50 protein-coding genes and 1 tRNA gene (2 of these 51 cut by a window edge) are annotated in these 56,439 nt (G+C 60.1%); 26 read left to right on the plus strand and 25 right to left on the minus strand.

Going from position 1 to position 56,439, the window contains the following annotated elements:
- Positions 1-281, minus strand: the start of a protein-coding gene (gene mpl / locus QZW03_RS09410) for a UDP-N-acetylmuramate:L-alanyl-gamma-D-glutamyl-meso-diaminopimelate ligase (RefSeq protein ID WP_296509730.1). 1,216 nt of this gene lie to the left of the window's left edge; the window shows 281 of its 1,497 coding nt (coding positions 1-281); its start codon is at positions 279-281; the stop codon falls past the left edge of the window.
- 144 nt (positions 282-425) lie between these two features.
- Here mpl and QZW03_RS09415 point away from each other — a divergent pair, with 144 nt between their 5' ends.
- From QZW03_RS09415 to QZW03_RS09440, 6 genes are all read left to right on the plus strand, one after another.
- Positions 426-1,025, plus strand: a complete 600-nt coding sequence (locus QZW03_RS09415) for a hypothetical protein (RefSeq protein ID WP_296509732.1) — start codon at positions 426-428, stop codon at positions 1,023-1,025.
- On the plus strand, positions 1,012-1,569 hold the full coding sequence (locus QZW03_RS09420; protein ID WP_366481549.1) for a TlpA disulfide reductase family protein: 558 nt from the start codon (positions 1,012-1,014) through the stop codon (positions 1,567-1,569). Before QZW03_RS09415 ends, QZW03_RS09420 begins: the two co-directional genes overlap by 14 nt.
- A 171-nt stretch (positions 1,570-1,740) precedes the next feature.
- Entirely contained in the window at positions 1,741-2,199 is a 459-nt protein-coding gene (gene accB, locus QZW03_RS09425) for an acetyl-CoA carboxylase biotin carboxyl carrier protein (RefSeq protein WP_296509734.1), read from the plus strand.
- A 12-nt stretch (positions 2,200-2,211) separates the two neighbouring features.
- A complete protein-coding gene (accC, locus tag QZW03_RS09430; RefSeq protein WP_296509736.1) occupies positions 2,212-3,561 on the plus strand; it encodes an acetyl-CoA carboxylase biotin carboxylase subunit in 1,350 nt (449 codons plus the stop codon).
- A gap of 8 nt (positions 3,562-3,569) precedes the next feature.
- Positions 3,570-4,448, plus strand: a complete 879-nt coding sequence (gene prmA / locus QZW03_RS09435) for a 50S ribosomal protein L11 methyltransferase (protein ID WP_296509737.1) — start codon at positions 3,570-3,572, stop codon at positions 4,446-4,448.
- A gap of 33 nt (positions 4,449-4,481) precedes the next feature.
- Positions 4,482-5,513, plus strand: coding sequence for a zinc-ribbon and DUF3426 domain-containing protein (locus QZW03_RS09440; protein ID WP_296509738.1), 1,032 nt, complete (start codon positions 4,482-4,484; stop codon positions 5,511-5,513).
- 70 nt (positions 5,514-5,583) lie between these two features.
- Here the strand turns inward: QZW03_RS09440 and QZW03_RS09445 are convergent, their stop codons facing one another.
- From QZW03_RS09445 to ccsA, 8 genes are all read right to left on the minus strand, one after another.
- Positions 5,584-6,039 (minus strand): histone, encoded by a 456-nt coding sequence (locus tag QZW03_RS09445; protein ID WP_296509739.1) that lies wholly within the window; start codon positions 6,037-6,039, stop codon positions 5,584-5,586.
- Positions 6,040-6,210: 171 nt separating this feature from the next.
- Positions 6,211-7,398 (minus strand): ribonucleotide-diphosphate reductase subunit beta, encoded by a 1,188-nt coding sequence (locus QZW03_RS09450; RefSeq protein WP_296509741.1) that lies wholly within the window; start codon positions 7,396-7,398, stop codon positions 6,211-6,213.
- 119 nt (positions 7,399-7,517) lie between these two features.
- Complete coding sequence (locus QZW03_RS09455) at positions 7,518-10,436, minus strand: ribonucleoside-diphosphate reductase subunit alpha (RefSeq protein ID WP_296509742.1); 2,919 nt, start codon at positions 10,434-10,436, stop codon at positions 7,518-7,520.
- Between the two features lie 371 nt (positions 10,437-10,807).
- Positions 10,808-11,425: a 1,6-anhydro-N-acetylmuramyl-L-alanine amidase AmpD gene (ampD, locus tag QZW03_RS09460; RefSeq protein WP_296509743.1), complete on the minus strand. Its 618-nt coding sequence runs from the start codon at positions 11,423-11,425 to the stop codon at positions 10,808-10,810.
- Entirely contained in the window at positions 11,409-12,833 is a 1,425-nt protein-coding gene (locus QZW03_RS09465; protein ID WP_296509744.1) for a sigma-54 dependent transcriptional regulator, read from the minus strand. The genes ampD and QZW03_RS09465 overlap by 17 nt, the downstream gene beginning before the upstream one ends.
- Positions 12,812-14,551 (minus strand): ATP-binding protein, encoded by a 1,740-nt coding sequence (locus tag QZW03_RS09470; RefSeq protein WP_296509745.1) that lies wholly within the window; start codon positions 14,549-14,551, stop codon positions 12,812-12,814. Before QZW03_RS09470 ends, QZW03_RS09465 begins: the two co-directional genes overlap by 22 nt.
- Complete coding sequence (locus QZW03_RS09475; RefSeq protein ID WP_296509746.1) at positions 14,548-14,778, minus strand: PP0621 family protein; 231 nt, start codon at positions 14,776-14,778, stop codon at positions 14,548-14,550. Before QZW03_RS09475 ends, QZW03_RS09470 begins: the two co-directional genes overlap by 4 nt.
- A complete protein-coding gene (gene ccsA, locus QZW03_RS09480; protein WP_296509747.1) occupies positions 14,775-15,578 on the minus strand; it encodes a cytochrome c biogenesis protein CcsA in 804 nt (267 codons plus the stop codon). Before ccsA ends, QZW03_RS09475 begins: the two co-directional genes overlap by 4 nt.
- 78 nt (positions 15,579-15,656) lie before the next feature.
- On the opposite strand from ccsA, the gene ffh reads away from it, so the two are divergent.
- From ffh to QZW03_RS09500, 4 genes are all read left to right on the plus strand, one after another.
- Complete coding sequence (gene ffh / locus QZW03_RS09485; RefSeq protein ID WP_296509749.1) at positions 15,657-17,021, plus strand: signal recognition particle protein; 1,365 nt, start codon at positions 15,657-15,659, stop codon at positions 17,019-17,021.
- Entirely contained in the window at positions 17,021-17,920 is a 900-nt protein-coding gene (locus tag QZW03_RS09490; RefSeq protein WP_296509751.1) for a DMT family transporter, read from the plus strand. Before ffh ends, QZW03_RS09490 begins: the two co-directional genes overlap by 1 nt.
- Positions 17,921-18,495: 575 nt before the next feature.
- Complete coding sequence (locus QZW03_RS09495) at positions 18,496-18,939, plus strand: hypothetical protein (protein WP_296509752.1); 444 nt, start codon at positions 18,496-18,498, stop codon at positions 18,937-18,939.
- A 79-nt stretch (positions 18,940-19,018) separates the two neighbouring features.
- Positions 19,019-19,816, plus strand: coding sequence for a hypothetical protein (locus QZW03_RS09500; RefSeq protein ID WP_296509753.1), 798 nt, complete (start codon positions 19,019-19,021; stop codon positions 19,814-19,816).
- Positions 19,817-20,207: 391 nt separating this feature from the next.
- Here QZW03_RS09500 and QZW03_RS09505 read toward each other — a convergent pair whose 3' ends face one another.
- The 10 genes from QZW03_RS09505 to QZW03_RS09550 all read right to left on the minus strand — a co-directional run bounded on the left by QZW03_RS09505 (position 20,208) and on the right by QZW03_RS09550 (position 29,988).
- The gene (locus tag QZW03_RS09505) at positions 20,208-21,722 is read right to left on the minus strand and encodes an acetyl-CoA hydrolase/transferase family protein (RefSeq protein WP_296509754.1); all 1,515 of its coding nucleotides are present in this window, start codon (positions 21,720-21,722) and stop codon (positions 20,208-20,210) included.
- A gap of 166 nt (positions 21,723-21,888) precedes the next feature.
- Positions 21,889-23,226, minus strand: coding sequence for a tRNA (N6-isopentenyl adenosine(37)-C2)-methylthiotransferase MiaB (gene miaB / locus QZW03_RS09510; protein ID WP_296509755.1), 1,338 nt, complete (start codon positions 23,224-23,226; stop codon positions 21,889-21,891).
- Between the two features lie 97 nt (positions 23,227-23,323).
- Positions 23,324-23,737: a hypothetical protein gene (locus tag QZW03_RS09515; protein WP_296509756.1), complete on the minus strand. Its 414-nt coding sequence runs from the start codon at positions 23,735-23,737 to the stop codon at positions 23,324-23,326.
- A 53-nt stretch (positions 23,738-23,790) separates the two neighbouring features.
- Positions 23,791-24,723 carry a hypothetical protein gene (locus QZW03_RS09520; RefSeq protein ID WP_296509757.1) on the minus strand — a complete coding sequence of 311 codons (933 nt, stop codon included), beginning with the start codon at positions 24,721-24,723 and terminating at the stop codon, positions 23,791-23,793.
- 3 nt (positions 24,724-24,726) lie between these two features.
- A complete protein-coding gene (locus QZW03_RS09525; protein WP_296509758.1) occupies positions 24,727-24,999 on the minus strand; it encodes a hypothetical protein in 273 nt (90 codons plus the stop codon).
- Positions 25,000-25,158: 159 nt separating this feature from the next.
- Positions 25,159-25,235 (minus strand) — tRNA-Met (locus QZW03_RS09530).
- A 24-nt stretch (positions 25,236-25,259) separates the two neighbouring features.
- Positions 25,260-26,039: an enoyl-CoA hydratase gene (locus tag QZW03_RS09535; RefSeq protein WP_296509759.1), complete on the minus strand. Its 780-nt coding sequence runs from the start codon at positions 26,037-26,039 to the stop codon at positions 25,260-25,262.
- Between the two features lie 87 nt (positions 26,040-26,126).
- A complete protein-coding gene (locus tag QZW03_RS09540; protein ID WP_296509760.1) occupies positions 26,127-27,989 on the minus strand; it encodes a peptidase M61 in 1,863 nt (620 codons plus the stop codon).
- A 96-nt stretch (positions 27,990-28,085) separates the two neighbouring features.
- Complete coding sequence (locus QZW03_RS09545; RefSeq protein WP_296509761.1) at positions 28,086-28,811, minus strand: DsbC family protein; 726 nt, start codon at positions 28,809-28,811, stop codon at positions 28,086-28,088.
- 52 nt (positions 28,812-28,863) lie between these two features.
- Entirely contained in the window at positions 28,864-29,988 is a 1,125-nt protein-coding gene (locus QZW03_RS09550) for an FAD-dependent monooxygenase (protein ID WP_296509762.1), read from the minus strand.
- Positions 29,989-30,044: 56 nt separating this feature from the next.
- Between QZW03_RS09550 and QZW03_RS09555 the strand changes: the two genes are divergently transcribed.
- Positions 30,045-30,923 carry an MOSC N-terminal beta barrel domain-containing protein gene (locus tag QZW03_RS09555; RefSeq protein ID WP_296509763.1) on the plus strand — a complete coding sequence of 293 codons (879 nt, stop codon included), beginning with the start codon at positions 30,045-30,047 and terminating at the stop codon, positions 30,921-30,923.
- Here the strand turns inward: QZW03_RS09555 and QZW03_RS09560 are convergent.
- On the minus strand, positions 30,908-32,719 hold the full coding sequence (locus QZW03_RS09560) for a 7TM diverse intracellular signaling domain-containing protein (protein WP_296509764.1): 1,812 nt from the start codon (positions 32,717-32,719) through the stop codon (positions 30,908-30,910). The genes QZW03_RS09555 and QZW03_RS09560 overlap by 16 nt on opposite strands.
- Complete coding sequence (locus tag QZW03_RS09565; RefSeq protein ID WP_296509765.1) at positions 32,716-34,470, minus strand: 7TM diverse intracellular signaling domain-containing protein; 1,755 nt, start codon at positions 34,468-34,470, stop codon at positions 32,716-32,718. Before QZW03_RS09565 ends, QZW03_RS09560 begins: the two co-directional genes overlap by 4 nt.
- A gap of 31 nt (positions 34,471-34,501) precedes the next feature.
- Between QZW03_RS09565 and ychF the strand changes: the two genes are divergently transcribed.
- The 3 genes from ychF to mnmH are packed head-to-tail and all read left to right on the plus strand — an operon-like array spanning position 34,502 to position 37,604.
- Positions 34,502-35,593: a redox-regulated ATPase YchF gene (gene ychF, locus QZW03_RS09570; RefSeq protein WP_296509766.1), complete on the plus strand. Its 1,092-nt coding sequence runs from the start codon at positions 34,502-34,504 to the stop codon at positions 35,591-35,593.
- Positions 35,594-35,615: 22 nt separating this feature from the next.
- A complete protein-coding gene (locus tag QZW03_RS09575; protein WP_296509767.1) occupies positions 35,616-36,512 on the plus strand; it encodes a DMT family transporter in 897 nt (298 codons plus the stop codon).
- 12 nt (positions 36,513-36,524) lie between these two features.
- Positions 36,525-37,604 (plus strand): tRNA 2-selenouridine(34) synthase MnmH, encoded by a 1,080-nt coding sequence (gene mnmH / locus QZW03_RS09580; protein WP_296509768.1) that lies wholly within the window; start codon positions 36,525-36,527, stop codon positions 37,602-37,604.
- Here mnmH and QZW03_RS09585 read toward each other — a convergent pair.
- The gene (locus tag QZW03_RS09585; RefSeq protein WP_296509769.1) at positions 37,579-38,052 is read right to left on the minus strand and encodes a YqaA family protein; all 474 of its coding nucleotides are present in this window, start codon (positions 38,050-38,052) and stop codon (positions 37,579-37,581) included. The two genes, mnmH and QZW03_RS09585, sit on opposite strands and share 26 nt — an antisense overlap.
- 148 nt (positions 38,053-38,200) lie before the next feature.
- On the opposite strand from QZW03_RS09585, the gene dusB reads away from it, so the two are divergent.
- The 5 genes from dusB to QZW03_RS09610 all read left to right on the plus strand — a co-directional run bounded on the left by dusB (position 38,201) and on the right by QZW03_RS09610 (position 42,768).
- On the plus strand, positions 38,201-39,253 hold the full coding sequence (gene dusB / locus QZW03_RS09590; RefSeq protein WP_296509770.1) for a tRNA dihydrouridine synthase DusB: 1,053 nt from the start codon (positions 38,201-38,203) through the stop codon (positions 39,251-39,253).
- Complete coding sequence (locus QZW03_RS09595) at positions 39,250-39,486, plus strand: Fis family transcriptional regulator (RefSeq protein WP_296509771.1); 237 nt, start codon at positions 39,250-39,252, stop codon at positions 39,484-39,486. Before dusB ends, QZW03_RS09595 begins: the two co-directional genes overlap by 4 nt.
- A 72-nt stretch (positions 39,487-39,558) precedes the next feature.
- Positions 39,559-41,169: a bifunctional phosphoribosylaminoimidazolecarboxamide formyltransferase/IMP cyclohydrolase gene (gene purH / locus QZW03_RS09600; RefSeq protein ID WP_296509772.1), complete on the plus strand. Its 1,611-nt coding sequence runs from the start codon at positions 39,559-39,561 to the stop codon at positions 41,167-41,169.
- A 192-nt stretch (positions 41,170-41,361) separates the two neighbouring features.
- Positions 41,362-41,955 carry an SIS domain-containing protein gene (locus QZW03_RS09605; RefSeq protein WP_296509773.1) on the plus strand — a complete coding sequence of 198 codons (594 nt, stop codon included), beginning with the start codon at positions 41,362-41,364 and terminating at the stop codon, positions 41,953-41,955.
- A 297-nt stretch (positions 41,956-42,252) separates the two neighbouring features.
- Positions 42,253-42,768 (plus strand): hypothetical protein, encoded by a 516-nt coding sequence (locus QZW03_RS09610; protein ID WP_296509774.1) that lies wholly within the window; start codon positions 42,253-42,255, stop codon positions 42,766-42,768.
- Between the two features lie 75 nt (positions 42,769-42,843).
- Here QZW03_RS09610 and hemL read toward each other — a convergent pair whose 3' ends face one another.
- On the minus strand, positions 42,844-44,145 hold the full coding sequence (gene hemL, locus QZW03_RS09615) for a glutamate-1-semialdehyde 2,1-aminomutase (RefSeq protein WP_296509775.1): 1,302 nt from the start codon (positions 44,143-44,145) through the stop codon (positions 42,844-42,846).
- A 14-nt stretch (positions 44,146-44,159) separates the two neighbouring features.
- Positions 44,160-45,083, minus strand: coding sequence for a bifunctional hydroxymethylpyrimidine kinase/phosphomethylpyrimidine kinase (locus QZW03_RS09620; protein ID WP_296509776.1), 924 nt, complete (start codon positions 45,081-45,083; stop codon positions 44,160-44,162).
- A 141-nt stretch (positions 45,084-45,224) separates the two neighbouring features.
- On the opposite strand from QZW03_RS09620, the gene QZW03_RS09625 reads away from it, so the two are divergent.
- From QZW03_RS09625 to QZW03_RS09650, 6 genes are all read left to right on the plus strand, one after another.
- Positions 45,225-45,377 carry a rubredoxin gene (locus QZW03_RS09625; protein WP_296509851.1) on the plus strand — a complete coding sequence of 51 codons (153 nt, stop codon included), beginning with the start codon at positions 45,225-45,227 and terminating at the stop codon, positions 45,375-45,377.
- 71 nt (positions 45,378-45,448) lie between these two features.
- Positions 45,449-45,841 (plus strand): response regulator, encoded by a 393-nt coding sequence (locus QZW03_RS09630; protein ID WP_296509777.1) that lies wholly within the window; start codon positions 45,449-45,451, stop codon positions 45,839-45,841.
- On the plus strand, positions 45,841-46,206 hold the full coding sequence (locus QZW03_RS09635) for a response regulator (protein WP_296509778.1): 366 nt from the start codon (positions 45,841-45,843) through the stop codon (positions 46,204-46,206). The genes QZW03_RS09630 and QZW03_RS09635 overlap by 1 nt, the downstream gene beginning before the upstream one ends.
- 12 nt (positions 46,207-46,218) lie before the next feature.
- Positions 46,219-46,749, plus strand: a complete 531-nt coding sequence (locus tag QZW03_RS09640; RefSeq protein WP_296509779.1) for a chemotaxis protein CheW — start codon at positions 46,219-46,221, stop codon at positions 46,747-46,749.
- 20 nt (positions 46,750-46,769) lie between these two features.
- On the plus strand, positions 46,770-49,031 hold the full coding sequence (locus tag QZW03_RS09645; protein ID WP_296509780.1) for a methyl-accepting chemotaxis protein: 2,262 nt from the start codon (positions 46,770-46,772) through the stop codon (positions 49,029-49,031).
- Between the two features lie 51 nt (positions 49,032-49,082).
- Positions 49,083-54,914 (plus strand): Hpt domain-containing protein, encoded by a 5,832-nt coding sequence (locus tag QZW03_RS09650; protein WP_296509781.1) that lies wholly within the window; start codon positions 49,083-49,085, stop codon positions 54,912-54,914.
- Here QZW03_RS09650 and QZW03_RS09655 read toward each other — a convergent pair.
- On the minus strand, positions 54,887-56,386 hold the full coding sequence (locus QZW03_RS09655) for a deoxyribodipyrimidine photo-lyase (RefSeq protein ID WP_296509782.1): 1,500 nt from the start codon (positions 56,384-56,386) through the stop codon (positions 54,887-54,889). The genes QZW03_RS09650 and QZW03_RS09655 overlap by 28 nt on opposite strands.
- A gap of 21 nt (positions 56,387-56,407) precedes the next feature.
- On the opposite strand from QZW03_RS09655, the gene QZW03_RS09660 reads away from it, so the two are divergent.
- Positions 56,408-56,439, plus strand: partial view of a YqgE/AlgH family protein gene (locus QZW03_RS09660; protein WP_296509783.1) — the 5' portion only. 568 nt of this gene lie beyond the right edge of the window; 32 of the gene's 600 nt are visible here — the first part of the coding sequence; the start codon lies at positions 56,408-56,410; its stop codon lies off the right edge, out of view.

Genomic DNA, 56,439 nt, shown 5'->3' on the forward strand with positions numbered 1-56,439 from the left:
GCGCCCGCGTCCAGAATGGCTTCCATGAGCGGGAATTTGGGGCTGCCGTCGGCCAGTCGGGCGCGGCTGACGACGTTGCCGATGACGAACATGTCGGGCTGCAAGGCCATTTGTTCGGCACCGAAGCCTTCCATCAGCTCAATGCCCAGGGCGCGGAGTTGATCGCTCATCGGGGGGTAAACGCCGGCGTCGCAGCCGGTGACTTGGTGGCCCGCTTCGCGGGCCAGTGCGGCCAGGCCACCCATGAAGGTGCCACAAATGCCCAAGATATGAATATGCATGGCCGGTATTCTACGGGCCGTTTCGGAGCCTCCATTTGGGTATGAATTATGCCGATAGCCCTCGTCACATCTGCGCGAGCAGCTATTAATTTCAGAGCAAGTCAACGCATCACAGGGCTTTCTGCGGGCAGGCACAATCTCGGCATGGATGATTTGAAAGAAGAAATTGCCGCGACCGCTGCCCGCATGGTGGTGGAAGAGGGCTTGGAGTACGGCGCTGCCAAGCGCCGTGCGGTCAAGCAGCTGGGTGTGCCGGCGCGCTCAGGCCTGCCTGACAACGACCAGGTCGAGGCCGCCGTGGAGGAGTACATCGCCATTTTTTGTGCCGATACCCAACCGGTCGAATTGCGTGCCTTGCGTGAGCTGGCGGTGCAGTGGATGCAGCGACTCCAGGAGTTCCGGCCCCACTTGGGTGGAGCTGTTTGGCGTGGCACGGCAACGCGCCGCAGTGATGTTTATCTGCAGTTGTTTTGTGATGATCCCAAATCGGCGGAGATCATGTTGATTGACAAAGGCGTGCGCTTTGAGGTGCGCTCAGTCCCCGGCCTGCAAGGGGAAATGGTCGATGCCTTGAGCATCCACGCCATGTGCGTGCCGTTGGGCGAACATGTCGGGGTGCATTTGCTGGTCAATGACCTGGATGCTGTGCGTGGCGCGCTCCAGCCGGACGGGCGAGGGCGTTCTCCCCGTGGTAATTTGGCAGCGGTTCAGCGCTTGTTGGAGTCTGATGATGGATCTTCCTGAAAATTCCGGGGGCAGCGAGTCCGGTGCTCGTCGTCGTACGGTGCTGTGGGGTGCCGTCGGCGGGGTGGCGGTGGTGGCGGGCACAGGCCTGTCATGGTGGCGCCAGTCCGGACCCTCTGTGGCGGAGCCTGTGCCCGGATTTTGGGCTCAGCAGTGGCAAACACCGCAAGATGCCCCGCTGGCCATGCGACAGTTCCAGGGGCGCCCGGTGTTGATTAATTTTTGGGCGACGTGGTGCCCGCCCTGTGTGGAGGAGCTGCCTCTGCTGGACCGGTTTGCGGCTGCGCAGGGCGACAAGGGTGTGCAGGTGCTTGGGCTGGCCATCGATCGCAAAGAGGCGGTGATTCCCTTTTTGCAGCGGGTGCCCTTGCGTTTTCCGGTGGCCTTGGCGGGTTTGTCGGGTGCCGATCTCGGGCGCGCCTTGGGGAATTTGGCGGGCGGGTTGCCGTTCACGGTATTGATTGCTTCCGACGGCGCGGTCGCCCAGCGAAAGATGGGGCGGGTCACCGACGAAGACCTGAGTGCGTGGGCTGCGGTAAAATAGAGTCTCTCACCTAGCGCTCCACGTGCTTGGAGTGCTGTCCCAAGCCCCTTCGGGGCAATTTTATTTTGACGTTTTTCCAGTCTTTTCCCTTGTTATGGGTGGAGATATGGTTTTTTGGCGGCGTTTTGCTGTAAATTCGCCGTTTTACAAATGTCGGTTGTTGGAGATTCCATGGATTTACGCAAACTCAAAACCCTGATCGATCTGGTGTCTGATTCCAATGTCTCGGAGCTGGAAATTACCGAAGCCGAAGGCAAGGTCCGCATCGTGAAGGGTGGTGGTGCTGTGGTTCAAGGCTATGCGCCTGCACCTCTGTACGCAGCGCCCGTGGCAGCGGCCCCGGCCGGTGCGCCTGTCGCCGCGGCTCCCGTGGCGACTGAGCCCGTTGTCGAGGCCGGTCACATGGTGAAGTCGCCGATGGTGGGCACTTTCTACCGTTCTTCGGCTCCCGGTGCCAAGCCTTTTGTCGAGGTGGGCGACTCCATCAAGGCAGGCGAAACCATCTGCATCATCGAAGCGATGAAGATCCTCAACGAGATCGAAGCCGACAAGTCCGGCACCGTGACCAAGATTTTGAGCGACAACGGCCAGGCGGTGGAATACGGCCAGTCTTTGTTCATCATCGAATAAGACATAGCGCCCATGTTCAAAAAAATTCTGGTCGCCAACCGGGGCGAGATTGCGTTGCGAATCCAGCGCGCCTGTCGCGAGTTGGGTATCAAAGCGGTGATGGTGTATTCCGAAGCCGACCGCGAAGCCAAGTATGTGAAGCTGGCGGAAGAGGCGGTCTGCATCGGGCCGGCCCCGTCCGGGCTGAGCTACCTCAACATGCCCGCCATCATCTCGGCAGCCGAGGTGACCGATGCAGAAGCAATTCACCCCGGCTACGGCTTTTTGAGTGAAAACGCAGATTTCGCGGAGCGTGTCGAGAAGAGTGGCTTTCAGTTTATCGGCCCCACTCCAGAATCCATCCGCATCATGGGAGACAAAGTCTCTGCCAAGCAAGCCATGATCCGTGCCGGTGTGCCTTGTGTGCCCGGCTCTGAAGGCGAGTTGCCGGACGACCCAGTGGCCATGAAGCGTATCGCCAAGGCCGTGGGCTATCCGGTGATCATCAAGGCTGCTGGCGGTGGTGGCGGGCGCGGTATGCGCGTGGTCCACACCGAGGCTGCATTGGTGAATGCGGTGGCGATGACCAAGGCTGAAGCCGGCGCTGCCTTTAATAATCCGGCGGTTTACATGGAGAAGTTTCTCCAGAATCCGCGGCACATTGAAATCCAGATTCTGGCGGACAAGCACAAGAACGCGGTGTACCTAGGTGAGCGCGATTGCTCGATGCAGCGTCGCCACCAGAAGGTGCTGGAAGAGTCTCCCGCGCCCGGTATCAACCGCAAGCTGATCGAGCGCATCGGCGAGCGTTGCGTGAATGCGTGCAAGAAAATCGGTTACCGCGGTGCAGGCACTTTTGAGTTCCTGTACGAAGACGGAGAGTTCTACTTTATTGAAATGAACACCCGTGTTCAGGTGGAGCACCCGGTCACGGAAATGGTCACCGGTATTGACATCGTGAAGACGCAGATCATGGTGGCGGCGGGCGAGAAGTTGCCCTTTACCCAGCGCCAGATTGAAGTGCGTGGCCATGCAATTGAGTGCCGCGTGAATGCCGAAGATCCGTACAAGTTCACGCCGTCTCCAGGTCGCGTCACCATGTGGCACGCGCCTGGCGGCCCCGGCGTTCGTGTTGATTCGCACGTGTACACCAACTACTTTGTGCCGCCGAACTACGACTCCATGGTCGGCAAGATCATTGTTCACGGTGATACCCGCGAGCAGGCGATGGCGCGCATGCGCACCGCGCTGGCGGAGACCGTGGTGGAGGGTATCAACACCAACATCCCGCTACACCGCGAGTTGATGGTGGATGCCAAGTTCATGGACGGTGGCACCAACATCCATTACCTTGAGCACTGGCTTGAGCAACACAAGCGATAAGGCTTTGCATGTTTGAATTGCGTTTGATGTGTCCCGAAGACCGGGTCGAGAGCCTGAGTGATGCGTTGGACGCACTGGATGCACTGAGTGTGAGCGTGGAAGACGCGGATGCCCAGACCGATGCGGAGCAGGCGCTGTTTGGCGAGCCCGGCATGCCGCCGCCCAAAGACGGGTGGCAGCGTTCCCGGGTGATCGCCTTGTTTGCTGAGCGCGTGCAAGCTGACGATGCCTGCAATTTGCTGCAAGCCCAGGATTTCTTTGAGGGTTGCAAGGTTTTAGGTATCGAAGCGTTGGAGGACCAGGATTGGGTTCGTTTGACCCAATCTCAGTTCGCGCCGGTAGAGATCACGCCTGAGTTTTGGATTGTGCCGACCTGGCATGAGCCCCCTGCCCAGGCCAAAGAAGTCATTCGCCTTGATCCGGGCCTGGCTTTTGGTACCGGTACGCACCCCACGACACGCATGTGCCTACGCTGGATTGCAGGCCATGGAGCCGCGGGGCGGGTGCTCGACTACGGTTGCGGCTCCGGCATTTTGGCCATCGGCGCTGCTAAGTTTGGAGCCACCGACGTCATTGCTGTGGATATTGACCAAGCGGCGGTTGACTCCACCGTGTTGAATGCGCAGGCCAACGAGGTGGCGCTGTCAGCCGGTCTGCCCGAAGCGGCCCAGGGTGAATTCGATGTGGTTCTGGCCAACATTCTGGCGACCCCTCTGAAGGTGCTGGCGCCACTGCTGTGTGCCCATGTCAAGCCGGGCGGTCACTTGGTGCTGGCTGGCATTTTGGAGCGGCAAGCCGATGAACTCAAAGCAGCCTACGCACCGTATTGCGCACTGTCGGTGGCGGACTCCGAAGATGGCTGGATCCTGATGACTGCCGTCGTGTAACTGCCGTGTTTGCGACCACTACAATGTGACGCAATGAGTCTGATTACCCAATGCCCGGCATGCTCCACGATGTTCAAAGTCGTGCCGGACCAACTGCGTATTTCAGACGGTTGGGTCCGCTGTGGTCAGTGCGATGAGGTGTTTGATGCCAACGCCAACCTCCACACCGAGGCCTTAGCGCCTGCTGCCGAAGAGTATCCTGCTTCTCCCTTGGCGCCGACCAGTCCGGATCCTGATTGGGCTGCGTCTTTGCGTTTTGCGTCAGACGATCCTCAGCCTCCCGCTGACACGTCCCCACCGAGTGAAGTCTCTGTGCCTGTCGAGCCGGATCAACCCTCCACAGAAAATCTGGTGGACGAGTCGGTAGACCGGGAGCTGTTAGATGATTTCTTGTCCCACAGCCCAAAGGCTTTAGCGCAATCACCCGGTGCAGACATCGAAACACCGCCCCTGGAATCCAACCAAGGGCAGGATTTGGATGGCTTGGGCTCAGCGGCTCCGCGTTACACCCAAGCTGTGCAGGCTGAAACATCAGAGACGCAAGCAATTTCATTTATGCGGGGTGCCAGGGGTAACGGCTTCTGGCAGCGCACCTGGGTCAAGGCGCTTTTAGGCGTCGCTGCATGTTTGCTTTTGGTGCTGCTAGTGGCGCAGCACGCCTATACCGAGCGTGACCGGATTGCCGCGTACCAGCCGGAGGTCGTGCCTGCCTTGGAGCTCATGTGCGAATGGGCGGGGTGCAAACTTGCACCGCTGCAAACGATTGAATCCGTGGTGATTGATAGTTCGTCGTTCACCAAAGTGCGGACGGATCTTTACCGCTTAAACGTAGCCATCAAGAATGTGGGCGCCGTGCCGGTGTCGCCGCCTTCTTTGGAGCTAACGCTGACGGATCTTCAGGATCAAAGTCTGGTGCGCAGAATTCTGTCGCCGCAGGAGATCGGTTGGACAGCGCCATCCTTAGGGCCCGGTGCCGAATTCACAGGCACGCTCCCCTTGGCCATTAAAACCTCGGGCGGTATGGAGCGTATTTCAGGCTATCGCCTTCTGGCTTTTTATCCGTAGTCAGAATCACTAGGCGCAAAAAAAGCCCGGACCGAAAGGTGCCGGGCTTTTTCTACCTTGGTGAGTCCAATTAGGGCTTGCTGGAGGTAGGGAACGGCCACGCTGCTTGTGGGTTCAGTGTGGTTTGTGCTGAAGGCGCAGCGGCAGGCTTTGCAGCGGCAGGCTTGGCTGCCTTCTTCGCAGCAGGCTTTTTCGCAGGGGCAGGTTTCTTGGCTGCCGCTGGCTTTTTCGCGGGAGCTGCAGCTTTCTTGGCTGGAGCGGCTTTCTTCGCGACTACGGCCTTTTTAGCGGGAGCGGCTGCTTTTTTCGCGGGAGCTGCAGCTTTCTTGGCTGGAGCGGCTTTCTTCGCGACTACGGCCTTTTTAGCGGGAGCGGCTGCTTTTTTCGCAGGAGCCGCAGCTTTCTTGGCTGGAGCGGCTTTCTTCGCGACTACGGCCTTTTTAGCGGGAACGGCTGCTTTTTTCGCAGGGGTCGCTTTCTTAGCGGGAGCGGCCTTTTTTGCGGCCGGTTTTTTTGCAGTTGCCATCATGTTCTCCTTGTTCAAGGTGCAAAGAGCACTCTCTGCTACGTATTTGGCAGAAAGCGATTCATGCCACTGGGCGCTGTCCCAGTGGCATGAACTTGGTAACGCCAGTCTCTCCCACAGACCGCACGGTCAAAGAGAGGTGGCGAAAACTGTAACGGCTTCACGAGCAACTTAATCCCAGGACAGCGCACCGCCGGACTGGTACTCGATAACACGCGTTTCAAAAAAGTTACGTTCCTTTTTGAGGTCAATCATTTCACTCATCCAAGGGAAAGGATTTTCTTCATTCGGGAACAAGGCCTCGAGGCCGATCTGAGTGGCGCGACGGTTCGCAATGTAGCGAAGGTAGCCTTTGAACATCGAAGCATTCATGCCCAACACGCCACGCGGCATGGTGTCTTCTGCGTAACGGTATTCCAGTTCTACGGCGCGCTCAAAAAGCGCTTTGATCTCTGCCTTGAACTCAGGGGTCCACAAGTGCGGGTTTTCCAACTTGAGCTGGTTGATCAGGTCAATGCCGAAGTTGCAGTGCATGGACTCATCGCGAAGGATGTATTGGTACTGCTCTGCAGCACCCGTCATCTTGTTCTGACGACCGAGAGCCAGAATTTGGGTGAAGCCGACATAGAAAAACAGGCCTTCCATCAGGCACGCGAAAACAATGAGCGACTTCAGCAAGGTCTGGTCGGTCGCGGGTGTGCCGGTATGGAAGTTCGGGTCCATGATCGCTTCAATGAAGGGAATCAGGAACTCATCTTTGTCACGGATCGACTGAACTTCGTTGTAAGCGTTGAAAATCTCGCTCTCGTCCAAGCCAAGGGATTCCACAATGTACTGGTACGCGTGGGTGTGAATCGCTTCTTCGAAAGCCTGACGCAACAGGAACTGCCGGCATTCCGGTGCAGTGATGTGGCGATAGGTACCCAACACGATGTTGTTGGCGGCCAAGGAGTCGGCGGTAACAAAGAAGCCGAGGTTGCGCTTGACGATGCGGCGCTCGTCTTCGGTAAGACCGTTCGGGTCTTTCCAGAGCGCAATGTCGCGGGTCATGTTGACTTCTTGCGGCATCCAGTGGTTGGCGCAAGTAGCGAGGTACTTTTCCCATGCCCACTTGTACTTGAATGGCACGAGCTGGTTAACGTCCGTTTGCCCGTTGATGATGCGCTTGTCAGAGGCGTTCACACGCTTGCCGCCGGCACTGGCTTTGGCGACTTGAACAGCCTGCGCCATGGTGGCGCTGTAGGCTGAAGTGCCCGCAACGGAAGACACCGATGCCTGCGCTACCGGACTGATTTCAGACGGATTGCGCGCGGTATTTAACGGCGATGCGGGCTTAACTTCTTCGTCCCAGGACAACATAGATTTTTCCAATCGTTGGATTATGTAAGCAGTGAATTGAATTGAAAAGTGTTCATGCAATTCACTGAAAATTTGTGTTGTTCAACAGCATCGCAAATGAGGTCACGATGCTGTTGAACTTATTGGCAGGACTCGCAGGTCGGGTCGTCCACGCCACAGAACTTGATGTCTGTTGCGGCATTGCTGGCAAGCATCATTTGCTCTTGTGCAGCCGCTGCAGCAGCTTCAAGTGCGCTCGACATCTTGGGTCCCGAAGTGCCTTCGTTTCCGGAAGAGACGGCATTCAAGCGTCCGGCGCTGACGGTGGACTTTTCCACGTGTGTGGCAGACATGGTGCGGAGGTAGTAAGTCGTCTTGAGTCCACGCAACCATGCCAGCTTGTAGGTCTCATCGAGCTTCTTACCGGACGCGCCTGCCATGTAGATGTTTAGGGACTGGGCCTGGTCGATCCATTTCTGGCGACGCGCTGCCGCTTCAACGAGCCACTGTGTTTCCACTTCGAAGGCAGTCGCGTAAAGCTGTTTGATTTCCAAGGGCACGCGGTCGATGGGGTTCAGCGAGCCGTCGAAGTGTTTCAGGTCCATCACCATCACATCGTCCCAGAGTCCCAAGCGCTTGAGGTCGCGCACCAGGTAGCTGTTGATGACGGTGAACTCACCCGATAAGTTGGACTTGACGGACAGGTTTCCGAAGCAAGGCTCAATGGATGCATCCACGCCGATGATGTTGGAAATAGTGGCCGTTGGGGCGATCGCCACGCAATTGGAGTTGCGCATGCCATCCGCCGCAATTTTGTTGCGCAGTGCATTCCAGTCCATCGTGGAGGAGCGGTCGACCTCTACATAACCACCGCGCGCTGCTGCCAGCATGTCGATGGTGTCGGGTGGCAGGATCCCCTTGTCCCACAGGCTGCCCTTGAAGCTGTGGTACTTGCCGCGTTCGCGGGCCAGGTCCGTAGACGCCCAATAAGCGTAGTAGCTGATGGCCTCCATCGATTGATCCGCAAATGCCACGGCCGCGTCGCTGGCGTAAGGAATACGCAGTTCGTACAGGCTGTCCTGGAACGCCATCAGACCCAAGCCCACCGGGCGGTGGCGCATGTTCGAGTCACGCGCCTTCTTGACTGCGTAGTAGTTAATGTCGATCACGTTATCCAGCATGCGCATCGCGGTAGAGATGGTCCGCTTGAGCTTGTCGTGGTCGAGCGCGCCATCTTTCAAGTGCTGCAGCAGGTTCACAGAGCCGAGGTTGCACACGGCGGTTTCTGTGTCAGACGTATTCAGTGTGATTTCAGTACACAAATTAGACGAGTGCACCACACCGGCGTGTTGCTGGGGCGAGCGGACATTGCAGGCGTCTTTGAATGTGATCCAAGGGTGACCGGTTTCAAACAGCATGGTCAGCATCTTGCGCCACAGGTCGCTGGCTTGCAGTGTGCGCGAAGGCTTGATCTCACCGCGGGCGGCCTTTTCTTCGTAGGCCACATAGGCCTTTTCGAACTCAGCACCAAACAGATCGTGCAAGTCCGGCACGTTAGAAGGCGAGAACAGCGTCCAAGTGCCTTTTTCCATCACGCGGCGCATGAACAAGTCTGGAATCCAGTTGGCCGTGTTCATGTCGTGGGTGCGGCGGCGGTCGTCACCGGTGTTCTTGCGCAGTTCCAGGAACTCCTCGATGTCCAAGTGCCAGGTTTCAAGGTAGGTGCACACGGCACCCTTGCGCTTGCCACCTTGGTTAACGGCCACGGCGGTATCGTTCACCACCTTCAAGAAAGGCACAACACCTTGCGACTCGCCGTTGGTGCCCTTGATGTGGGAGCCCAAAGCGCGCACACGGGTCCAGTCGTTACCCAAGCCGCCGGCGAACTTGGACAGCAGTGCATTTTCTTTGATGGACTCATAAATGCCGTCCAGGTCATCAGGCACCGTGGTCAAGTAGCAGCTCGACAGCTGGGAGCGCAAAGTGCCGCTGTTGAACAAAGTCGGCGTGCTGGACATGAAGTCAAAGCTGGAGAGGACTTCATAGAACTCGATGGCGCGGGCTTCACGATCGATTTCGTTCAGCGACAGGCCCATGGCAACACGCATAAAGAATGCTTGCGGCAGCTCGATGCGGGTTTTGCCTTCATGCAGGAAGTAGCGGTCGTACAGCGTTTGCAGACCCAGGTAGTCGAACTGCAGGTCGCGGCTGGCCTTGATGGCCTGACCGAGGCGTTTCAGGTCAAACTGCTGCAGCTTCTCGTCCAGCAGGTCTGCGTCAACACCACGCTTGATGAAGCCCGGGAAGTAGTCCGCGTAGGCTTCCTGCATGTCGGCTTGCGCCACGTCGCGTCCGAGTACTTCGCGGGATATCGTGTGGAACAGCAGGCGAGCGGTGGCGTAGGTGTAGTCAGGGTCTTTTTCAATCAAGGTACGCGCAGCCAAAATGGCGGCCTTGTACACCTCGTCCAAAGGAACGCCGTCGTACAGGTTACGCATGGTCTCCGCCATGATGGGCGCGGCTTTGACATCAGCACCCAAACCGCTACAAGCCGTTTCGATGCGGGATTGCAATTGGGCCAGGTCCAGGGGCACGCGCTGACCGTTATCGATCACGTGAATAACAGGCGCTGCCGGTGCATCGGTCGCAACTTGCTTGGCGCGCTCCTGGGTGCGACGCTCACGGTACAGAACGTAGGCGCGAGCGATTTCGTGGTGACCACCGCGCATCAAGCCCAATTCCACTTGATCCTGCACGTCTTCAATATGGAACGTGCCGCCGCCCGGACGGGAGCGCACCAGTGCGCGGATGACTTGTTGTGTCAAACCATCGACGGTTTCACGCACGCTGGCCGACGCGGCACCTTGGGTGCCATGCACTGCCAGAAAGGCCTTCATCATGGCCACGGCAATTTTGTTCGGCTCAAAGGGCACGACCGCGCCATTGCGGCGAATGATCTGGTAGTGCGAATACGCTTGCGTTGCGGGGCTCTCGTTGCCGGGTGTGGGGGAGAGCAGGGGGGCGGTTGCCGTCGGTACGGCAGCAGAAATAGATTGCATAGTTTCCTCGTCTAAATCAGTGTATTTTTGTGGGGACTGTGTGCCGTAGGGCCTGTCGCAGCGAAGCGGCTTTGAGCTCGCCTGACAACCAAGGCACACTATATCTGGGGTCTGGGGTGCTTGCAACCCACTACCGGTAGTGTATCTGCTCGGCGCCGGTGTTTTGGGGAGTCGGTGGTTTGACCCACTCCGGCGCGGGACCATTCAGCCTGGATAAAAGCCTTGATTGGCGTTACTTTTCTGGCGCCTAACCAGTGTTTATGCGGCTTGCAGCTGAGTTTGGCCTGTCGCGCCTTGATTGGTGCGGGTGCGGCTGAAAATAAGGCCCGGCAAGTGCGCCCGAAAATATTTCTTAGTGCCTGGCGCCGCTGTCAGGACTTGTCGCTTTCTTGCAATTCGGCGGGAAGCTCCCAGTTGGAAATGGCGGGCCAATGCGCTAGTCGGCTCCACTCGAATCCGGGGCCCGGGTCCGTCTTGCGGCCCGGAGCAATATGCTCGTGTCCCGCGACGTAACGGATTCCATAGTTTTGTGCGATTGCCGCACAAAGTCGCTCCAGGCTTTGGTATTGCACTTCGGTAAACCGGTCGTCGTCCATGCCCTCGAGTTCGATGCCGATCGAGTAATCATTGCAATTCACCTTCCCGCGGTGGGACGAGGTGCCCGCATGCCAAGCCCTGTCGTTCCCGCTCACGAACTGCCAAACCACGCCCGCCCGCGTCACGAAAAAGTGGCTGGAGACCTGCATGCCTCTGATAGTTTGAAAATACGGGTGGGCGTCCCAATCCAGTGCGTTGGTAAACAACTGGCGCACGCCGTCCCCGCCGTATTCACCCGGTGGTAGGGAGATGGAGTGCAGTACTACCAGCTCCGTGCAGGCGTCCAGGGGCCGGGGGCCGAAGTTGGGGGAGCTTTCGTGGCGGGCTTCACTCCACCAGCCCTCCGACCAGCATCCGTCGCTCTCCGTGACGGGCTCAGTCCGCTTTGCCATCGTCTTGTTCCGGCACATCAATACACAGGCGCTCCATGCGGTAGCGGATCTGGCGCAGGCTGATGCCAAGGCGTTGCGCTGCTGCGGTCCGGTTGAAGCGGGTTTCACGCAGTACGTGGATCAGGATTTCGCGCTCCTGTGCGTCCAAATGACTCTGCAGGTCCGCGGGAATGCTCAAGGGGCCGGGGGCCGTCGCGGCGGCTTCCTGTTCTTGTGGGGAGTCCAGCTCCAGCGCATCGCCTTCAGACAGCGCCAGTGCCCGGTGCAGCAGGTTTTCCAGCTCGCGGACGTTCCCGTGCAAGGGCAGTGCTTGGAGTTGCTGCAGTAGCTCCGCCGACAGGCGGGGAACGTCGGAGCCGGTTTCATCACAAATCCGCGTGACCAGTGCTTGGCACAGGGCCTCCAGGTCATCTCTGCGCTCCCGCAGGGGCGGCAGATGGAGGTCGATCACATTCAGGCGGTAATACAAGTCCTGGCGGAAGTTCTGGGCGGCCACCTCAGCCACCAGGTCTTTGTGGGTCGCGCTGACCAGGCGGATGTCCACCGACTCTTCCTGGTTACTACCCAGCGGGCGGATCTTGCGCTCCTGGATCGCTCGCAAGAGCTTGGCCTGCATGGCCAGGGGCAGATCCCCTATCTCATCTAGAAACAAGGTGCCGCCATGGGCGGCTTGAAAAAAGCCCGGCCGGTCCTGGGTCGCACCGGTGTAGGCCCCTTTGCGGGCCCCGAAGAATTCAGCCTCCAGCAGAGACTCCGGAATGGCGCTGCAATTGACCGCCACCCACGGTCCGCTGGCCCGGTGACTGTTGGCATGCAAGGCCCGGGCAGCCAGTTCCTTGCCGGTGCCCGACTCGCCCCGTATCAACACCGGCGCCATGCTCCGGGCGACTTTGGCAATCCGCTCCTTGAGCGCCACCATGGTCTGGGATTGCCCCACCAGTTGCTCCAAGGCTTTGGCGCCCTCGCTGGCACTGTTGGTGGCACCGCGGGTGGAGCGCTCGGCCGATGGGGGCGCACCGGCGCTGGCACCGCCCAGGGCGGCCGCTACCGCACTGCGGAATTGCTTCAAATCCACCGGCTTGGTCAGGTAGTCAAACGCCCCGGCCTTCAGAGACTCCACGGCGTTTTCTGCAGAGCCATAGGCCGTGATCACGACCGAGCGGGCCTTGCTTTTATGGGCGCGCAAGGCGTGCAATAGGTCGACGCCCATGCCGTCCGGCAAGCGCATGTCGGTGATCACCAGGTCGTAAGTCGTGGCTGCCATGGCGTCGCGGGCTTCCTGCACAGAGGCTGCCGTATCGACCTGATGGCCCTCGCGCAGCAGCGTGAGCTCGTAGAGCGTGCGGAGATCCGGCTCATCATCCACCACCAGAATCCGGGCATTGTTCAATAAAGGGATGCTTGCCATAGGGAGTTGCCGTCAGCGTCGTGGGTTGAGGGGCTCTTTAGCCGGCTCAGGGTCAGGGTGAAGTCATTGCCGTCGTGGAGCTGCCCGTTACGGATTCGCGGGCTGCGCTGGTATTGCAGGTTGGCGCCGTGGCGCTCACACAGTTCGCGTGAAATGTAGAGTCCCAAGCCGCTGGAACGACTTTCGGATGAGAAAAACGGTTCAAACAAATGCCGCTCAACGGTCTGGTCCATCCGGGCACCATCACTCCAAACAGAAATGAGCGCTGCAGCGTCGGTGTAACTCACGGTGATTTGAATGGCCTCTAGTTGCCTGCTCGCGTAGCGCAGGGCATTGTCCAGTAGGTTGATCAGTACCTGGCGCAGGTGCTCGGGGTCGAAGCGCACAGCGTGGGGGCGGGGGTCAATGTCGAGGCCGATCAGCCCGGCAATACCTTTGTGCTGCGCCCAGTCCTGCGCCATGCGGTGCACGATGTCACTCAAGCCATAGAGGGCGTCGTGTTCGCCGGTTGCACTGGTCCGGGCACGGGCCACATTCAAAATATCGTCCACGATTTTGCCCAGCCGTTTAGCGTTTTGGCTCACCATGTCCGTGAGGCGCAGTTGCCTCGGGTCTTGAAGCTCCTCGGACAGCAGGGCGTTGGCCTGGGCGATGGCCGCCAGGGGGTTGCGAATTTCATGGGCAACCGCGGTAGACATGCGCCCCATGCTGGCCATTTTTTCGTTGCGCAGTCGCGCCTCGGCGTGCCGCTGGTCTTGTAAGAACAGCACGCAGAGGCTGTCTTCGCCAATGCCCTGAGGCGCTGCCAGGCGGGTGCGGGCCAGCACCTTGAGCGTGCCACCAAGGTCGTGTTGGAGCTCGAGCTCGGCTTCCTGGTTTTGGCCGCTGCCCAGGCTCAAGCGCGTGAGCTGCAACAGAGGGCGCCAAGCAGCATCCGCTTTTAAGTCAAACACCGCCGACCGGAGCCGGTCCGCGTCCCCCAGCAGTGCGCGGGCGGCGGGGTTGGCCGCGCGCACCACGCCACCTTGGTCCACGATCACCACCCCTTCAGGCATGGCTTCAATGACCAGTTCGTTCACTTCGCGTTGAATAGAGGCGGCCAGTTGGTTCTGCCGGGCCCGGCGGCCTTCGTTGGCCAGGCGGGTGGCCAATTGGTTGGCCAGAAAGGCCACCGCAAAGTAGCCAATGCCACTCAAGCCGGCTTGGGCGAACGCCGCGGTGCTGTCTGCATCACTCTGAATCTGGCTCCAAATGGCGCCACCCAGCAGCAGCATGGTGACGCCGGCCGCGGTGCCCAAGGCCAGCCGCAAAGAGCCCAGGACCGAGGCCAGCAACACGGGCAGCGCAAACAAGGGGGTGTAGTTCAAGCTGCTGGCGTTAAGCCATTGCAGGGCAGAAAAGGCCAGCACGTCAATGCCGATCAGCACCCCCCAGGACCGGCTGAACGCGCCACCCAGGGGGCGGGGCCGCAAAAAGAGGCGGGCCGCCAGAGTGCTCAAGAAATAAACGCCGGTAATGGCCAGCAGCGTGACGCTGTGCGTGGTGCTCGTAAAGAACAGCGTAGCCTGCAGCCCCACGAGCACCGTGCCCAATACCCAACGTGCGGTCATGAAGGCTTGCCACAGCCTTTTGAACTCACTCTGGTCACCGGCCGGCACCGAGAGGGGCTCTAGCGCTGCAGCTCCGAACCAGGAGTGCTCGCCCGGGTCGTGTGTCATCCCGGCTCCGCTAAACGCAGGTGCTCGGCGCTGCAGTACTCCGCGTGTTGGCCCTTCACCAGGTCAGCGGCCGGCACGTGCACACCGCAATGGGCGCAGGCGGCCATGGTGATGCTGCCCTTCGCAGCCGGCGGCTCCGGAGGTCGCGCCACCGGCGGACGCCGTGTTTTGCTACGCACATACCAGACCACCCCGAGGATGACCAACAAGACAAGCAGGTTCTTCATGCCGCCCGGCCCAGCAACACTTCCATGACAAATCGCGAGCCCACATACCCTAAAAGCAGCAGCACGCTGCCGGTGTAGAGCACGGCCACGGCGCGCTTGCCCCGCCATCCGAACCGGGCGCGCCCGATCAGCAGCACGGCAAAGGTGATCCACGCCAGCACAGAAAACACCGTTTTGTGATCCCAGTGCCAAGCGTGGCCCTTGCCGTACACCACATCCCCAAACAAATAGCCCATGCCCAGGGTCGCCGTCAGCAACGCAAAGCCTGCGGCAACAAAGCGGTAGGTCAGTCGCTCCAGCGTCAGCAGGGGCAGGCCACTGTGCGGATCGGCAGCCTGGCGGATACGCGCTTCGGCGCGACCCATGAGCCAGGCATGTACCACTGCGGTGCCAAACAAGCCGTAGCTGGCGACCCCGAAAGCCAGGTGGGTTGGCAACCACAGGGTGGCGCTGCTGGGTAAGGGCGTGCCCGGAAAGAGGCACGCCAGCAGCACCGCTACCGTGCCGACGGAGGACAGGGCCCAACGGGTTTGCAATTGCGGGTAAATCTGGCTCTCGATGGCATACACCGCCGCCACGACCCAGGCCGTCATGGACAGTGCGGGGGCGAAACCGAAGTGGGTGGGCGGCAAGAGCAGGCCCCACGCCAAGGCCGCGCCGTGCAGAAACCAGGCCAGCGCCACCCACGCGCGGGCGGTTGCAGGGCTCTGGTGTGCCGCCCGCAAGGCCGGCCACGCATAAGAACAGGCCGCCAAAACCGATAAGGCTAAGCTGGTGGGAGACGCACTGGCTAAAATCATGTGCACAGTTTAGCGTTTTGCTCCCTGCCGGCACTGTCCGGCGCACACCGCAGGTTGCACCTGCCGGAATACTTCAATATGGCCTCCGCTCTTACCGACAAACTTTCCCGCCTTGTTAAAGACCTGCGAGGCCAGGGCCGCATCACCGAGTCCAACGTGACCGACATGCTGCGCGAAGTGCGCATGGCCTTGCTGGAGGCCGACGTGGCCCTGCCGGTGGTGCGCGACTTCATAGCCCGCGTGAAAGAAAAAGCGCTCGGCCAGGAAGTGCTGGGCTCGCTGCAGCCGGGCCAGGTGCTGGTGAGCATCGTCAACCGCGAGCTGGCCGCCACCATGGGCGAAGGCGTGAGCGACATCAACCTCGCTGCCCAGCCGCCCGCTGTTATTTTGATGGCGGGCCTGCAAGGTGCCGGTAAAACCACCACCACTGCCAAGCTGGCCATGCACCTGATTGAGAAGCGCAAGAAGAAGGTGCTGACCGTGTCGGGTGACGTGTACCGCCCCGCCGCCATCGAACAGCTCAAAACCGTGACGGCCCAAGCAGGCGCCGAATGGTTCCCCTCCACCCCGGACCAGAACCCGGTCGACATTGGCCGCGCCGCGCTGGACTACGCTAAAAAGCACTTCTTTGATGTGCTGCTGGTCGACACCGCCGGCCGCCTGGCGATTGACGAAGCCTTGATGGCGGAAATCAAAAACCTGCACGCTGCGCTGAACCCGGTCGAAACCCTGTTTGTGGTGGACGCCATGCAGGGCCAGGACGCGGTCAACACCGCCAAGGCTTTTAAAGAGGCGCTGCCGCTGACCGGCATCATCCTCACCAAAACCGATGGCGATTCGCGCGGTGGTGCTGCGCTGTCGGTGCGCCAGGTCACCGGCGCGCCCATCAAGTTTGCCGGTACCAGCGAAAAGCTCGATGGCCTGGAGGTGTTTGACGCCGAGCGCCACGCCGGGCGCATTCTGGGCATGGGCGATATCGTGGCGCTGGTGGAGCAGGTCACTGCAGGTGTTGACATCGAAGCCGCCAAGAAGCTGGCCGAGAAGGTCAAGAGCGGCGCGGGCTTTGACCTGAACGACTTTTTGGCCCAGATCCAGCAAATGAAGCAAATGGGTGGCCTCTCCAGCCTGATGGACAAGCTGCCCGCCGCCATGGCGGCCAAGGCCGGTCAGGTGGATATGGACAAGGCCGAGAAAGACATCAAGCGCAAGGAAGGCATCATCCACAGCATGACGCCGCTGGAGCGCCGCAAGCCCGACCTGATTAAGGCCACCCGCAAGCGCCGCATTGCCGCCGGTGCCGGTGTGCATGTGCAAGAGGTGAACCGCATGCTCAAAGAGTTTGAGCAGATGCAGGACATGATGAAGAAGATGAAGGGCGGCGGCATGATGAAGATGATGAAGCGCCTGGGCGGCATGAAGGGCATGCCCAAGATGCCGTTCTGATGGCAGACCACACACCGGCAAATATCTTCAAGGGCATAGGCCTGGCCGTGTTGGCTATGGCCTGTTTTGCCACCCTGGACACCACCACCAAATGGGTGTCGCTGAGCGCCCCGCTCATTGTGGCCATGTTTTTCCGCTATGCGTTTCAGGCTGTGGCTACCTCCGCCATTGAGCTGCCGCGCCAAGGGCGTGCGCTCCTGCAGACCCGGCATCTCGGCCTGCACCTCCTGCGTGGACTGTTGTTGCTGACCACCAGCGTGCTGGCTTTTTTGAGCCTGAAACATATGCCGGTGGGCGAGTTCACCGCCATCGTGCTGCTCACCCCGCTCGTGGTCACTCTGATGGCTGCCCGCATGCTGCACGAAAAAGTGTCCGGCCTGCGCTTGCTGCTGGTCGCTGGCGGGTTTGCGGGCACGCTGGTGATCGTGCGGCCCGAGGGCTCCGACATGAACTGGGCTCTGTTGTTCCCCATCGGCGTGGTGCTGGCCAATGCGGGCTTTCAGTTGCTGACCAGCCGCATGGCCCGCACCGAAGACCCCATGACCATGCAGTTCTACACCGGCTGGACCGGCGCCGCCATTGCCGCGCTGGCGCTGCCCTTTGTGTGGGCGCCTATTGAGTCCCATGCGGTATGGGGCGGGCTGTTGTTGATGGGTTTTCTGGGCAGCCTGGGGCACTTCATCTTTATTCAGGCCTTCAAACGCGCACCGGCAGCGGTGCTCATGCCCTATATGTATGCGCAGATTGCGTTCGCCATGCTGGGCGGCTGGCTGATGTTTTCGCACGTGCCCGACCGCTGGACGCTGGTGGGCATGGGCCTGATCGCGGTATGCGGAGCCGCCGGTGCCTGGCTCACGGCGCACGAGAGCAGGGCATCGGCGGAGGCGCCGGAGCATTGATGGGTGGCGTTTTTAGTGCCAAATTGGCCTATAGCCCCCGTGATATATGCGCGAGTAGCTACTGATTTTGTAGTGTATTTTCGTCGGTTTGGGGGGCAGAGCGGGGAGTCCGGGCCCCCGCCTCATACTGCCAAATGCGCAGAAATCGGCGGGACCCCGAACTCCCCGCTCTGCGGGTGGCATGGCTGGTGTGCGTGCAGGATCGGGTAAGGTCGTGGGTCAGCTTTGCAGCGGAAGCGGACCTTTCCTTCAGCGTGCAAACCACTCCTCTAGTGGAAGAACTTGCCTGATTTGCAGGATTATTATTTGCGACCCATCCAGCCCAAGCAGAGAAATACCCAAATAGATCAAACGCTTAGCTGACTGGCACAGCAACTGCCGCCATGCTGCCTGCCTTGTTATTGGCGGTTTTGCAAGGCTTCACGGTTCGTAAATAGATGGCACGGCAGGCCATATACTGACAAAAATCGATTGAAAACAATCACTTAGCTGGAGCAAGGGAGGCGCGCACAATGACACTTGAGCCAAGTTTTTTTGTACTTTTGCGGCATTTATCAAGTTGAGACTTCATCAAAATGACTGACTCGATCTTCAAGGTTTCCGACGTTAAGTCGCTAAAAGAGCTCGCTCACGTTTTGACGTACCCGCTCATTGCCGTTGCGTACTTTATGCAATCTGGCCCGAGCATTGGATGGGAAGATCAATGGCGTTGGGGTATTCCTGAAAGTCTTACCGTGACGGGGCAACTATCTCTGTTCTTTATCTACTTCGCATTGAAGTCAATCTGGGTGTGTGCGGCAGTCGGTGTTGTTGACGTGCTCGTCACCCAATTGAATTGGGAGTATGGCGAAGTGTTGCTCGCAATAGCAAGCATCGTTTTCATTGGAGTCGGCCTCATGGGACTCTTTGCGCAAGACATGCATCCGTTACTGGCAAAGGTGAACAAGTTTTGGTTCGTCGCATGTCTTGTATGGGGTTTTGCTTGTTCAGGGAGGCTGGAGCGTGCGACCAAGTCTTAACAGGTTGTTCGTCACGGACATGCTGCAGCAGAATGCCGCTACGCGGCGTGTGCTGCCCGCCGGACAACGCCAACGTTAGATGGCAGACCACCCTGATCTCGAAACGAAGGTGCTGAAGTGGATGAAGTCCACTGGTTTTCCTTTGGAAATGGCTGCTGCAAGTGCGTTTCGCAATGCCAAGTTCGAGGTTCGCCAGTCGAGCACGTACGTAGATCCTGAAAGCGGTAAAGGGCGAGAGATAGATGTCGTCGTCGTAGACCCGGATTGGATTGGAGCGGTCGATATCGGTTTTGTTCTCGAATGCAAGTCATCTACACGGCCTTGGGTGGTTTTGCGCTCGGATGATGCATTCGCCAATTACAACCGCTTCTCGGCCTTCGCTCCGATGACGGAGTCTGCACGGGCCGCGTTGGTTGGTAAGGCTCCCGGGTTCGACTCAGTCAGCCTCGCATCGATGAAGTACATCGAGAGGCCATCGGATGGCGGCTATGGCCTGAGGCAAGCGTTAGATGGTGTCGACCAAGCTTACGCAGCGGCGATGGGCGCGGTGAAAGCTTGTGTGCACCTCATCCACGAATGCGAGTCTCTTTCTTACAAGCCAGCCGCGATCTACTTTCCGGTGATTGTGGTGGATTCGCCGATCTATGAATGCACCTTACTGGCAAACGGTGAGCTGGCGCTGGAGGAAGTGAGCCACAGCGAGTTTCTATTTGTTGCACACATCCCAGGGCGAATTGGTTGCTGGGTGAGGGTAGTTGGGAAGGCAGACTTGCCGCGTTACGCAGCCTGGGCTCGCGAGTTGGCAAACACGCTGCGAGCCGACCTCAAAGATCAAGAGGAACGCGTGCTCGGCACATTGCAGGAGGGCGCGAAGTGAGCGACGTATCTAACTGGGCGACCCATGCGGACGCACAGCAGCAGGTTGCCGCTGCGAGGCGTTTGCTGCGTGCCTGTGACCTCCAACGTAAGGACTGCTGCGAAGCGCACTAAACGTCAGCTTCCAGCTTCAAGCCGACCATCCACCCTCAAGGCGAGGAGCGCAGCTTGCGAGCGCAGGGGCCATTAGCGGTTGCCACAGAGGCGGCGCCCCCGTCACCCGGTTGACGATGAAATACAGGCACACCCATAGCAGCCGCCCGCGAGGTGCGCCGGAGTCCGCAAGCTGGGTTGCTCGCCACCGCCTACCCGCAGGCGCGCAAGGTTTTTAAGCTAAATTGCCCTCTAGCCCTTGCAGATGCTGCGCGAAAAGCTACAAATTCAGTAGCAAATCACAGCATTCGCCCCGTCTTCACAAACCGGTCGTGCCACGACAGGGCCTCGCTCAGGATGTGCGGGGTGTGGCGGCCGGGGGCGGTTTGCAGGGCGCGGTCAAAGTAGTCGCGCAGGGCAGGGCGGAAGTCTGGGTGGGCGCAGTGCTCGATGACGAGTTGGGCGCGCTGCGTGGGGGACTTGCCGCGCAGGTCGGCCAGGCCTTGTTCGGTGACGATGATTTCCACGTCGTGCTCGGTGTGGTCGGTGTGCGAGACCATGGGCACGATGCACGAAATGGCGCCGTCCTTGGCGGTGGAGGGCGTCATAAAAAACGACAAGTAGGCATTGCGCGCAAAGTCGCCCGAGCCGCCGATGCCGTTCATGATGCTGCTGCCCATGATGTGGGTGGAGTTCACGTTGCCGTAGATGTCGGCCTCGATCATTGCGTTCATGGCAATCAGGCCCAGGCGGCGGATTACCTCGGGGTGGTTGCTCATCTCCTGCGGGCGCAGGACGATGCGTTCGCGGTAGAAGTCGATGTTGGCGTTGAACTCTTCCAATGCTGCCGGGCTGAAAGACAGCGCCGTGGCCGAGGCCATGGTCAGCTTGCCAGACTTGATCATCTCCAGCATGCCGTCTTGCAGCACTTCGGTGTAGGCGGTCAGGTTCTCAAACGGGCCGTGGTTCAGGCCCATGAGCACGGCGTTGGCGATGTTGCCCACTCCGCTTTGCAGCGGTAGCAGGTCCGCAGGCAGGCGGCCGGCACTCACCTCTTGCTGCAGGAACTGGATGATGTGCCCGGCAATGCGCTCCGACGTGGCATCGGGCGCTGCGAAGGGCGAGTTGCGGTCGTGCTCGCTGGTTTCCACCACCGCAATCACTTTGGCCGGGTCGCAGTGCAGGTAGCAGTCGCCAATGCGGTCGCCCGGCGCCACCAGCGGAATGGGCTGGCGGTGCGGCGGAATGCGGGTGCCGTAGTAAATGTCGTGCATGCCCTCCAAGCCGGGGTGCTGCAAGCTGTTCACTTCCAGAATGATGTGGTCGGCCAGGTCCAGCCATGTCTTGTTGTTGCCCACCGAAGACGATGGAATCAGCCGCCCGTCGGGCAGGATGCCCGCTACCTCGACCACCGCGACCTTAAGCGGCCCCAAAAAGCCAAACCACGCGAGCTGCGCCACGTGCGAGAGGTGGATGTCGGTGTACTGCATCTGCCCCGCGTTGATCTGCTTGCGCACCGTGGGGTCCGACTGGTAGGGCAGGCGCATGTGCACGCCGTGGGCCTTCGCTAGCGCGCCGTCTAGCTCAGGCGCGGTGGAGGCGCCGGTCCACAGGCCAATTTGAAAGTCTTCCCCAGCGGCATGCAATGCTTCCATGCGCGCGGCCAGCGCCTGCGGCACGGCCTTGGGGTGGCCCGAGCCGGTGAAGCCGCTCATGCCCACATTGGCCCCGGCGGGGATGAGGGCGGCGGCGGCTTCGGCCGACATGACTTTGGATTGGTAGACGGGGTGTTGAATGCGGGGGGGCAAGGGCATGTCCAAAAAACTCCGGTGCTGTGATGAGGCTGGTCCCGATGGAAGGCTGCGGCGCGGGCCATCTTACGTGGAGCTTGCGGGTTTACCCTTGGATTTTTCTTGACTTAAGGCAAGCCAAAAGCAAAAAGGGCTCCCGAGGGAGCCCTTGGCAGATGGTGCGCAGACTTCAGGCCACGGTCTCTGCGGTCATTACCTCACCGCGCAGCGTGTAGCTTCGCGTCTCAGTAATTGTCACATCCACGAGCTGGCCCACCAGGCGCGGGTGGCCGGCAAAGTTGACCACGCGGTTGCATTCGGTGCGGCCCATGAGTTCGCCGTTGTCGCGCTTGCTGCCGCCTTCCACCAGGATGCGCTGCACCGTGCCCAGGCGCTGGTTGCTGATGGTGGCAATGTTGGCGTTGATGGCGGCTTGCAGCTCCTGCAGGCGGGCCAGCTTCACTTCGTGCGGCGTGTCGTCGTGCAGATTGGCGGCCGGTGTGCCGGGGCGGGGGCTGAAGATGAAGCTGAAGCTGTTGTCAAAGCCCACATCGTGGATCAGCTTCATCATCTTGGCGTGGTCTTCATCGGTCTCGCCGGGGAAGCCAACGATGAAGTCCGAGCTGATGCTCATGTCGGGGCGGATGGCGCGCAGCTTGCGGATGGTGCTTTTGTATTCCATGGCGGTGTAGCCGCGTTTCATGGCCATCAAAATTTTGTCGCTGCCGTGCTGCACGGGCAGGTGCAAGTGGCTCACCAGCTTGGGCAACTTCTCGTAGGCGGCAATTAGGCTGGGGGTGAATTCGTTGGGGTGGCTCGTGGTGTAGCGGATGCGTTCGATGCCGGGGATGTCGCTCACATACTCCAGCAAAGTGGCAAAGTCAGCCATTTCGCCCGAGTCGCCCATGGCGTTGCGCCACGCGTTCACGTTTTGGCCCAGCAGGTTCACCTCTTTCACGCCCTGGTCGGCCAGGCCGGCAATCTCCACCAGCACATCCTCAAACGGGCGGTTGATTTCGGTGCCGCGGGTGTAAGGCACCACGCAGTAGCTGCAGTACTTGTTGCAGCCTTCCATGATGCTCACAAACGCCGACGCGCCGTCCACCTTGGCCGGCGGCAGGTGGTCGAACTTCTCAATCTCGGGAAAGCTGATGTCCACCTGCGGTTTGTCCAGCGCCTTGCGGGCGTTCAGCAGCTCCGGCAAGCGGTGCAGGGTTTGCGGGCCGAACACCACGTCCACATAAGGCGCGCGTTTGATGATTTCGGCGCCTTCCTGGCTGGCCACGCATCCGCCCACGCCGATCTGCACGCCCCGGGCTTTCAGGTGCTTGATGCGGCCCAGGTCGGAAAACACCTTCTCCTGCGCCTTTTCGCGCACCGAGCAGGTGTTGAACAAAATCAGGTCGGCCTGCTCCACGTCGTCGGTGGGCTCGTAGCCCTGGGCGGCGCCTAGCACGTCGGCCATTTTGTCGGAGTCGTACTCGTTCATCTGGCAGCCGAAGGTTTTGATAAAGACTTTTTTAGACATGGTGGGTCCGTTGAATTGCTATTATTTTTGTAGCTGCTACCGCAAGTAATGCGGGGGCTACAGGCCAAAATGGCCTCAAACTGCGCGAGGCGGCGAGTTACTTGGAGTAAGACGGCTTGGTGGGGTAGAGCGCGACTTCGGTCTCGTTCAATACCCACACGTCGTGCAGCATGGACTGGCTGTCCAGCACAGTCATGACCGGCAAGGACTGGCCGACCAGGCTAGCCGACATCATCAACATGCCATTGGCGCCGCGGATGCGGGCGCCGGGGGACAAGCGTCCGGCCAGGTTGTTAAACAGCACTTCAGGTGGCTGCACCACCTGCAGGGTACCCCGCAAGGCGGTGGCCGGAAAAGTGCGCACGGTGACCGAGTTGCCATTGCTATCGGTGACCATTCGGGAAACGACGCCGTTTTGGGCATGCGCCAGCCCAGCAGTCGCGGCCATGAGCATGGCGCCGCAGGCCAAGGAGCTAAGGTGAGTGCGCCAAGCGCGAGGGCAGCGGTTCATGGTGTGTATCCAGAGGCTGTGAATGAAGCGCCCGATTTTAACGGGCTCCACGCTTAGCGAGGTTTTTTGAGGCGTTGCATCATCAGATCTTGCGCGACGCGCATGCGCTCCACGGCCGCAGACAAGTCTTTGAACTCCGCAACCCGCATGCTGGCAGCGGGCGCGGTGGTTTCCCCGCGGCTCAATGCGTCCACGATGTCGGTCAGGCGCTTGATCGGGGTGGTCACGCTCTTGGGAAGGCTGATCAACAAGTAGATGCCGATGCCGATGCCAATCAACACGGTGGCCATGACGCCGTAAATCATGGTGTTGAAGCCCTGGTTGGTCACCGTGGTAAGTGCCAGAGTGGCTTGGCTCTTGCGGGCAAATGTTTCTGCGACGCTCTTGATAAGGTCTGCAGAGAACCGGTCTTTGCCTGCCTTGATCTGGTCGTTGGCCTCTTCCGGCAGCAACATGCGGGTGGTCTCGACCACGGGTGCTGGCTCTTTGGCTTTGCCCGGTTTGGTGTTCAGGGCCGCTTGCTCAGCGGCCAGGGCCGCCTCTTCCTGCATTTTCTTGACCCGGTTTTCCACCTCGCCAAACACTTTGTTCATTTCAGAGGCATAGAAATCGCTAGCTGCCGACCACTGGCCCACGCGAGTGACTTCGTCGCCATCGAGCGCATTGCTAGCGTTGGTGCGCAAGCGACCCAGCAACGCGGTGATCTTGTCCATGGTGCCGGTCCATTCCTTTTGGTAATTGGCACGTCTCTCTGGCTGGTTCACGTAAATGAAGTATTCCTTTTCATAGCGACGGATCTGCTGCGCCAAGGTGGACAGCTCAGCCAGGTCCACCTGGGCAATCGTGTTCTTGCGGGCCACTTCGACCACTTCGCGTTCGGTGTAGCGGCCCATCGTGAGCACACCAACCGCTTGCAGCACAAAAAACACGATGATGCCGGCCAGGCCCACCATCAACTTACGGTTTATGGATGTAGTTTTCTTCATGATTTACTTCTTGGTGGAGTTATGAGGTGCAGACGCTTGCGCGGTGTATTGCGCGAGGATTTGTTGCCGGATGCGCTCTATCGGTAGCCCTGAAGGCAGGTGCTGCGCCAGATTGATCAAGAAAGAGCGGAGGTGCACTTCGTCACTCACCAGCGGGGAGTGGTCTGTGGCGGTGGTGGCGTCCATGGCGTCTTCCACCACGAACTGGGCTGCAACGCCCAAATACTCCACGAGCACTCGGGTTGCAATAGCGGTCAAAGGGTCGGGGTTCCACACGGGATAGAGTCTTTCTTGTTCACCGTGTGGCAAAGCAGGTTATGCCACTGGTATCGATTTCAAGAATTGTAGGTGCCGACTAGGGGACCGTGTTGAGCAGGCGGCGCCAGCCCAAAAGCAAAAACCCGCAATTGTTCACACAACTGCGGGTTTCTTATTTGGTGGTCGTAGGTGGACTTGAACCACCGACATCAGCATTATGAATGCTGCGCTCTAACCAACTGAGCTATACGACCGAAGACCGGCATTATATGCCAGATTTATTGATGCGTAAAGTTTGCTGCGCGTTTGTTCACAAAAGCGTCCATGCCTTCTTTCTGGTCGGAGGTGGCAAACAGGGCGTGGAACATGCGGCGCTCGAAGGCAATGCCGTCGGCCAGGGTGCCTTCAAAGGCGCGGTTCACCGATTCTTTGGCCGCCATGGTGGCCACTTGGGAGAAGGCGCAAATCTGCAGTGCGGCACCCAAGGCTTCTTCTTGGAGCTTGTCCAGCGCGACCACGCGGCTCACCAGCCCAGCGCGCTCGGCCTCAGTGGCGTCCATCATGCGGCCGGTCAGCGCGAGGTCCATGGCCTTGGCTTTGCCCACCGCACGGGGCAGGCGCTGGGTGCCACCGGCGCCTGGGATGATGCCCAGCTTGATTTCCGGTTGGCCGAACTTGGCGTTGTCGGCGGCGATGATGAAGTCGCACATCATGGCCAGCTCACAGCCGCCGCCCAGTGCGAAGCCGCTAACTGCCGCAATGACCGGTTTGCGGATCGTGCGGATGGTTTCCCAGTTGCGGGTGATGAAGTCGCCCTTGTAGGCGTCCGCAAAGCTGAATTTGGCCATGGCCGTAATGTCGGCACCGGCCGCAAAGGCCTTCTCGCTGCCGGTGATGACCATGCAGCCGATGGCGGGGTCGGCATCAAATGCTTTCAATGCAGCGCCCAGCTCGTCCATCAGCTGGTCATTCAGGGCGTTGAGTTGCTTGGGGCGGTTCAGGGTGATAACGGCAACTTTTTCGCCTTCCACGCGGGTGGTGATGCATTCGTAGCTCATTCAACAGTCTCCTCGGTATCTAGGTTTGGTAAGGGTGCGGGCACTATAGCGGGGCGGTTTTGCGCCGCCCTGACAAGCGTATGCGGCTCAGGCGGCGTCCAGCCAGCGGTTGGCAGCGGCCGCATCACGCACCGAGAGGCGCACTGCCTGGCTCGGGCCGGGTAGGGTGAGCTGGAGCGACAGGAGGCGCTTGTCGCGCGACACGAGCGCCGTAACTTTCTTGGCTTTGCCGGCATAGAGCATCAGGTCGTCCAGGACCTGCATACGCCAAGGCTCGCCCTCGGTCTGCACGGCAAGCCACTCGTCTCCAGCGGCAAACCCGGCTTTCTCTGCGGCACCACCGCGCAGCACTTGGTGGATAAACAGCCCGCCGCTTTCCTTGACGCGCAGCCCGAGTTGCTGGGCGGCCTGGTCGGGCTCGTGGTTGACCTGCACACCGTGTTGCTCCAGCAACTCGGCCACGGGCAGCTCTTTGGTGCTGTGGACCCAGCGGGCCAGGTCTTTGGCAAACGAGCGGCCGCCCAACTCTTGCAGCACCGCCAGGAGGTCCGCCTCGGACATGGGGCCGCCGGCGCAACGCGTCCACAGGCCGCGCATGACGGCGTCGAGGTTGGTTTTGCCCTCAGTGCGCAATGTCAGGTCCAGGCACAGGCCCACCAGCGAACCCTTGGTGTAGTAGCTCACGGTGGCGTTGGCGGTGTTCTCGTCCTGGCGGTAGTACTTCACCCAGGCGTCGAAACTGCTTTGGGCCACGCTTTGCACCAGCCGTCCCGGGGTTTGCTGGACCTGGTTGATGGTCTTGCTCAAGAGCTTCAGGTAGGTGGCGTTGTCGATGCGCTTGGCCCGGCGCAACAGCAAGTCGTCGTAGTAGCTGGTGAAACCCTCAAAAAACCACAGCAGCTCGGTGTAGTTCTCTTGGGTGTAGTCGTAGGTGGCGAGTTCTGCCGGGCGCAGGCGCTTCACGTTCCAGGTGTGGAAGTATTCGTGGCTGATCAGGCCCAGCAGGGTGGTGTAGCCCTCGGGCTGCTTGTGCGTGGAGGGGGCCAGCGTGGTGCGGGGCAGGCGCGGCAGGTCTTTGCGGTTGCAGATGAGTGCGGTGGAGTTTTTGTGCTCCAGCCCGCCATAGCCATCGTGCACTGCCGCCAGCATGAACACATAGTGATTAAACGGAATCGGGCTCTGGCCCGCGGATTTATTGCGCGAGCTGCTATCTTTTTGATACTGCTCAAGGGCGCTTCCGTGCCAGAAGCGCATTTCCGCCTCGCAGATGGCGCGGGTGTCTGCCAGCAGTTGCTCGCCATCGAAGCTGGGTGGGGCGCCCGCCACTACAAAACGGTGGGGCACGCCAAACACCTCGAAGCTGCCGCTCCAGAACGGGCCCATTTCGACCGGGCAGTCCACCAGGGTGTCGTAGTCAGGGGCTTGGTACAGGCCGAAGCCCGCCTTGTCGATGCTGATAGCGGTCAAGCCGGTGGCCAATTGCCAGCCGGTCGTGCCGGCGACGGGGGCTATGTCGAGGGTGTGGGGCTCGGTAGCGGCTTCGGGCACCTGCAGGCACAGGCTGGTGCCGTTGAAGAAGCCGCGTTGTGCATCCAGCCATGCGGTGCGCACCGAGGCGTCGAAGGCGTACACCTCGTAGGTCACCTCCAGGGGGGCGTCGGTGCGGCAACTGGCCTGCCAAGTGGCTTTGTCCAACTGCGCAACCGAAACCCGTTTCCCACCCTGGCGGCACTCCAGCTGCTGCAGGTGCTTGGCAAACTCGCGCAGCAGGTAGCTCCCGGGTATCCACGCGGGCAGGCGCAGCGTTTGGTTGGCGACCGGCGTGGCAACGGTCATGTGCACCTTGAATAGGTGGCTGTGCACATCGGGCACCTCCACCCGGTAGTGCACCGCCGCCGGTGTGCCGGCAGCTGCGGCAAGAGATTTGGATGGCTTGGAGCTGGTTTTCATGCCTAAACACCGGTTGGCCCCCCACATTTATTGAGCGGGTAGCTATAAATTTAGTAGCAAGGTGGGTGCGCAGGGCGTCGCTGGCCGCACTGGGTTTTAGCCCTTGGCGTCTTTCAAGTGCTTTTCAATTTGCTGGGCGTCGATCGCACCGGGCACGCGGTTGCCGTCTTCAAACAACAGCGTAGGAGTGCCCTGGATGCGGTAGGTCTTGCCGAACTCCACATTGCGGGCGAGTGGCGATGTGTCGCACATCGCCGCGGCGGCTGGTGCTGGCTGGTCGCGCAGCATCCAGTCCTGCCAAGCGGCGACCTTGTCTTTGCTGCACCAGATGGCCTTGGATTTTTCGGTGGAGTCCGGCCCGAGGATGGGGTATAGGAACATGTGGATCGTGACGTTGTCGATCTTTTGCAGGTCGCGCTCAAAGCGCTTGCAGTAGCCGCAGTTCGGGTCTTCAAACACGGCCAGCTTGCGGGAGCCGTTGCCGCGCACGATGGTGAAGGCGTCTTTGAGGGGCAGGCTGCTGAACTTGATGGAAGTGAGCTTGTTGACGCGCTCCTCGGTCAGGTTGCGCAGTCCTTTGGTCTCGTACAGGTTGCCCTGAATCAGGTAGTTGCCCTTGGCATCGGTGTAGTAAATCTCGACGCCATTGACCCGGATTTCATACAGGCCGGGGATGCCGGCGGGGCGCACTTCGTCGATAGATTTCAGCTGGGGCACGCGCTTGCCAATCGCTTCGCGGATGGCGGCCTCTTGGGCGACAGCGCTCGTGGTCAAGGCGGTGAGCGCCAAGCCCCACACTGCAAACAAACGGGGAACGTGCATAAAAGTGGTTTTCGGAAAAAAGGGGGCTGGATGGTCAGATCGGACGGGTGAGTTACAGGCCCATGGCCTGGCGCGCAACCCAGTGTTTCAGTGGCGCGCAGCTGTCAAAGCCACGCATGCCCCAACTGCGGGCGTTTTGTATCCACCCATGGGGGTGGGTAAAGAGTTGTTGCAAGGAGTTGCCGCTGCCGCCCACTACCGCGAAGGCGGCTTTGCGTGCCCGCTCGTACTGCCGCAGCAGGCGCATGTCATCGACCGGACGCCAGTAGCTCCGGGTGTCCAACACCCGCACCAGCTCAGCCACGTCGCCCAGGCCCAGGTTCAGGCCTTGCCCGGCCAGGGGGTGCACGTTGTGGGCAGCGTCGCCGGCCAACACCCAGGCGCGTCGGAGGCCCTGCGCTTGAAACGTGCCCACCCAGCGGTTGGCGACCGCATGCTGCAAAGACCAGCTCGCCCGCGGGCTGGCCAGCCGCAGGTTGCCCACTGTCATGCGGGTCGCAGTTTGCAAGGCGTCGGTGAATTCTGTGTCGGTGTAATGCATCAAGGTTCGGGCCCGGTCTGGGGATACTGACCACACCAGCGCATGGAAGTTCCCGTCCGGCCCCTGCATCGGCAGCAGAGCGGTGATGTCACCGTCGTGAAACCACTGGCGCGCGGTTTGTTGGTGGGGAAGTGTGCTTTCCACCCGCGCTGCGACGGCCCATTGGGCGTAGCGCCGGGTGTCGAAGTCAATGCCGAACTCGTCCCGCGTGGCACTTGCGCGCCCCTCGCACACCACGGTCAGGCTGGCCGCCTGCGGGGTGTCCACCACCGAAATCAGGGATTGGAACTGCACGGCTTGGGAGAGTTGCTGTTCCAAGACAGGGACATCGACGATCCAGTTCAGTGCCTCTACGCCCTGGGGGGCTGCGTCAAAGTGGACCTGGGCCTCCGCGTCTGCCATCACGGCCATGTGCAGCACCGGGGTGGCATGGGCGTCTGCCGGCCAGCACCGGATGGCCTCCAGCAGCTGGCGGGACTGGGCGTTGAGCGCATAGGCGCGCACATCCGGGCTTTCGTCGGTGCGGCTGCTGTTGTCGACCAGCGCCACTTTCAGTCGCTTGCTCGCCAGGTGCAGGGCCAGAGTGCGCCCCACAATGCCGGCGCCGCGGATACAAATGTCATAGGTTTGGGCCATGCGGTCATTGTAGGAGGGCTGTGCACAATGCTGGGTCTACGTATCAGGAAACCCCCATGCCCGCAAATTTCTCCCCCGACGCTACCGGTCACATTGCCGCTTTGATGGTGTATCCGGTGAAATCACTCGCCGGAATCGCGCTAGCCCAAGCGCGGCTGCTGGAAACTGGGCTGGAGTGGGACCGGCACTGGATGGTGGTGGACGCCCGAGGCCTCTTTGTGACCCAACGAGAGATTCCCCGCATGGCTCTGGTACAGCCTCACTTGCAGCCACAAGCGCTGGAGTTGCACTGCCCGGGATGGAACCCGCTGTCGGTGGCATTCTCGGCGCGCGGTGAGCGCACCCGGGTGCAAGTCTGGGACGACGCTTTGGAGGCTCTGGACACGGGCGATGAGGCTGCCACCTGGTTGCAACAGGTGTTGCAGCACCCCGGCTTGCGCCTGGTGCGCTTCGCGCCGGAGGTGACCCGCCCCTGCAGCACCCGTTGGACCCAGGGAGTACCCAGCCGCACCGAGTTTGCGGATGGTTACCCGGTGCTGGTCACCACCGAGGCCTCTTTGGTGCCTTTGAATGCCCGGCTGTCTGCCGCAGCTTGCCTGCCGGTGGACATGCGCCGCTTCCGGCCCAACCTCGTGTTGGGCGGGTTTGAGGTGCATGACGAAGACCATATGGCCCGTCTGCAGGTCGAGGTTGGCCCGGAGAGTGCGCCGGCACAGCTGGCTTTGGTGAAGCCGTGCGCCCGTTGCCCGATTCCCAATGTGGACCCCGCCACGGGGGAGAGCCACCCGGGGGTGGGCGATGCCCTGCAAGCCTACCGGCGTGACGCCCGGCTCAACGGTGCCATTACCTTCGGAATGAATGGCATCGTCGAATCGGGTGCAGGTCAGCTGCTGAGGGTGGGGCAGGTGGTTGCAGCCGTTTACGGTTTCGACTGAGCGGCCAGGCCGGGCCGCTCAGAGGGACTGCCCTCCGCACTTTGAAGCGAGGTCGGCATGGTGGGGGCCGGCTCCAGAAAGCGGATGGGCCGCCGGGTGCGTGGTGACATTCCCTGGAGCATGTCTGCAAGTTCCTGCAAGATGGTGCGCTTGTCGGCCACGACCTCGGTGAGCAGTGCGCAACTGATGTGGAACTGCAAAGTGACTTCGGGTCGCAGTGCCGGTAAAGGAATCAAGCCCGAGGCAATCAAGCGCACCATGCGCTCCGTGAGCTCCTGGCGGGAGGCGACCCCGTCCAACACCAGGCCAAAGCGTGCCGTGTCCACTCGCCCGGCAGGATCAACATCCCGCAGCACACGGTGCAGCTTGACCGCAGCCCGCAAAAGGCATTGTTCGGCCACAGCATCGCCATAGGATTCCCGCAGGTAGCTGTAGTTGACCACTTCGACCATGACGATCGCCGACGGCTCCTTCCGTTGGCGGGCGCGCTTGATGGCGAGGTCGACTTGGGCGTCAAACAAGGAGCGGGTCAGCAGGCCGGTGAGTGCATCCTGGGTGGGGAGTGCCTTGGCGCGCTCCTGGGCTTCGCGCCGTTCGCGCGCCCGGATGTGTAGCGCCTGTTGCAGCAGTGGCACCGACAGGGCCACTGCGGCCACCATCAGGTAGCGTGACTGCCACCAGGCCGGAAGCGATTGCAGCATTTGCATGCCGATATAGACCGAAACCAGCCCGAGTGGCGCGTAGGCAATGGTAAGCCAGAGGCCCACTTGGTGACCACGCCGCCAGGTCTGGATGGTGGCGATCAGCAGCAAGGCGGGGGAAACTGCGAGGTATACGGCATTGAATACATCAGTGAGTGCCCGGTCCGCCGCAATGCCCAAGAGCGCTAGCGGCACCCCCATGCCCGCCACGGCGTACACCGCTTGCGAGAGCTTGGGAAAGCCTGCGTCTAAGGATGCGATGTGGCGCACAAACAGCAGGGTGCTGCTCAAGCCCAGAATCGGCATGCTGAGGTGGGTGTAGTTGGACCACGCAGGCGATTGCGGCCACAGCCACAGTCCGGAGAGTCCTGTCATGCAGCTAACAATGACACACATCCCTGCTGCATAGGCGGTGTACCAACCATCGTCCGCGGCCCGGCTTTGCAGATAGTGAATGCCACACACGCCCACCAGCATGACCAAAGCCCCGAACAAGCCACCCAGTAGCAGGTGCTCCAGCTCCCGTTGGCTGTCCCGCCGCGTCTCTATGGCGAGCAGCAGTGGCATCAGCGTAGGTTTGAAGTTGCGCAGCTCAAGGTACACGTCATAGCTGCTGCTGGCGGGGACCTCCAGTTGGAACTCCGGATACAACGATGGGCGGCTCCAGCTGTCTACTGCCAGAGTGTCGCCCGCAGCCTGCTTGGACCAGCCCCCTTTCCCATCGGGTTGGTACAGCGCGGCGTAGTCGAGGTAGGGCAGGGGAATGGACAGGGTCCACGGGGCGGAGGAGCCGGCATCACGCACCAGCGATAGACGGAGCCAGATCGCGTTCCCATCGTGTAGCGGAAGGCTCCGGCTTGTAGCGGCCGGGGTAAAGCGCGCACGCGGCAATTTGATGATGTCATCCATGGACCGGCGGCCTTCGTCGTCATTCAGGAAGTAGACGGAGCCTTCGAGCCGGAAGCTGCCTTGATGGTCATTCAACACCGTGGGCTGTTGCGCTTGGGCTACTGACGCCACGCCCATGAGCACCCATAGCAGGCAACCCCAGCGGACACATGCATGGAAGAGAGCGCAGAGCCGGAAAGATGTCATGTCGAAAGCGCCGAGTGAAGACTGGCAACCTGGGTCGGGACTGGCTCCAGGAATCGGATGGGGCGACGGGTGCGTGGCGATATGCCGGCCAGCACTTCAGCGAGCTCACGCAGGGCGTTGTCCGGTGCGATCGGGTTTTCTTGCAGCAACACACATGCCGCCTGGAACTGAAGGGTCACTTCTGGCTGCAATCCTTGTAAGGGAATCAGGCCGGAAGCCACCAGTTTCACCAAGCGCTCCGTCAACACCTGACGAGACCCCATGCCCTCCAGCAGCAAGGCAAACTGGGCACTCCCCACTCTTGCAGCCGGATCCACATCCCGCAGGACCCGGTGAAGTTTGATCACGGCACGCAATAAGCATTGCTCCGCAACAGGATCCCCCATGGTTTGCCGGATGTGGTCATGATTCACCACCGTCACCAGTACCAGTGCCACTGGTTCTCGGTGGCTGATGGCCCGCTCGTAGGCGTCGCGCAAGTGGGTTTCGAACGCATTGGAGGTGAGTAGCCCGGTCAGTGCGTCTTGGGTTGGCAAGTGCTCGGCCCGCGCTGCAATTTCGTTGCGGTCGTGGGTAGCGCGTCCCAGTGCATAGACGAGGGCGGGCACCGATGCCGCCACAGTCAAGGTCAGAACGTAGCGCATGGGCCAGAACGTCGGTAGGTAACCGCCTGCCTCCAGCGTCATCCACAATGCCATCGCGAATTGCGGCGTGTAGGTCCACAACAGCCAAGGTCCCAATGTGGAGCCGGTTCTCCAGTTCAACCACGTAGCCAGGAGGCCACTGGCCGTGCCCAGCAGGATGATGCTGCCGGAGACAGTGTCTGCGATTGCCCGATCGAGGACTACATAACCGGTGATTGAAACAAGAGCCGCCCAGCCCAGCCCGTAGAGCACGCGGTCGAACCAGCGGAAATGGGTGTGCAAGGAGTACAAATGCCGTCCAAACAGCAATGCCACGCCTGTCGCTACGGCGGGAAGCACGCTGTTGGCGTAGTCGGCCCACATGGGGGAGTCCGGCCAGAGCAAGGCGTTGAGAATGCCATTGAATTGCGCTAGGGTCAGCGCGATTAGCACGCTGTAAAGCGCAGCCCCGAGATCCGGAATATTGCGAAACTCTGCGTACCGCATGAGCGAAAGGATGGCAAGCGTGAGTACCAAGCCGAATAACAGGCCGAGGGTGATGAACTCCATCATCCGCTGACCTTCACGGTAGTTTGTGGGAGCGAGGCGCAAGGGCAGGGGGAGGGGCTTGAAATTGCGGATTTGCAGCAGCACGTCAGTCGCTTGTCCCGGCGGAAGCCGCAGCTCGAACTCAGGGTATAGGCCGCGCATGGTCCAGTGGCGTTGGGCGTAGGTGTCGCCGGCTGTCTGCGGGTACCAAGCTCCATCCTGCAACTCGAACAACACCGCGTGGTCAAGATAAGGTTGCGGGATGTTGAGAATCCAGCGCCCCGTACTACCCGCTGGACGGATCAAGCGCAACTTGATCCACAGTGTGTTGCGTTCGTCCAGCGCAATGGCTTGGTTGGATTCGACGGCTTGAAACGGAGCGGCTAGTGCATCAGTGGCCGTGGCTGTGCGTCCGTTTTCCAACCATTGCATGGTGCGGCCCTGGAGCGTTGGGGGCGTGCCGTTGTCACTCAGCGAAAGGGTGTCCGCTGCGACGGATGAGGCGGCAGAAGCAGCGGTCCAACCTGCTCCCGACCAGAGTGTCAGCGCAACCAACAAGCGCAGGAACAGGTATGACATACACTTGACACCCAGTTTTTAGAGGTTTGTTATGAGTTTGAAGTGTGGCATTGTAGGCCTGCCCAATGTGGGCAAAAGTACCCTTTTTAATGCGCTGACCAAAGCGGGCATTGCTGCAGAAAACTATCCGTTTTGCACGATTGAGCCCAACGTAGGCGTGGTGGAGGTGCCTGATCCACGCCTGCAGCAGTTGGCCGCCATCATCACTCCCGAGCGCATTGTTCCCGCTATCGTGGAGTTTGTAGATATTGCAGGCTTGGTGGCGGGTGCCAGCACCGGTGAAGGCTTGGGCAATAAGTTCCTTGCGCACATCCGCGAAACAGACGCCACCATCAACGTGGTGCGCTGCTTTGAAGACGACAACGTGATCCACGTTGCCGGCAAGGTGGACCCGATTGCAGATATCGAAGTGATCCAGACCGAGCTCTGCCTGGCTGACCTGGGTGCGGTGGAGAAGGCATTGCACCGGGTGACCAAGCTGGCCCGCTCCGGCGATAAAGAGTCCATCAAATTGGTAGCGATTTTGGAGAAGTGCCAGGCCGCGCTCAATGAAGCCAAGCCGGTCCGGACCCTGGACTTCAGCAAGGAAGAGTTGCCGTTACTCAAGCAGTTCTTCCTGATTACCGCGAAACCAGCCATGTTTGTGGCCAACGTCTCTGAAGACGGCTTCGAGAACAACCCCCTGCTGGACCGCCTGACCGCATTCGCAACCGCCCAAGGCGCCCCTGTGGTGGCTATTTGCGCCAAGATGGAAGCCGAGCTCTCTGAGATGGACGATGCCGATCGCTTGGAGTTTTTGCGGGAACTGGGACAGTCCGAGCCGGGCCTGAACCGCTTGATCCGCTCTGCCTACAGCCTTCTGGGTCTGCAGACCTATTTCACCGCTGGGGTGAAAGAAGTGCGCGCCTGGACCATCCACGTCGGTGACACCGGCCCACAGGCCGCGGGTGTGATCCACACCGATTTTGAGAAGGGCTACATCCGCGCCCAGACGATTGCTTTTGACGACTTCATTGCCCACAAGGGTGAGCAAGGCGCAAAAGACGCGGGCAAGATGCGCGCCGAAGGCAAGGAATACGTGGTCAAAGACGGCGACGTGATGAACTTCCTGTTCAGCTCCTGATGGTGTCTTCTCCGGTGGCAGTGTGACGCTGCCCTTTGACTGGTTGGCCTTGGGCGCTGCGGCGTGCTGGGCCGTGACCGGGCTGATTTCAGCTCCCCAAGCGCGCCATCTCGGCGCGTTTGCATTTACACGCTGGCGCATGGGGCTGGTGTTCGCGATGCTGGCGCCCGTGGTCTTGCTCAACGGGGCGTGGAGCACCATCCACCCGGCCCAAGCGGGCCTGCTCATCGTGAGCGGCTTGATCGGCATCTTTATAGGCGACACCGCCTTGTTCGCCTCCATGAACCGCCTGGGGCCACGACGCACCGGCGTGTTGTTTGCCACCCATGCTTTGTTCAGCGCGCTGCTGGGTTTTATGGTGTTGGACGAGCGCATGGGGCCGCAGGCAATGATTGGCGGGGCTCTGGTGGTCGGTGGCGTCATGACGGCCATTGCGCTGGGGAGCCGCAAGGGGGAGTCTCATGCCTTGGAGCAACTCCGCGGGCATATTCCCGCAGGGATTGCGTTGGGCCTGGTGGCGGCTTTATGCCAGGCCACCGGCTCACTGATCGCCAAGCCGGTGATGGCGGCGGGAGTGGACCCGGTGGCCGCTACGGTCTTGCGGGTAGGGGCAACTTGCGCAGCCCATCTGGTGCTGTTATGGGCCGGTGCGCCGGTGGCCCGCACCCAAAACCCTTTGTCCTTGCCGGTGTTGGGCCGGGTTGCGCTGAGCGGCATGATTGGCATGGGGCTGGGAATGAGCCTGATCTTGATGGCGCTGCAGCGCGGCAACGTGGGTATGGTGGGAATCTTGTCTTCGGTGTCGCCGGTGCTGGTGCTGCCCTTGCTCTGGTGGCATGTGGGCCGGTCGCCGGCGCAGGGTGCCTGGTTGGGAGCGGGGCTCACTGTGTTGGGCACCGTTTTGGTTTTGGTCCGTTAACGAGGGGTGCCCGTGACTTCTGTGAATCACACGTTTGCCACTATTGAGCAGCTGTCTACCTTTGATGCAGTGATCGATGCGCGTTCGCCCGGCGAGTACGCCCTGGACCACATTCCGGGCGCCATCAATTGCCCGGTGCTCAACGACGAGGAGCGTATCCGCGTCGGGACGCTGTACAAACAGGTCTCACCTTTTGAAGCCCGCAAAGTGGGGGCGGTATTGGTTGCCCGCAATGTCGCCATGCACATGGAAACTTTGTTTGCCCAGCACCCTAAGAACTGGCGACCGTTGGTGTATTGCTGGCGTGGTGGCCAGCGCAGCGGCTCCTTCACCCATATCCTGAATGAGGTGGGCTGGACGGCGCGGCGTTTGTCCGGGGGCTACAAATCGTGGCGGCACCATGTGCTGGAAGCGTTGGTGCAGGTGCCGGCGCAGTTCCGTTTTCAAGTGCTGGCTGGGCCCACCGGATCCGGTAAAACCAAGGTGCTGGAGGCTTTGCACGCGCAAGGGCACCAGGTGTTGAATCTGGAGGCCCTGGCCGCCCACAAGGGCTCGGTGCTGGGCGGCCTGCCGGATCAGGCGCAGCCCTCGCAAAAAATGTTTGAAACCCAGATTTTGCACACCCTGGCGGCGTTTGATCCCGCCCGCCCGGTTTACGTGGAGGCCGAGAGCAAGCGCATCGGCCTGCTGCGGTTGCCGGATTCGATTTACGAGGGAATTCAGCAAGGCCAGTGGTGGGGACTTGAGGTGCCTGTGCGCGCCCGGGTGCAGTTTTTGTTGCAAGACTACGCTTACTTTTTGCACAGCACGACCTTGCTGGAGCAGCTCGACCGGCTGGCGGCGACCTGCGGCAGGGTCCAGGTCGACACCTGGAAAGCCTGGGTGGCCGAATCCCGGTACCCGGAGCTGGTGGAAGACTTGCTGGTCAAACACTACGACCGGTACTACGACCGATCTATGCGCCAGCTTCAGTCCGGCGATGCTCGGGACTACGTGCTCGGCACGGACGATGTGTCCGACACCGGCTTCATGGAGCTGGCAGGCCGTCTTGCGTTGCGCTCGCAACTCACCAAAGGCGGACCAGTCCGGTAAGCAGGGCCGTCATGGTGATGTAGCGCAGGCATTTGCCCAGCGCCATGTAGGCCAGGCAAGGCCAAAAAGGCAGGCGCAGCCAACCGGCCACTGCGCACAAAGGGTCCCCCACCACGGGTAACCACGACAACAGACAGGCCTTGGGGCCGAGGCGATTGAGCCATGCCAATGCCCGTACATGGTTGGCAGAATGTCCGTACCGGTGGGCAATGTGACTGGCTGCATGGCCCATCCACCAAGTGATGGCGCCGCCCAAGGTATTGCCCGCAGTGGCCACCGCAATGACGGACCAAAACCAGTCCGGATGCAACTGCACCAGTCCGAAGACCACCGGTTCCGACCCCATGGGTAACAAGGTGGCCGACATCAGCGAGACGGCAAACACGGTGCCCAGCCCGTGTTGGGGCAGTGCCAGCCATTGCAAAAGAGTGGGAATCCAAGCATCCATAGCGGCCCAGTATAGGCAGAGCGCCACCATGGCTGCGGAGGTGGCGGCGCATTTCAATTGCTGAAATTTTGAGCAGTTAGAATACGCACCTGGCCCGCTGTACTGCGGGCCTTCCCGCTTTTTAACGCCCCCAGTTTCCTCCACACCCATGCACATCGGTCCGTTCGCTTTGGCGAATCACCTCTTTGTTGCCCCTATGGCAGGGGTGACGGATCGGCCCTTCCGGCAGCTTTGTAAAAAGCTGGGTGCCGGGTATGCGGTGAGCGAGATGGTGACTTCCCGCAAAGACTTGTGGAAAAGCCTCAAGACCTCGCGACGTGCCAACCACGATGGGGAGCCCGGCCCGATTGCGGTGCAGATTGCCGGCACGGATGCGCAGATGATGGCGGAGGCTGCTGCCTACAACATCGACCGCGGGGCCCAGATCATTGACATCAACATGGGCTGCCCTGCCAAAAAAGTGTGCAACAAATGGGCGGGTTCTGCCCTGATGCAGGACGAGCGTTTGGCAATAGAAATTGTGGACGCCGTGGTGCAAGCCTGTGCGCCCCACGGTGTGCCGGTCACCCTCAAAATGCGCACCGGTTGGTGCCAGGCGGAAAAAAACGCCGTGGTGCTGGCCCGCGCTGCAGAGTCCGCAGGGGTGCAAATGGTCACGGTGCACGGCCGCACCCGTGAGCAGGGCTACCAAGGGCACGCCGAATACGACACGATTGCCGCGGTGAAGGCGGCCTTGCGCATTCCTGTGGTGGCCAATGGCGACATCACGACGCCCGAAAAAGCACGTGATGTGCTGGCCGCCACTGGCGCAGATGCGGTCATGATCGGCCGCGCCGCCCAAGGCTACCCTTGGATATTCCGGGAGATCGCCCATTTCCTGGCGACTGGCACCCATCTTGCACCGCCGCTGGTGAGTGAGGTCAAAAAGCTGTTGGTGGAGCATTTGTATGACCACTACAGCCTGTACGAAGAATTTATCGGTGTGCGCTCGGCCCGTAAGCACATCGGTTGGTATTTGCAGGATCTGCCCGGCGGCGAAGACTTCCGCCAGCGCATGAACCTGCTGGAAGACAGCGCCTCCCAAGTGGCGGCGGTCGAGGCGTATTTGGATACTTTGAATGAAAAAATGGATCGCATTCCTGCCCGGGAATCCGCGACCGGTCAGGTAAGGGGACATGACATGACGGAATTGGCAGTATGAGCAGCACCAATTTGGACGACTGCGTGCGCGCGAGTCTGGAGCTTTACTTTGCAGACCTTGACGGGACCGAGCCGGCCGGGATGTACGACATGCTGGTGCGCGCGGTGGAAAAACCCTTGTTAGAAGTGGTGATGGCCCAGGCCGACCACAACCAATCCAAAGCCGCCCAGTGGCTCGGCCTGAATCGCAACACCTTGCGCAAAAAATTGGTCGAGCACCACTTGATTGACTAACCCTCCCGCCGGCGTCCGCCTTGGTGCGGTTGTCCGGTGACATGTTTTCTGGTTTCACTTTACTCCCGCACTATGAACGCACCCCAAACCGCATTGCTGTCGGTCTCCGACAAGACCGGCATCGTCGAACTCGCCCAAGCCCTGCACGCCCAGGGCGTGAAGCTCTTGTCTACCGGTGGCACGGCCAAGCTGCTGGCCGACAAAGGCCTGCCCGTGACCGAAGTGGCCGAGATGACCGGCTTTCCCGAAATGCTGGATGGCCGTGTGAAGACCTTGCACCCGCGCGTGCACGGCGGCTTGTTGGCGCGTCGCGATTTCCCGAGCCACATGGCGGCACTGGCAGAACACCACATCAACACCATCGACTTCCTGGTGGTGAACCTGTATCCGTTTGAAGCCACCGTGGCCAAGGCCGGCTGCACCCTGGAGGACGCGATCGAGAACATCGACATCGGCGGTCCCGCCATGGTGCGCAGCGCCGCCAAAAACTGGAAAGACGTGGCGGTGCTGACCGACGCCGCCCAGTACGACACCGTGATTGCCGAACTGAAGGCCGCAGGCAAGGTGAGCGACAAGACCAAGCTGGGCTTGTCGATTGCGGCGTTCAACCGCATCAGCCAGTACGACGGCGCTATCAGCGACTACCTGTCTGCCATCCAGATCGGTGACGATGTTCCTGCCGGCGACAAGGCCCCGGTGTTGGACCTGTTCCCCGGCCAGAGCAACGGCCGCTTCGTCAAGGTACAAGACCTGCGCTACGGTGAAAACAGCCACCAGCAGGCCGCGCTGTACCGTGACCTGTTCCCCGCGCCCGGCTCGCTGGTGACTGCCAAGCAGCTTCAGGGTAAAGAGCTGAGCTACAACAACATTGCCGACGCCGATGCTGCGTGGGAATGTGTGAAGAGCTTCACCACCCCCGCCTGCGTGATCGTCAAGCACGCCAACCCTTGCGGCGTGGCCGTAGGTGCCCATGCGCTGGAGGCTTACAGCAAGGCTTTCCAAACCGACCCCACCAGCGCCTTCGGCGGCATCATTGCCCTGAACTGCGAGCTGGACGAAGCCGGTGCGCAGCAAATCTCCAAGCAGTTTGTGGAAGTGCTGATGGCGCCGAGCTTCACAGCAGCAGCGCTGGAAGTGTTCAAGAGCAAGGTCAACGTGCGCATTCTGCAAATTGATTTGCCCAAGGGTGGAACGTCGGCATGGGACCAAGGCCGCAACCTGATGGACATGAAGCGCATCGGCTCCGGCATCCTGCTGCAGACTGCCGACAACCACGAGCTGGCCCTGAGCGACCTGAAGGTGGTGACCACCAAGCAACCCACCGCTGAAGAACTCAACGACCTGTTGTTCGCCTGGACTGTGGCCAAGTACGTCAAGTCCAACGCCATTGTCTTCTGCAAGGGCGGCATGACCATGGGTGTGGGCGCCGGCCAGATGAGCCGTTTGGACTCTGCCCGCATTGCCAGCATCAAGGCCGGCCACGCCAACCTGTCACTGGCAGGCACTGTGGTGGCGAGCGACGCTTTCTTTCCTTTCCGCGACGGCTTGGACGTGGTGGTAGACCAAGGCGCTACCTGCGTCATCCAGCCTGGCGGCTCCATGCGCGACCAGGAAGTGATCGACGCGGCCAACGAGCGCGGCGTGTCCATGGTGTTCAGCGGCGTGCGCCACTTCCGCCACTGATAGCAGCTGGCGGCATCGCCAGTCACTGGCCGCCTCCGGGCGGCTTTTCTATGCCAGATCGATGCCTAGCCCTCGTGGAATGTGCGCGTGCAGCTATTATTTTGATAGCGATCTGGCCGGTGCTTGTGTAAGGGCAAATGCGTGTTCCCCCGATGTACTTGGGGTCGGGTGGTTTGCGCGAAAATGCACGCTATGCAAAACCACATCACTTCCAGCCTGCAAGAGGCGCACACCGCACTGACCAAGCTGCTGGCCAACCCGGCCGCCTTGGCGACGGTGGAGCAGGCGGCGCAATTGCTGATTGCCACGTTTGAGGCACAAGGCCGCGTGTACTCCTGCGGCAATGGCGGCTCCATGTGCGATGCCATGCACTTTGCCGAAGAGCTGACCGGCCGCTACCGCAAGGACCGTAAGGCCTTGGGCGCCACCGCCATCAGCGACGCCGGGCACCTGACCTGTGTGGGCAACGACCACGGCTACGAGCAAGTGTTTGCCCGCTATGTCGAAGGCCATGGCCGCCCCGGTGATTGCCTGGTGGCCCTGAGCACCAGCGGCACCAGCAAAAACGTGATCAAAGCCGCCGAGGCTGCAAAAGCGCTGGGTATGAAAGTCATCATTCTGAGCGGCAAGCGCAGCGAGAAACTTGAGCCATTGAGCGACGTGTACATCTGCACCCCCGGCGGTACCTATGCCGACCGCGTGCAGGAGCTGCATATCAAGGTGCTGCACATCCTGATCGAACTGATCGAGCGCCACTTCTTTCCTGAGAACTACGTGGGCGAGTAAATCATGCGGCGTTTGGCGTTCGCTGTCGTCAGCGCGCTGCTATTGCTCGTGGGATTTGCCGAATGGCAGGTACGGGTTGTACGGGCCGGGTATCAGGAAGGGCGCTTGAGTTCCGCGCATTCTGTTCGCGTAACCGCGCTTTACTTGCCTGCGAGGCAGCTAGTGTGGGTTGACCCCAGTCTAGTGATTGCTACAGCTTTTCAACTGTCCCGGCAGTTCGGCCCAAAGGACTTTGTGTCGTCCATGCGCCAAGCAGGGCAGGGGCTAGGATTGCTGAGGCGTGTATCCCTCGACCCTATGACGCAAAGCGAGTGGAGAAACGAGGCAGCATTTCAGGCATTGACTCTCTTGGCTCGCATGCCGTGGGATGCCGAATTGGAGAGAGAAGCTTCCGGCTTATCGATGCATTTGCGGGAGGCCCTTTCCCGCGACACCTCCGCTACCCCCGACGAACGTCTGATGATTGAGGAGTTGCAGGAATTGGTTGGCATGCGGCAAGCAGGCATGTCTGCCATGGAATCGCGCCAGATGGCTGCACCGCTCGATCAGCCTGGAGCTTGGCACAAAGGTTTGCACGAACTTCGCTTGGGATTAGCGAGCTGTTTGAAAAATCCAGATCCAAAGCTGGACGCCGCTTGGAGCGCTCTGGCAAGAGGCTTTGGCCAAAACTGGCTGCGCCATGAGTGGTTTTGGGGATGGGATACGGGTTTGCTGCAAACGGTTCAAGCGTCAAGAACGTCTGCAGATTGTGAGCGATTAGCCGCTCGTGCTGCGTCAATGGCAAGTATGGTCATTGCCGCGCCTGACAGGTGATTGGTCGGAGCATCAAAAACAAAGGCTGGATGCCAAATCGGCATCCAGCCCTCGTCTTTATTGCGCTAGTAGCTTCTATTTTGATAGCAAGCTAAACACCTCGCCCGCCGCTGCGACGGTTTCGGCAATGTCTGCATCGGTGTGTGCCGCGCTCATAAAGCCCGCTTCGTAGAGCGCCGGGGCGATGTAAACACCATGGTCCAGCAGGCCGTGGAAGAGGGTGTTGAAGCGTGCGTTGTCGGTGGTCATGACCTTGGCGTAGTTCTGCGGCAGTTCCTTGAACAGGAAGAAACCGAACATGCCGCCCTCGCTATCGCCGCAGAAATCGATGTCTGCTTTGTCAGCTTCGGCTTGCAAGCCGCTGATCAGGGACTGGGTTTTGCGGCTCAGGTCTTCGTAGAAGCCGGGCTTGCTGATTTCTGCGAGAGTGGCCAAACCGCACGCGGTCGCTACCGGGTTGCCGGATAGCGTGCCGGCTTGGTACACCGGGCCCAATGGGGCCAGCTGCTCCATGACGGCGCGCTTGCCGCCAAAGGCTGCCAAGGGCATGCCGCCGCCGATTACCTTGCCCATGACCGTCATGTCGGGCTCAAAGCCGGGAATGTTGCGGGCGTAGACCTGCTGAGCGCTGCCGGGTGCGACGCGAAAGCCGGTCATCACTTCGTCAAACACGAACAGGGCGCCGTACTCGGTGCACAGCTCGCGGCAGCGCTTGATGAACGGCACACTGGCGCGCACGAAGTTCATGTTGCCGGCAATCGGCTCGATCATCACGCAGGCCAGCTCTTTGCCGTGCAGTGCAAAGGCTTCTTCGAGCTGCTGGATGTTGTTGTACTCCAGTACCAAGGTGTGCTGCACCACTTCGGGCGGCACACCGGCGCTGGTGGGGTTGCCGAAGGTGGCCAAGCCGGAGCCGGCCTTGACCAAGAGTGCGTCGGCGTGGCCGTGGTAGCAGCCTTCGAACTTCAAAATCTTGCTCCGGCCGGTGGCGCCGCGCGCCAGGCGGATGGCGCTCATGCCGGCCTCGGTGCCGCTGCTGACCAGGCGCACCATGTCCATGCTGGGCACCAGCTTCAGGATGGCTTCTGCCAGCTCGACTTCACGCTCGGTGGGTGCGCCGAACGAGAAACCGTCGAGCGCTGCCTTTTGCACGGCTTCCAGCACGGCGGGGTGCCCGTGGCCCAGGATCATGGGCCCCCAGGAGCCGATGTAGTCGATGTAGCGCTTGCCGTCAGCGTCCCAAAAGTAGGCGCCTTGGGCGCGTTGCACGAAGCGGGGCGTACCGCCCACGGCCTTGAATGCGCGCACAGGCGAGTTCACGCCACCGGGAATCACGCGCTTGGCGCGCTCAAAAAGGTCTAAGTTACGGTCTGTCACAAAATTTCTGCCAGTTAGTGTCGGGTGGAATGGGGGGGGACTTCGAAGTCAGCTTCGAGCGTATTGATCGCGCTCTCTTCGTCCTCATCAGATTCGGGTTGCGCCCAAAAAAGCCGGTCTGGAATCACGTGGCCCATGCCGGGGCGAAAGCCGTTTTCCAGGCAACGGTCCAGGTAGCTGAGGGCTTCGGTGACTGCTTCGTTGAGTTCAGTGCCGCTGGCAATCAATGCCGCCAGGGCAGCGGACAGCGTATCGCCGGCACCGGTGAAGATTGCTTCAAAACGCTCGAACTTTTCGCTGCACAGAACCGAGGTCGGCGAGGCCAGTACGTTGTCAATGAACTGGTCAGGCAGGGGAATGCCGGTGACCAGGGTGTAGGGCACGCCGAACGCGTTCGCGGCCTTGGCAATGTCACGGGCCGTAGGGCTTTTTTCCGCATTCCAGTCGGGTAGCAGCCAGCGTGAGAGCGTGCTGTGGTTTCCCACCAACAAAGTGGTCTGTGGCAAAAGTAACTCTATGCAAGCGTCTTGATACAAATCGATCTTGTCTTCCTCCCACCAGGAGAGGTCCGGCATGTAGGCCACCAAGGGGACATCCGAATAGTCTGAGGCCAACTCGGCAATCGCAGAAAGGTTCTCCGGCGTCCCGACAAAGCCCACTTTAAAGACTTGCGCTGGCACGTCTTCCAGGATGATGCGGGCCTGCTCAGTGACCGCCTCGTCATCAAACGGGAAGTGGTCCACGATCTCTGTGGTGTCTCGCGCATACGCGCCGGTAATGACCGGCAAAGCATGGGCACCTACGGAGGCAATGGCAGTGAGGTCAGCGGCGGTTCCGGCGCTGCCGCTAGGGTCGTTGGCGTTGAAGGCCATCACGCAAGCGGAGGGGCCGTCTTCGTCGATGGTGTCGTCAACTTCGGTGGGGGGTAATGCCGACATCTAGAGGCCTCTATTAGGGTAAGTCATCGTGCAGAATGGCGTTCTTTCGTCGGACGGTCGTCTTTTGGACAAAACCTGCTCTATACAATCGTTGCATTCTATTTGAAGGCCCTATAAGCTGTGACTGATACCAAAACTTGGATGTGTTTGATTTGCGGTTGGATTTATGACGAGACGGCTGGCGCCCCCGACCACGGCATTGCCCCCGGAACACTGTGGGCCGATGTGCCAATGAACTGGACGTGCCCTGAGTGCGGCGCCCGCAAAGAAGACTTCGAAATGGTGCAGATCTGATTTGCGCCCTGGGTGCGGAATTTGCATACCCAGATTTCCTTTCAGTGAACCGGAACCCGACCTTCTAACGTATGACTGCTCCCACCTTCAAAGTCCTTGTGATCGATGACAGCAACACCATACGCCGGAGTGCTGAAATTTTTCTCAAGCAGGGGGGGCATGAGGTGCTGCTGGCTGAAGACGGTTTTGATGCGCTTGCAAAGGTGAATGATTACCAGCCGCACATTATTTTTTGCGACATCTTGATGCCCCGCCTGGATGGGTATCAGACGTGCGCCATCATCAAGCGCAACGCAAAATTCTCTAGCGTTCCTGTGGTCATGCTGTCTTCTAAAGACGGTGTTTTTGACAAAGCCCGTGGCCGCATGGTCGGGGCACAGGACTATCTCACCAAACCGTTTACCAAAGACCAGTTGCTGCAAGCTGTGCAGCAATTCGGCAACGCCTTGCAAGGAGCATCTTGATGCCAATCCATAAAGTACTGATCGTTGACGACTCCAAAACCGAGTTGCTTTATTTGACAGAAATTCTGCAGAAGAACGGGTTTACTGTTCGGTCTGCAGAGAATGCCGACGAGGCTTTCAAGCGCCTCGGTGAAGAGCGGCCCCAACTTATCTTGATGGATGTGGTGATGCCCGGCCAAAATGGGTTCCAGTTGACCCGCGCCATCAATCGCACTCCGGAGTACTCCGACATCCCAATCATCATGTGCACGAGCAAGAGTCTGGAGACGGACCGTGTGTGGGGCATGCGCCAGGGCGCCAAAGATTACATCACCAAGCCAGTCGATGCGGCGGAGCTACTCGCCAAAATCAAGGCTCTGGGTTAACGCTGGCACTCTATGGCCAATAGAGAAGCACTTCGAGAACTGCAAGCACGGCTTGCAAGTCGCTTGCAAGCCGCGAAAGCGGAAGGTATGTCGGTAGCATGGTTAGCGGTTCAGGCCGGTGGGCGGAAATACCTATTCCCGCTGGGGCAGTCTGGGGAGATCGTTCCTGTGTCCCATGTGCAGCCGGTCCCCTATTCGGTGGACTGGTTTCTGGGGGTGGTGAATATCCGCGGCGGACTGTTTGGGGTTGTCGACCTTGCGGCATTTTTGGCTCTTGATGGAGGCGTTTCACGTCAAGTGCCAGCCGGCAATGAGCCTAGTGTTGTGACCTTGAATGCGGCGCTGGATGTCAATTGCGCCCTTCAGGTCGACTTGTTGTCCGGTTTGCGTGGTGCTGATGCTTTCACTCAGTCTCACGGACCCGCGGAGGGTTCTCCCTCTTACATGGGTAATGTTTTTCTCGACAGTTCTGGCGAGGCTTGGCAAGAAATCAACTTGCGCGTCCTATCCCAGTCTCAGCAGTTTTTGAGCATCAGCGCTTAGTTCACCTGTAAGGTCCCATCATGTCCGTTGTAGATCAATTGAAAAATCTGTTTTCCAAAAAACAACAGGAGTCTGAGCTGGATTCCCGCTTGAGTTTGGCCATGCCGGATGTAACTATCGCCACACCGGACAATGAAACGGTGCAAGAGTCGCAGAATGCGCCCTTGCAGGCGCCCGTTGCGCCGGCTGCCGAAGAGCCTTTGGTCGCGCAAGGCGATCTGGTCTCGATTCCGGTGCTTGGGCGCCGTACGGTGGTGGAGCATCAGCGCACTTTGTTTGTGCTGCTCGGCGGCGCGTTGGTGGTGCTTGCCGGTGTTACGTTTTACGCCTTGAATCAATCGGACCGTGTGGCTCAGCAGCTGGGAGCAACCGGGCAGTCGCTCATGCAGTCGCAGCGACTCGCGAAGTCGGTGTCGCAAGCGGTGGTGGGGAGTGCTCAGGCTTTCCCCGATGTGTCGGACAGCTCGGGTATTTTGTCGAAGTCAGTCAAAGGTTTGCAGGCTGGCGACGATGAGATGCGCATTAACCCGTTGAGTGAAGACTTTGCACCGGAGCTGGGCAAAGTGCTGCCGCTAGTTGAGCGTGCGGACAAAAATGCCAAGGCAGTGATCGCTCAGCAAAAGATGCTGACGCAGATCGGATCCGCGCTGCGCCTTATCAATCGCCAATCCTCTGATTTGTTGGAAGTCGCCGAAACCGTTTCTTCCCTGAAGTTGCAACAAAACGCACCGGCAGCAGAAATTTCTGCAGTGGGCCAGCTGGTGATGTTGACCCAGCGAATCGGCAAATCGTCCAACGAGTTTTTGACTGCCGAAGGCGTGAGTCCTGAGGCGGTGTTCTTGCTGGGTAAGGATTTGAATACCTTCAAGGAAATTTCAGAAGCGCTGTTGTCGGGCAGCGCAGAACTCCGCCTGACAGCGACCAAAGACCCCGCGACCCGCGAGCAGTTGGAAGCACTGATCAAAATGTACGAAGAGACCCGTGTACAGGCGGGTGCGATTTTGGGTAACTTGCAGGGCTTGGTGTCTGCGCGTGAAGCCCAAGGCGCGATCATTGCGGACAGTGAGCCCTTGCGCCGCAATCTGGAAGACCTTCAGGCCAAGTTGTCCGGCCAAGCCGGTATTGGCGGTGCGTCGCTTGCTTTGTTGATTCTGGCGGCATTGTTCGCGTTGGTGTGTGCCGGCGGCTTGTCTTATGTGCAGTTGCAGGACAGCCGTAAGCGCCAGGTCGTTGCTGAAGACCAGCGCCTGGAGGCGGAGCGCCAAGAGCAAGAAGCCAAGCGCGTCAATGATGCGAACCAGGCCGCGATTCTGCGTTTGATGAACGAACTGCAAACCGTTGCTGAAGGCGATTTGACGCAAGAAGCGACCGTGACGGAAGACATCACTGGAGCTATTGCTGACTCGGTGAACTACACGGTAGAGGAGTTGCGCTCACTGGTGTCGAACGTTCAAAACACTGCGGCCCGTGTGGCCCAGACAACGGCGGATGTGGATGCGACCTCCACGGAGCTGCTGGCAGCCTCCAACGAGCAACTGCACGAAATTCGCGAAACAGGTAAGTCGGTTCTGGATATGGCGGGTCGTATTAACGAGGTGTCTACACAAGCGCAAGAGTCTGCGACCGTAGCCCGCCAATCTCTGCAAGCGGCGGAGTCCGGCCTGCAAGCGGTGCAAAACGCGATCGGCGGTATGAACTCCATTCGCGACCAGATTCAAGAAACCTCGAAGCGGATTAAGCGCCTGGGCGAGTCTTCGCAGGAGATTGGTGAAATCACGGAGCTGATTTCAGACATTACCGAACAAACCAACGTCCTGGCCTTGAATGCGGCTATTCAAGCAGCCTCTGCGGGTGAGGCGGGACGAGGCTTCTCCGTGGTGGCGGAGGAAGTGCAGCGCTTGGCGGAGCGCTCTGCGGATGCGACGCGTCAGATTGCGGCACTGGTGAAGGCTATTCAGACCGATACGCAGGATGCTATCGGTGCGATGGAGCGCTCCACACAGGGTGTGGTGGAGGGAGCCAAACTCTCCGACAACGCGGGTACCGCGCTGACCGAAATTGACCGGGTGTCCCGTCAGGTGGCTGACCTGATTGAGCAGATTTCGAATGCAGCCTCCCGCGAGGCCGGTTTGGCCAACGTGGTTGCCGACAACATTCAGCACATTTTTGCGGTGACCGAGCAGACTGGAGAGGGCACACGCGCTACAGCGAATCAAGTGCGCGAGCTCTCCCGCATGGCCGAAGAACTGCGCCAGTCGGTGTCCCGATTCAAGATTTCCTGATCGCGTTTATTCGCACCCTTTGCCCCGTGAAATCCAGGAGAGCCTGAACCCATGTCGTCCAACCTTGTTGACTCCGGAGACAACGAACTCGCTATCAGCGACCTTGGGCCATTGGCTTGGGTCCTGGAGGAGCTGCGCAAATCTTTAGACGGTGCCACCAAGGCGATGCGCCGGTTTGTGCGCGATGCCGAGATTGCAAGGGGCTCGGAGCTGGCGGAGTTGGATGCTAGTCACCTGCGTATTGCCCGGCAGCAGTTGCATCAGGCTGTAGGTGCCTTGGAAATGGTGGGGCTGGAAGCCCCGGCGAAATTCCTCCGTGCGATGGAGTCACTGGTCCAGAAATACGTTCAAAAGCCGGAGCAGTGCAGCGACGAAGCTGCCAGCGTCATGGAGCGCGCGAGCTTTGCCCTGACGGAGTATCTGGACGGTGTGTTGAAAGGCAAGACTGCCTCCTCGGTCGCGCTGTTTCCTCAATACAAAGCGCTTCTTGAATTGAGTGGCGCCGAGCGGGTTCACCCCGCGGACCTGTGGCCGCCGGCATGGCAATGGCTTGCGGTTGCGGTTCCGGATGGGGTTGAGCCGCGTGGTGTCGGTCCGGCAGTCCGTCGCGAGATGGACCATGCCGTGCTTCGCCTCGTGAAATATGGCGATACGGAAGCCGCGCGCCGTTTGCTCCAGTTGAGCTTAGGGCTGGCGGCAGACGCCCACTCACTGGAAGAGCGCACCTTCTGGATGGTCAGCGCCGCTTATTTCGAGGGGATGTCCCTGCAACTGTTTGACGGTGACATCTACACCAAGCGAGCCGCCTCACGAATCTTGCAACAGTACGTGGCGCTCACGAAGGGCCAGCATTCGGTGTCAGAGCGTTTGGCGCAGGACATTGTGTTCTTTTGTTCCCGTGCCATACCGATCGATCCGCAACATGCGCCGGTACTGACTGCGGTGCGCACTGCATATGGACTGAGTCGCACCAAGCCTGTGGACTATGTGAGTGAGCAGTTTGGCCGTTTCGACCCGGCGATGCTGGTCCTGGCTCGCAAGCGAATCGCGGCTGCTGCAGAGACATGGTCGGCCCTGGCAGGTGGCGATGTCAATCGATTGAAGGTGGCGGCAGAGCAGTTTGCTGCCGTGTCGGATGCTGTCACCAAGTTGCACGCCGAAAGCGGAGAGTTGGCAAAAGCGCTTTCCAAAACCATTGAGGCGACGGCACGCTCCGGCACTTCGCCTACGCCCGCTGTGGCGATGGAAGTGGCGACCTCGGTGTTGTACCTTGAGGCAGCCTACGAAGACTTGGACCCGACAGACAACCAGTTGGCGGAACGCAGTGCGCGTTTGGCGCAACGGCTGCAACATGTCACCGGTGGTGGAGAGCCTGAAGCCCTTGAGGGGTGGATGGAAGAGCTGTATCGCCGGGTCAGCGACCGTCAGACCATGGGTAGCGTGGTGGACGAATTGCGGACCACGCTGGCGGGTATAGAGAAATCGCTGGACCAGTTTTTCCGTGATCCCCGCGACAAAGGTCCTCTGCGGGAAGTGCCCAGCCAATTGGCGCAAATGCGCGGCGTATTTTCGGTGTTGGGTCTGGATCAGCCCTCTATTGCAGCACTTCGCATGCGCAGCACGGTTGAGCAAATGCTGGTGGACGATATTGATGAAGCCAGCGCGCGCAGCGGCGTATTTGAAAAACTGGGTAATAGCTTGGGTGCAATGGGCTTTCTCATTGACATGCTGAGCTTCCAACGTGCTTTGGCCAAAACCCTGTTTGTGTATGACGAAGCCTTGGGTGAGTTCAAGCCCTTGATGGGCCGGGAGCGTGCTGTCATTGCGGGCCCTCAGTCACCGACAAGTGAGGTTCAAGAAGATGTCGCGGCACTGTCCGCGTTGACAGCGACTCTGGCACCGGCCCATGCTCCGGCCGCTGTGGCTGCGCCCGCTCCTGCGGTGGACGAGGACGATAGTGCGGAGCTGCAGGATATTTTTCTCGAAGAAGCCCGTGAAGTCATTGTGCGGGGCCAAGATGCTCTTGTGGCCCTGCGTTTGGATCCCACCAATCTCGCTGATCAGACCACACTGCGTCGCGCCTTCCACACGCTGAAGGGCAGCTCCCGGATGGTCGGTTTGAATGAGTTCGGCGAGGCTGCCTGGTCGTTTGAGCAACTTCTCAATACATCCCTGGCCGAGCAACGCCCGGCGAGTGATGCGTTGATCGAAAGCTCCCAGCAGGCCATGTCGGGACTTGCCCGCTGGGTCCAGGGTATTGCCGACGGGCAGACAGCCGGTTGGAATGCGCTGGCTTTCAGAAAAACCGCAGATGCCCTGCGCCTGCATGATCAATGGCTTCCGCTGGATATTCCTGCCGATTCCTTCGAGGCGACTGTCGAAATGGCGGCGGTTCCGGATGCCGCCCTTCCTACGGAAACTAGTGGCGCTGGCGAGCTTGCTGTCGATGCTGTCGCATCGGAATGGAGCGAAGAGCCACCGATGCCCCCGGTGGAGTTGCTGGAGCCGGAGGTTCTTGAGCCGTTGGAAGCAGACGATCTAAAGGTTGATTTTGCTGCGACTGAAATGGGCGCGCCCGAGCTCTTGGAGGTAGTGGACACACCAGACTTTGCCTCCACGCAAATTTCGACGGTGGACCCCTTCGCTATCCTCGATGAGGCGCCGCCTGAGTTCGTGTCGACCCAGCTGTTCGATTTCGAGAAGACCGTTCCAATCGTTCCGGAGCCTGATGTGTTGCAAAGCATCACTGCCGAAGACTTGGAAATGTCAGATGCGGATTTGGGTGATTTCGATTTTGCAGATTTCGATAGTCCTTCGACGACCGAGCTCGCTCCCCTGGAGACGCGGTTGGCAGATGTCTACGCAGAAACGCCCCTAGAAGAAATCGATGAGCTCGCTGCGGAAGAGGAGCCTGCTCAGACAACCGGTTTGGTCTTGGAGTTCCCGGAGCGCATTGCCGTGAACCCCGATGAAGGCATGAAGGTGATCGGCTCCCTGCGCATGAGCATTCCCCTCTATAACGTCTATCTCAATGAGGCTGACGAGTGGTCACGGCGCTTGCAGACCGAGCTGGGCGAGTGGGCGCTGGAGCTCCATGAGCCGGTATCCGACAACGCCATTTCATTGGCCCACTCACTTCTTGGCAGTTCTGCGACAGTCGGCTTTGTGGCACTGTCGGAAATGGCCAAGTTCCTGGAGCAGGCGCTACAGCATGTGCAGCTGCACCGGCAAATGGAGCCGGGTCATGCGGCAGTGTTTTGTGACGCTGCGGAAGACATCCGGCGCTTGTTGCACCAGTTTGCTGCAGGTTTTGTGAAAGAGGCGGATCCTCAGATTTTGCGGAGCCTCCAGGAGATCATTGAAACCGAGTTTCCTGCCCCGGTCATGGAGTCTGAGCCTGACCTCGACTCCTTGCTTCCGGACACCCCGGAGGTCGTGGACGAAGTGGAGAGCGAAGCGCCACCTGTGGAGGTCTCAGCGCCTGCTCCACTGCTTGCGAGTGCAATCGTGGCAGAGGCTGCTCCGCTCGTGATTTTGGATGATCACGACGAAGAGCTCACCGCCGAGGACAGCCTGGACACCGACTTGTTGCCCATCTTCGAAGAAGAGGCCACAGAGCTCATGCCACAACTCGGCGCGGCCTTGCGCCAATGGGTATCGCGCCCTGACAACGCCGGTGCGCGCAGCGAAGTGCTCCGTTTGTTGCACACACTCAAGGGTAGCGCTCGTTTGGCGGGCGCCATGCGCCTCGGAGAGATGGCGCACCGCATGGAGTCTTCGATCGAGGTATTGGGGGCCGAAGGTCTGCAGACGATCCAGCTTGAGCCCCTGTTGTCCCGGTTTGACGCCTTGCAGTCGGTTTTTGCGGCTTTGGGTCAAGCTGCATCTGTCGTTGACGTTGAACCTGAAGAGCCCGCGGCACGCGCCGCAACGGTTCCTGCAGCTAGCGCAAGCACTGCACCTCTGCCTAAACTGCTACCAGCCATTTCTCAGGCGCCGGCTGCAGCGCCTCGCGCTCAGGGCAACCAGTCTGTTCGTGTGCGGGCCCAGCTCTTGGATCGCTTGGTCAACCAGGCGGGTGAGGTCATGATTACCCGCTCGCGTATGGATGAGCGGCTCGGCCAGTTGCGTACTTCCTTGGGTGAGCTCACCGGCAACTTGGATCGCTTGCGCCAGCAGCTGCGCGACGTAGAGTTGCAGGCTGAATCGCAGATGCAATCCCGCCTTGCGCAAACCAAAGACTCTGCACAGGCCTTCGATCCCTTGGAGTTCGACCGGTTCACGCGCGTCCAGGAGTTGACCCGCATGATGGCGGAGTCCGTGAACGACGTGGCTACCGTTCAGCGCAATTTGCAGCGTTCGGTTGAAGGCACGGAAGATGATTTGATTGCCCAAGGTCGTCAGGCTCGCGAGCTTCAAAAAGACTTGTTGCGTACCCGGATGGTGGAGTTTGATGGCATTGCAGATCGCTTGTATGGTGTCGTTCGCCAAGCGGCCAAAGACGCCGGCAAACAGGTCAAGCTGGATATCGCCGGAGGCGCTATCGAAATCGACCGCGGCGTTCTCGACCGCATGGCCCCGGCCTTTGAGCACCTGTTGCGCAATGCGGTAGCCCACGGAATTGAAACTCCCGCCGAGCGGACCCGTGCGGGCAAGTCTGCTACGGGGACGATTCAAATCGAGGTTCACCAGGAAAGCAACGACGTTACCGTCAGCTTCAGTGACGACGGCGCGGGCCTGAACTTGGAACGCATCCGCACCAAGGCAGAGGCCAAGCAATTGATTGCTCCGGGCGAAAGCTTGAGCGATGTTGATGCGGCGAATTTGATTTTCATGCCGGGCTTCTCCACCGCTGATGAGGTGACCGAGCTCTCAGGGCGCGGTATCGGCATGGATGTCGTACGCGCCGAAGTGCACGGGCTCGGTGGTCGCATTGAAACCCAGACCAAGGCCCTCGCCGGAACCTCTTTCAAATTGGTGTTGCCTTTGACGACTGCAGTGACGCAGGTGGTGATTCTGCGAATGGGGGACTTCTCCATTGGCGTACCCGCCAACATCATGGAAACCGTCTTGCGCGTGCCCAATAGCCAGCTGCAAAAAGCCTACGCAGAGCAGAGCTTTGCATTCGGCGAAGAGTCCGTTCCGTTCTTCTGGGGTGGGGCACTGTTGCAGGTGTCCGGTCATAGCGAGGAGTCTTCGGGTAAGACGCTTCCAGTTGCTGTTTTCCGCAGCGCAGGCCAGCGCTTGGCAGTACACATTGACGAAGTGCTGGGTAACCGCGAAGTGGTGGTCAAGAATCTCGGCCCCCAGTTGGCGCGACTGCCTGGCTTGGCAGGCATGTCGGTTCTGGCCTCAGGTGCTGTCGTGTTGATTTACAACCCCGTGGCGCTGGCGTCGGTGTATGGCGATCAAGCCCGTGCACTGGTCGCGCAGCCTGCCGATCCGGTGGATGGCACTGTCAGCACGACTCCGCAAGAGTCCGTGGTGGTAGCCGCCAGCACGCAGTTGCCGCTGGTGTTGGTGGTTGACGACTCGATTACCGTGCGCCGCGTGACACAGCGCTTGCTCAAGCGCGAAGGCTACCGGGTGGCATTGGCCAACGATGGTCTGCAAGCCTTGGAGCGCTTGCAGGAAGAAATTCCCGCGGTGGTGTTGTCCGACATCGAGATGCCCCGGATGGACGGCTTTGACTTGGCACGCAACATCCGTGGCGACGCCAAGTTGCGAGACCTGCCCATCATCATGATCACCTCGCGCATTGCGGAAAAGCACCGCGAGCATGCCCGCGAGCTGGGTGTCGACCATTACCTCGGCAAGCCGTACTCCGAAGACGAGTTGCTTGGCTTGGTGCGGGCCTATTGCTCGACGGCAGTGCCAGCCTGATCAACAGACTTTTTGAGGAAGCCATAGCGCGCCAGTGTGCGCTCTCTGGCCCCCGCATGGTCAACAATTGGAGCGGGGTAGTTCACTCCCAGTTGCACTCCAGCGGCTAGCATTTCCATGGGCTTGGCAGCCCATGGGGCATGAATGGCTTTGTCTGACAAGCCCGCCAGCTGCGGCAGGTAGCGCCGGATGAACTTGCCCTGGGCATCGAAACGTTCACTTTGGGTCACAGGGTTAAAAATCCGGAAATACGGTTGCGCGTCGCAACCACTGGAGGCTACCCACTGCCACCCCCCGTTATTGGCAGACAAATCAAAGTCATTGAGGTGGACTGCGAAATAGCGTTCGCCCCAGCGCCAATCCAGGCCAAGGTGCTTCACCAAAAAGCTACCCGCCACCATGCGCAAACGGTTGTGCATGTAACCGGTCTGGTTGAGCTGCGCCATGGCCGCATCGACGATCGGGTAGCCCGTGCGGCCCTCGCACCACGCCGCGTACAAGGTTTGGGCGCGTTCGCCCTGCTCCCAGGCAATGTGGTCGTATTCCGGTTTGAATGCATGGGTGGCAACCCGTGGAAAGTTCGCCAGAATTTGAAAGTAAAAATCGCGCCACGCCAACTCAGCCAGCCAGACCGAGGCCCCAGCACTGCCAGCGCGCACCCGCTCCAGCGCGAGATTGACCAGGTGCCGGATCGACACGGTGCCGAAGCGCAAATGCACACCCAGATAACTCGGCCCCTTGAGGCCCGGAAAGTCGCGCGCCTCGCCATAGCGGTCCATCCGCAGCACAAAGTCATCCAGTAGCGCCTGACCGCCAGACTCTCCGCTGTGTATGCCCAGCGCCTTCAGGTTGGTGGGCTCAAACCCCAGGGATTCGAGCGAGGGCATGGCAGATGGCACATCTGCCGGTAAGGCCGCCAGAGTAGCGGCGGCCCCTTCCTGGAGGTGGCTCTGAGCGAGCAAGCCGCTGCCGATACGGGCCAACCACGCGCGGTGGTAGGGCGTGAACACCCCGTAGGGCTTGCCCATCTGTGTCAGCACCTCCCGCTCCTCAAAGACCACCTGGTCTTTGACCAGCATGAGCTGCTTCCCATCGCGCAGGAGTTGCTGCTGCACAGCCGTGTCGCGCTCCACGGCGGCGGGCTCGTAGTCCCGGGCGGCAAACACAGCCTGCACCTCCAGCTGAGCCGCCAACTCCGGAATAGCATCGACTGCGTCTGCATGCAGCACGATCAACCCGCCTTTGCCATCCGGCTGCAGTGCCCGGAGCCGGGACTGCAGCTCAGACACCGCCCCGTGGATGAACTCCACCCGCCGGTCCGCCCGGGGTAAGTGTCCGAGAATGGCCTTGTCAAACACAAAAACGCAATACACGCTGTCGCATGACGCGGTGGCGAGGGCCAAGGCCGCGTTGTCAGTGGCCCGCAGATCGCGACGGAACCAAACCAGCCCTTTGGTGAAATGAGAGTGCATGTCAGCCGTTAAAATCAGAGAATGTCCGGCGATTCTGCACCTTTCAATCTCAC

The sequence above is a fragment of the Rhodoferax sp. genome (assembly GCF_013297935.1).
Classification (GTDB): domain Bacteria; phylum Pseudomonadota; class Gammaproteobacteria; order Burkholderiales; family Burkholderiaceae_C; genus Allorhodoferax.

Bases quoted from the DNA above. Each gene is read 5' to 3' on its own strand.
- QZW03_RS09415 (WP_296509732.1), top strand. From the start codon at position 426: ATGGATGATTTGAAAGAAGAAATTGCCGCGACCGCTGCCCGCATGGTG.
- QZW03_RS09420 (WP_366481549.1), top strand. From the start codon at position 1,012: ATGGATCTTCCTGAAAATTCCGGGGGCAGCGAGTCCGGTGCTCGTCGT.
- accB (WP_296509734.1), top strand. From the start codon at position 1,741: ATGGATTTACGCAAACTCAAAACCCTGATCGATCTGGTGTCTGATTCC.
- accC (WP_296509736.1), top strand. From the start codon at position 2,212: ATGTTCAAAAAAATTCTGGTCGCCAACCGGGGCGAGATTGCGTTGCGA.
- prmA (WP_296509737.1), top strand. From the start codon at position 3,570: ATGTTTGAATTGCGTTTGATGTGTCCCGAAGACCGGGTCGAGAGCCTG.
- QZW03_RS09440 (WP_296509738.1), top strand. From the start codon at position 4,482: ATGAGTCTGATTACCCAATGCCCGGCATGCTCCACGATGTTCAAAGTC.
- QZW03_RS09445 (WP_296509739.1), bottom strand. From the start codon at position 6,039: ATGGCAACTGCAAAAAAACCGGCCGCAAAAAAGGCCGCTCCCGCTAAG.
- QZW03_RS09450 (WP_296509741.1), bottom strand. From the start codon at position 7,398: ATGTTGTCCTGGGACGAAGAAGTTAAGCCCGCATCGCCGTTAAATACC.
- QZW03_RS09455 (WP_296509742.1), bottom strand. From the start codon at position 10,436: ATGCAATCTATTTCTGCTGCCGTACCGACGGCAACCGCCCCCCTGCTC.
- ampD (WP_296509743.1), bottom strand. From the start codon at position 11,425: ATGGCAAAGCGGACTGAGCCCGTCACGGAGAGCGACGGATGCTGGTCG.
- QZW03_RS09465 (WP_296509744.1), bottom strand. From the start codon at position 12,833: ATGGCAAGCATCCCTTTATTGAACAATGCCCGGATTCTGGTGGTGGAT.
- QZW03_RS09470 (WP_296509745.1), bottom strand. From the start codon at position 14,551: ATGACACACGACCCGGGCGAGCACTCCTGGTTCGGAGCTGCAGCGCTA.
- QZW03_RS09475 (WP_296509746.1), bottom strand. From the start codon at position 14,778: ATGAAGAACCTGCTTGTCTTGTTGGTCATCCTCGGGGTGGTCTGGTAT.
- ccsA (WP_296509747.1), bottom strand. From the start codon at position 15,578: ATGATTTTAGCCAGTGCGTCTCCCACCAGCTTAGCCTTATCGGTTTTG.
- ffh (WP_296509749.1), top strand. From the start codon at position 15,657: ATGGCCTCCGCTCTTACCGACAAACTTTCCCGCCTTGTTAAAGACCTG.
- QZW03_RS09490 (WP_296509751.1), top strand. From the start codon at position 17,021: ATGGCAGACCACACACCGGCAAATATCTTCAAGGGCATAGGCCTGGCC.
- QZW03_RS09495 (WP_296509752.1), top strand. From the start codon at position 18,496: ATGACTGACTCGATCTTCAAGGTTTCCGACGTTAAGTCGCTAAAAGAG.
- QZW03_RS09500 (WP_296509753.1), top strand. From the start codon at position 19,019: ATGGCAGACCACCCTGATCTCGAAACGAAGGTGCTGAAGTGGATGAAG.
- QZW03_RS09505 (WP_296509754.1), bottom strand. From the start codon at position 21,722: ATGCCCTTGCCCCCCCGCATTCAACACCCCGTCTACCAATCCAAAGTC.
- miaB (WP_296509755.1), bottom strand. From the start codon at position 23,226: ATGTCTAAAAAAGTCTTTATCAAAACCTTCGGCTGCCAGATGAACGAG.
- QZW03_RS09515 (WP_296509756.1), bottom strand. From the start codon at position 23,737: ATGAACCGCTGCCCTCGCGCTTGGCGCACTCACCTTAGCTCCTTGGCC.
- QZW03_RS09520 (WP_296509757.1), bottom strand. From the start codon at position 24,723: ATGAAGAAAACTACATCCATAAACCGTAAGTTGATGGTGGGCCTGGCC.
- QZW03_RS09535 (WP_296509759.1), bottom strand. From the start codon at position 26,039: ATGAGCTACGAATGCATCACCACCCGCGTGGAAGGCGAAAAAGTTGCC.
- QZW03_RS09540 (WP_296509760.1), bottom strand. From the start codon at position 27,989: ATGAAAACCAGCTCCAAGCCATCCAAATCTCTTGCCGCAGCTGCCGGC.
- QZW03_RS09545 (WP_296509761.1), bottom strand. From the start codon at position 28,811: ATGCACGTTCCCCGTTTGTTTGCAGTGTGGGGCTTGGCGCTCACCGCC.
- QZW03_RS09550 (WP_296509762.1), bottom strand. From the start codon at position 29,988: ATGGCCCAAACCTATGACATTTGTATCCGCGGCGCCGGCATTGTGGGG.
- QZW03_RS09555 (WP_296509763.1), top strand. From the start codon at position 30,045: ATGCCCGCAAATTTCTCCCCCGACGCTACCGGTCACATTGCCGCTTTG.
- QZW03_RS09560 (WP_296509764.1), bottom strand. From the start codon at position 32,719: ATGACATCTTTCCGGCTCTGCGCTCTCTTCCATGCATGTGTCCGCTGG.
- QZW03_RS09565 (WP_296509765.1), bottom strand. From the start codon at position 34,470: ATGTCATACCTGTTCCTGCGCTTGTTGGTTGCGCTGACACTCTGGTCG.
- ychF (WP_296509766.1), top strand. From the start codon at position 34,502: ATGAGTTTGAAGTGTGGCATTGTAGGCCTGCCCAATGTGGGCAAAAGT.
- QZW03_RS09585 (WP_296509769.1), bottom strand. From the start codon at position 38,052: ATGGATGCTTGGATTCCCACTCTTTTGCAATGGCTGGCACTGCCCCAA.
- dusB (WP_296509770.1), top strand. From the start codon at position 38,201: ATGCACATCGGTCCGTTCGCTTTGGCGAATCACCTCTTTGTTGCCCCT.
- QZW03_RS09595 (WP_296509771.1), top strand. From the start codon at position 39,250: ATGAGCAGCACCAATTTGGACGACTGCGTGCGCGCGAGTCTGGAGCTT.
- purH (WP_296509772.1), top strand. From the start codon at position 39,559: ATGAACGCACCCCAAACCGCATTGCTGTCGGTCTCCGACAAGACCGGC.
- QZW03_RS09605 (WP_296509773.1), top strand. From the start codon at position 41,362: ATGCAAAACCACATCACTTCCAGCCTGCAAGAGGCGCACACCGCACTG.
- QZW03_RS09610 (WP_296509774.1), top strand. From the start codon at position 42,253: ATGACGCAAAGCGAGTGGAGAAACGAGGCAGCATTTCAGGCATTGACT.
- QZW03_RS09620 (WP_296509776.1), bottom strand. From the start codon at position 45,083: ATGTCGGCATTACCCCCCACCGAAGTTGACGACACCATCGACGAAGAC.
- QZW03_RS09625 (WP_296509851.1), top strand. From the start codon at position 45,225: ATGTGTTTGATTTGCGGTTGGATTTATGACGAGACGGCTGGCGCCCCC.
- QZW03_RS09630 (WP_296509777.1), top strand. From the start codon at position 45,449: ATGACTGCTCCCACCTTCAAAGTCCTTGTGATCGATGACAGCAACACC.
- QZW03_RS09635 (WP_296509778.1), top strand. From the start codon at position 45,841: ATGCCAATCCATAAAGTACTGATCGTTGACGACTCCAAAACCGAGTTG.
- QZW03_RS09640 (WP_296509779.1), top strand. From the start codon at position 46,219: ATGGCCAATAGAGAAGCACTTCGAGAACTGCAAGCACGGCTTGCAAGT.
- QZW03_RS09645 (WP_296509780.1), top strand. From the start codon at position 46,770: ATGTCCGTTGTAGATCAATTGAAAAATCTGTTTTCCAAAAAACAACAG.
- QZW03_RS09650 (WP_296509781.1), top strand. From the start codon at position 49,083: ATGTCGTCCAACCTTGTTGACTCCGGAGACAACGAACTCGCTATCAGC.
- QZW03_RS09655 (WP_296509782.1), bottom strand. From the start codon at position 56,386: ATGCACTCTCATTTCACCAAAGGGCTGGTTTGGTTCCGTCGCGATCTG.